The 45,465-nt window shown below is 64.3% G+C and carries 50 protein-coding genes (1 of these 50 running past the window's edge); 29 read left to right on the plus strand and 21 right to left on the minus strand.

Annotation, left to right across the window (positions count from 1 at the left end; genetic code table 11):
- The 3 genes from AB3X86_RS24295 to AB3X86_RS24305 form a co-directional block, all read left to right on the plus strand.
- Positions 1–763, plus strand: the 3' portion of a protein-coding gene (locus AB3X86_RS24295) for an alkaline phosphatase family protein (protein ID WP_368597982.1). The gene continues 725 nt to the left of window position 1, outside the view; the window shows 763 of its 1,488 coding nt (coding positions 726–1,488); its start codon lies beyond the left edge, outside the window; the stop codon is at positions 761–763.
- Between the two features lie 334 nt (positions 764–1,097).
- Positions 1,098–2,906: an alpha,alpha-trehalase TreA gene (treA, locus tag AB3X86_RS24300; protein WP_368597983.1), complete on the plus strand. Its 1,809-nt coding sequence runs from the start codon at positions 1,098–1,100 to the stop codon at positions 2,904–2,906.
- 115 nt (positions 2,907–3,021) lie between these two features.
- On the plus strand, positions 3,022–4,317 hold the full coding sequence (locus tag AB3X86_RS24305; protein ID WP_368597984.1) for an MFS transporter: 1,296 nt from the start codon (positions 3,022–3,024) through the stop codon (positions 4,315–4,317).
- Positions 4,318–4,493: 176 nt separating this feature from the next.
- Here the strand turns inward: AB3X86_RS24305 and AB3X86_RS24310 are convergent, their stop codons facing one another.
- A complete protein-coding gene (locus tag AB3X86_RS24310; protein WP_368597985.1) occupies positions 4,494–5,204 on the minus strand; it encodes a FadR/GntR family transcriptional regulator in 711 nt (236 codons plus the stop codon).
- A gap of 270 nt (positions 5,205–5,474) precedes the next feature.
- Between AB3X86_RS24310 and AB3X86_RS24315 the strand changes: the two genes are divergently transcribed.
- The 6 genes from AB3X86_RS24315 (at position 5,475) to AB3X86_RS24340 (ending at position 13,401) form a co-directional block, all read left to right on the plus strand.
- Complete coding sequence (locus tag AB3X86_RS24315) at positions 5,475–6,497, plus strand: zinc-binding alcohol dehydrogenase family protein (protein ID WP_368598026.1); 1,023 nt, start codon at positions 5,475–5,477, stop codon at positions 6,495–6,497.
- Between the two features lie 20 nt (positions 6,498–6,517).
- Entirely contained in the window at positions 6,518–7,651 is a 1,134-nt protein-coding gene (locus AB3X86_RS24320; RefSeq protein WP_368597986.1) for a mannitol dehydrogenase family protein, read from the plus strand.
- A gap of 119 nt (positions 7,652–7,770) precedes the next feature.
- Positions 7,771–9,051: an MFS transporter gene (locus AB3X86_RS24325; RefSeq protein WP_368597987.1), complete on the plus strand. Its 1,281-nt coding sequence runs from the start codon at positions 7,771–7,773 to the stop codon at positions 9,049–9,051.
- 48 nt (positions 9,052–9,099) lie between these two features.
- Positions 9,100–10,647 (plus strand): UxaA family hydrolase, encoded by a 1,548-nt coding sequence (locus AB3X86_RS24330; RefSeq protein ID WP_368597988.1) that lies wholly within the window; start codon positions 9,100–9,102, stop codon positions 10,645–10,647.
- 64 nt (positions 10,648–10,711) lie between these two features.
- Positions 10,712–11,965 (plus strand): alpha-hydroxy acid oxidase, encoded by a 1,254-nt coding sequence (locus AB3X86_RS24335; RefSeq protein ID WP_368597989.1) that lies wholly within the window; start codon positions 10,712–10,714, stop codon positions 11,963–11,965.
- 17 nt (positions 11,966–11,982) lie between these two features.
- Positions 11,983–13,401: an FAD-binding oxidoreductase gene (locus AB3X86_RS24340; protein WP_368597990.1), complete on the plus strand. Its 1,419-nt coding sequence runs from the start codon at positions 11,983–11,985 to the stop codon at positions 13,399–13,401.
- Between the two features lie 12 nt (positions 13,402–13,413).
- On the opposite strand, the gene AB3X86_RS24345 is transcribed toward AB3X86_RS24340, so the two are convergent.
- Positions 13,414–13,788 (minus strand): DUF3564 domain-containing protein, encoded by a 375-nt coding sequence (locus tag AB3X86_RS24345; protein ID WP_368597991.1) that lies wholly within the window; start codon positions 13,786–13,788, stop codon positions 13,414–13,416.
- A gap of 234 nt (positions 13,789–14,022) precedes the next feature.
- On the opposite strand from AB3X86_RS24345, the gene AB3X86_RS24350 reads away from it, so the two are divergent.
- The gene (locus AB3X86_RS24350) at positions 14,023–15,012 is read left to right on the plus strand and encodes a zinc-dependent alcohol dehydrogenase family protein (RefSeq protein ID WP_368597992.1); all 990 of its coding nucleotides are present in this window, start codon (positions 14,023–14,025) and stop codon (positions 15,010–15,012) included.
- Here AB3X86_RS24350 and AB3X86_RS24355 read toward each other — a convergent pair.
- Entirely contained in the window at positions 15,007–15,285 is a 279-nt protein-coding gene (locus AB3X86_RS24355) for a hypothetical protein (RefSeq protein ID WP_368597993.1), read from the minus strand. The two genes, AB3X86_RS24350 and AB3X86_RS24355, sit on opposite strands and share 6 nt — an antisense overlap.
- A gap of 119 nt (positions 15,286–15,404) precedes the next feature.
- Here AB3X86_RS24355 and AB3X86_RS24360 point away from each other — a divergent pair, with 119 nt between their 5' ends.
- Positions 15,405–15,875 (plus strand): universal stress protein, encoded by a 471-nt coding sequence (locus AB3X86_RS24360; RefSeq protein ID WP_176367990.1) that lies wholly within the window; start codon positions 15,405–15,407, stop codon positions 15,873–15,875.
- A gap of 33 nt (positions 15,876–15,908) precedes the next feature.
- Here AB3X86_RS24360 and AB3X86_RS24365 read toward each other — a convergent pair whose 3' ends face one another.
- The 3 genes from AB3X86_RS24365 to AB3X86_RS24375 all read right to left on the minus strand — a co-directional run bounded on the left by AB3X86_RS24365 (position 15,909) and on the right by AB3X86_RS24375 (position 18,339).
- A complete protein-coding gene (locus AB3X86_RS24365; protein WP_368597994.1) occupies positions 15,909–17,009 on the minus strand; it encodes a PAS domain S-box protein in 1,101 nt (366 codons plus the stop codon).
- 123 nt (positions 17,010–17,132) lie between these two features.
- On the minus strand, positions 17,133–17,915 hold the full coding sequence (gene fnr, locus AB3X86_RS24370) for a fumarate/nitrate reduction transcriptional regulator Fnr (RefSeq protein ID WP_368597995.1): 783 nt from the start codon (positions 17,913–17,915) through the stop codon (positions 17,133–17,135).
- Between the two features lie 16 nt (positions 17,916–17,931).
- Positions 17,932–18,339, minus strand: a complete 408-nt coding sequence (locus tag AB3X86_RS24375) for a response regulator (RefSeq protein ID WP_368597996.1) — start codon at positions 18,337–18,339, stop codon at positions 17,932–17,934.
- Positions 18,340–18,587: 248 nt separating this feature from the next.
- Here AB3X86_RS24375 and AB3X86_RS24380 point away from each other — a divergent pair, with 248 nt between their 5' ends.
- Positions 18,588–19,049, plus strand: coding sequence for a universal stress protein (locus tag AB3X86_RS24380; RefSeq protein ID WP_176121419.1), 462 nt, complete (start codon positions 18,588–18,590; stop codon positions 19,047–19,049).
- Positions 19,050–19,092: 43 nt separating this feature from the next.
- Here AB3X86_RS24380 and AB3X86_RS24385 read toward each other — a convergent pair whose 3' ends face one another.
- Together AB3X86_RS24385 and AB3X86_RS24390 are read right to left on the minus strand one after the other, a co-directional pair.
- Complete coding sequence (locus tag AB3X86_RS24385) at positions 19,093–19,596, minus strand: universal stress protein (RefSeq protein WP_368597997.1); 504 nt, start codon at positions 19,594–19,596, stop codon at positions 19,093–19,095.
- A 23-nt stretch (positions 19,597–19,619) separates the two neighbouring features.
- Positions 19,620–20,459, minus strand: coding sequence for a universal stress protein (locus AB3X86_RS24390; RefSeq protein ID WP_368597998.1), 840 nt, complete (start codon positions 20,457–20,459; stop codon positions 19,620–19,622).
- 199 nt (positions 20,460–20,658) lie between these two features.
- Between AB3X86_RS24390 and AB3X86_RS24395 the strand changes: the two genes are divergently transcribed.
- The gene (locus AB3X86_RS24395) at positions 20,659–21,009 is read left to right on the plus strand and encodes a polyketide synthase (RefSeq protein ID WP_368597999.1); all 351 of its coding nucleotides are present in this window, start codon (positions 20,659–20,661) and stop codon (positions 21,007–21,009) included.
- Positions 21,010–21,073: 64 nt separating this feature from the next.
- Positions 21,074–21,820 carry an acetoacetyl-CoA reductase gene (gene phbB, locus AB3X86_RS24400; protein WP_176111443.1) on the plus strand — a complete coding sequence of 249 codons (747 nt, stop codon included), beginning with the start codon at positions 21,074–21,076 and terminating at the stop codon, positions 21,818–21,820.
- 8 nt (positions 21,821–21,828) lie between these two features.
- Here phbB and AB3X86_RS24405 read toward each other — a convergent pair whose 3' ends face one another.
- Together AB3X86_RS24405 and AB3X86_RS24410 are read right to left on the minus strand one after the other, a co-directional pair.
- Positions 21,829–22,206 carry a type II toxin-antitoxin system VapC family toxin gene (locus AB3X86_RS24405; RefSeq protein ID WP_013093781.1) on the minus strand — a complete coding sequence of 126 codons (378 nt, stop codon included), beginning with the start codon at positions 22,204–22,206 and terminating at the stop codon, positions 21,829–21,831.
- Entirely contained in the window at positions 22,206–22,442 is a 237-nt protein-coding gene (locus tag AB3X86_RS24410; protein WP_368598000.1) for a type II toxin-antitoxin system Phd/YefM family antitoxin, read from the minus strand. The genes AB3X86_RS24405 and AB3X86_RS24410 overlap by 1 nt, the downstream gene beginning before the upstream one ends.
- Positions 22,443–22,650: 208 nt before the next feature.
- Here AB3X86_RS24410 and AB3X86_RS24415 point away from each other — a divergent pair, with 208 nt between their 5' ends.
- Positions 22,651–22,965, plus strand: a complete 315-nt coding sequence (locus tag AB3X86_RS24415) for a hypothetical protein (protein WP_368598001.1) — start codon at positions 22,651–22,653, stop codon at positions 22,963–22,965.
- Positions 22,966–23,018: 53 nt separating this feature from the next.
- Here the strand turns inward: AB3X86_RS24415 and phaZ are convergent, their stop codons facing one another.
- Positions 23,019–24,317 carry a polyhydroxyalkanoate depolymerase gene (gene phaZ, locus AB3X86_RS24420; protein ID WP_368598002.1) on the minus strand — a complete coding sequence of 433 codons (1,299 nt, stop codon included), beginning with the start codon at positions 24,315–24,317 and terminating at the stop codon, positions 23,019–23,021.
- A 361-nt stretch (positions 24,318–24,678) separates the two neighbouring features.
- On the opposite strand from phaZ, the gene AB3X86_RS24425 reads away from it, so the two are divergent.
- Complete coding sequence (locus AB3X86_RS24425) at positions 24,679–24,918, plus strand: hypothetical protein (RefSeq protein ID WP_176121643.1); 240 nt, start codon at positions 24,679–24,681, stop codon at positions 24,916–24,918.
- A gap of 40 nt (positions 24,919–24,958) precedes the next feature.
- Here the strand turns inward: AB3X86_RS24425 and AB3X86_RS24430 are convergent, their stop codons facing one another.
- The 5 genes from AB3X86_RS24430 to AB3X86_RS24450 all read right to left on the minus strand — a co-directional run bounded on the left by AB3X86_RS24430 (position 24,959) and on the right by AB3X86_RS24450 (position 30,075).
- Positions 24,959–25,957 (minus strand): transketolase family protein, encoded by a 999-nt coding sequence (locus AB3X86_RS24430; protein ID WP_368598003.1) that lies wholly within the window; start codon positions 25,955–25,957, stop codon positions 24,959–24,961.
- Positions 25,954–26,799 (minus strand): transketolase, encoded by an 846-nt coding sequence (locus AB3X86_RS24435; RefSeq protein WP_368598004.1) that lies wholly within the window; start codon positions 26,797–26,799, stop codon positions 25,954–25,956. The genes AB3X86_RS24430 and AB3X86_RS24435 overlap by 4 nt, the downstream gene beginning before the upstream one ends.
- 32 nt (positions 26,800–26,831) lie before the next feature.
- Positions 26,832–28,157, minus strand: a complete 1,326-nt coding sequence (locus AB3X86_RS24440) for an MFS transporter (RefSeq protein WP_368598005.1) — start codon at positions 28,155–28,157, stop codon at positions 26,832–26,834.
- Between the two features lie 110 nt (positions 28,158–28,267).
- Positions 28,268–29,017: an SDR family NAD(P)-dependent oxidoreductase gene (locus AB3X86_RS24445; RefSeq protein ID WP_176111435.1), complete on the minus strand. Its 750-nt coding sequence runs from the start codon at positions 29,015–29,017 to the stop codon at positions 28,268–28,270.
- Between the two features lie 164 nt (positions 29,018–29,181).
- A complete protein-coding gene (locus AB3X86_RS24450; RefSeq protein ID WP_176111434.1) occupies positions 29,182–30,075 on the minus strand; it encodes a LysR substrate-binding domain-containing protein in 894 nt (297 codons plus the stop codon).
- A gap of 51 nt (positions 30,076–30,126) precedes the next feature.
- Between AB3X86_RS24450 and AB3X86_RS24455 the strand changes: the two genes are divergently transcribed.
- Complete coding sequence (locus AB3X86_RS24455; RefSeq protein ID WP_368598006.1) at positions 30,127–30,375, plus strand: hypothetical protein; 249 nt, start codon at positions 30,127–30,129, stop codon at positions 30,373–30,375.
- 18 nt (positions 30,376–30,393) lie between these two features.
- On the opposite strand, the gene AB3X86_RS24460 is transcribed toward AB3X86_RS24455, so the two are convergent.
- Together AB3X86_RS24460 and AB3X86_RS24465 are read right to left on the minus strand one after the other, a co-directional pair.
- Entirely contained in the window at positions 30,394–30,690 is a 297-nt protein-coding gene (locus tag AB3X86_RS24460; protein WP_368598007.1) for a hypothetical protein, read from the minus strand.
- Positions 30,691–30,790: 100 nt separating this feature from the next.
- The gene (locus tag AB3X86_RS24465; protein WP_368598008.1) at positions 30,791–31,297 is read right to left on the minus strand and encodes a PRC-barrel domain-containing protein; all 507 of its coding nucleotides are present in this window, start codon (positions 31,295–31,297) and stop codon (positions 30,791–30,793) included.
- Between the two features lie 129 nt (positions 31,298–31,426).
- Between AB3X86_RS24465 and AB3X86_RS24470 the strand changes: the two genes are divergently transcribed.
- Positions 31,427–31,888, plus strand: coding sequence for a hypothetical protein (locus AB3X86_RS24470; protein WP_368598009.1), 462 nt, complete (start codon positions 31,427–31,429; stop codon positions 31,886–31,888).
- A 19-nt stretch (positions 31,889–31,907) separates the two neighbouring features.
- Here the strand turns inward: AB3X86_RS24470 and AB3X86_RS24475 are convergent, their stop codons facing one another.
- Positions 31,908–32,411: a flavin reductase family protein gene (locus AB3X86_RS24475; RefSeq protein ID WP_368598010.1), complete on the minus strand. Its 504-nt coding sequence runs from the start codon at positions 32,409–32,411 to the stop codon at positions 31,908–31,910.
- Between the two features lie 451 nt (positions 32,412–32,862).
- Between AB3X86_RS24475 and AB3X86_RS24480 the strand changes: the two genes are divergently transcribed.
- Positions 32,863–33,282, plus strand: a complete 420-nt coding sequence (locus AB3X86_RS24480) for a TadE/TadG family type IV pilus assembly protein (protein ID WP_368598011.1) — start codon at positions 32,863–32,865, stop codon at positions 33,280–33,282.
- A 10-nt stretch (positions 33,283–33,292) separates the two neighbouring features.
- Positions 33,293–34,483 carry a pilus assembly protein TadG-related protein gene (locus AB3X86_RS24485; RefSeq protein WP_368598012.1) on the plus strand — a complete coding sequence of 397 codons (1,191 nt, stop codon included), beginning with the start codon at positions 33,293–33,295 and terminating at the stop codon, positions 34,481–34,483.
- Between the two features lie 157 nt (positions 34,484–34,640).
- Here AB3X86_RS24485 and AB3X86_RS24490 read toward each other — a convergent pair whose 3' ends face one another.
- Entirely contained in the window at positions 34,641–35,531 is an 891-nt protein-coding gene (locus AB3X86_RS24490; protein ID WP_368598013.1) for a LysR substrate-binding domain-containing protein, read from the minus strand.
- Positions 35,532–35,643: 112 nt separating this feature from the next.
- Between AB3X86_RS24490 and AB3X86_RS24495 the strand changes: the two genes are divergently transcribed.
- The 9 genes from AB3X86_RS24495 (at position 35,644) to AB3X86_RS24535 (ending at position 44,720) form a co-directional block, all read left to right on the plus strand.
- Entirely contained in the window at positions 35,644–36,891 is a 1,248-nt protein-coding gene (locus AB3X86_RS24495; RefSeq protein WP_368598014.1) for an acyl-CoA dehydrogenase, read from the plus strand.
- A gap of 29 nt (positions 36,892–36,920) precedes the next feature.
- Positions 36,921–37,487, plus strand: coding sequence for a flavin reductase family protein (locus AB3X86_RS24500; protein WP_368598015.1), 567 nt, complete (start codon positions 36,921–36,923; stop codon positions 37,485–37,487).
- Between the two features lie 13 nt (positions 37,488–37,500).
- The gene (locus AB3X86_RS24505; protein WP_368598016.1) at positions 37,501–38,472 is read left to right on the plus strand and encodes a VOC family protein; all 972 of its coding nucleotides are present in this window, start codon (positions 37,501–37,503) and stop codon (positions 38,470–38,472) included.
- Positions 38,473–38,547: 75 nt separating this feature from the next.
- Positions 38,548–39,768: a Bcr/CflA family multidrug efflux MFS transporter gene (locus AB3X86_RS24510; RefSeq protein ID WP_368598017.1), complete on the plus strand. Its 1,221-nt coding sequence runs from the start codon at positions 38,548–38,550 to the stop codon at positions 39,766–39,768.
- Positions 39,769–39,924: 156 nt separating this feature from the next.
- Complete coding sequence (locus AB3X86_RS24515) at positions 39,925–40,461, plus strand: VOC family protein (RefSeq protein ID WP_368598018.1); 537 nt, start codon at positions 39,925–39,927, stop codon at positions 40,459–40,461.
- A 95-nt stretch (positions 40,462–40,556) separates the two neighbouring features.
- Positions 40,557–41,687 carry a porin gene (locus AB3X86_RS24520; protein WP_368598019.1) on the plus strand — a complete coding sequence of 377 codons (1,131 nt, stop codon included), beginning with the start codon at positions 40,557–40,559 and terminating at the stop codon, positions 41,685–41,687.
- Positions 41,688–41,702: 15 nt separating this feature from the next.
- Positions 41,703–42,983: an MFS transporter gene (locus tag AB3X86_RS24525; protein WP_368598020.1), complete on the plus strand. Its 1,281-nt coding sequence runs from the start codon at positions 41,703–41,705 to the stop codon at positions 42,981–42,983.
- A gap of 19 nt (positions 42,984–43,002) precedes the next feature.
- Positions 43,003–43,860, plus strand: a complete 858-nt coding sequence (locus AB3X86_RS24530; RefSeq protein WP_184227092.1) for an alpha/beta fold hydrolase — start codon at positions 43,003–43,005, stop codon at positions 43,858–43,860.
- A complete protein-coding gene (locus AB3X86_RS24535) occupies positions 43,857–44,720 on the plus strand; it encodes an alpha/beta fold hydrolase (protein ID WP_368598021.1) in 864 nt (287 codons plus the stop codon). The genes AB3X86_RS24530 and AB3X86_RS24535 overlap by 4 nt, the downstream gene beginning before the upstream one ends.
- A 100-nt stretch (positions 44,721–44,820) precedes the next feature.
- Here the strand turns inward: AB3X86_RS24535 and AB3X86_RS24540 are convergent.
- Positions 44,821–45,465 (minus strand): cytochrome P450 (locus AB3X86_RS24540; RefSeq protein WP_368598022.1); only part of this gene is annotated, 645 nt, incomplete at its 5' end.

Consider the following 45,465-nt stretch of genomic DNA (forward strand, 5'->3'; position numbering starts at 1 on the left):
CGATGTCGACGCTCGCTACTACTACCACGATGTGCCGATCACGGCGCTTTATGGCACGCGGTATGTCGGCATTTCGCGCCCGTTTGCGGATTTCCTCGTGAATGCCGCGGCGGGGACGCTGCCGCCATTCTGCATGATCGATCCGTCATTTACCGGCGAGCCGGAAGGCGTTTCCTCCGACGATCATCCACATGCCGACATCCGCGACGGCGAGGCGTTTCTCGCGCAGGTCTACGAGGCGCTGCGCACGAGCCCGACGTGGAGCCGCACGCTGATGATCGTCGTCTACGACGAATGGGGCGGCTTTCTCGAGCACGTGGTGCCGCCCACCAGGCCGATCAGCAACAACGAGCTCACGCTCGGCAACGACGGCAAGCTCGGCTTTCGCGTGCCGCTCGCGCTGCTGGGCCCGCGCGTGCGCGCGGGTTCGATCACGCGCTATCCGTTCGACCCCAGCTCGATTCACGCGCTGCTGCAATGGCGCTTCGGCTTGCAGCCGCTCGGCGTGCGCGGCGGCGATCGGGCGACCTTCAATCTCGCTTACGCGCTCGATTTCAACGACGCGCCGCGCACCGACGCTCCCGCGTTCACTGTCGCCCAAGGGCCGTTCGGCGGAGCCTGCCTGGGGGCGGTCGTGCCTTCGCCGTCGAACTCGCTATCGGCGGTCGATCAGTCGCAAAAGCGGGCGATCAACCCGACGGCGGACCGCTTCGCGGATCTGCGCGCGAAGGCGGCGTCATTAGGATTCGCGACCGGAGGCTAACGCTGGTTTCCGCCTAGAATGAGCGGGCCGCAAGCCGGCGCCGGACCGCGCGGCCCGATGAAGGCTCATGCTTCGAGCGCAGTTCGGTAAGAACCTGGTCAGCACCCGGTAAAGAGCGCTTGCGCGCGACATCGTTTTGCGAAGCGGGCCCCGCATTTGCTGGCGAGACCCTCTCGAAGCCCCGCGGTAGCGTGCAGCATAGGATCGGCACGCGCGGCGGGCCGCCTACGTCGACGTCACCGCGTCGTCCTCAACGGGTCCGCCGATGCCATTTCGTTCCGATCTTCCCGTTTGGTCTTCCCGCGAGCGGCCGTACCGCTGCGTTCTAGCCTCCGTGGCCACCGCGCTTGCGCTCGCCGCAAGCAGCAGCGTCACCGCGCAATCCGCGCCGACGGTCGCGCCCACCCAGCCGGCCGTGCCGGCCCTTACGCTGCCCGCATCGGCTGCCGCTGCGAATGCCGGGAGCAGCGCCGCGGCCGGGCGCGTCGGCAACACGGATCACGCGCAGCCGTCGCCGGTCGTGCCGACGCCGCCATCCGAGCTGTATGGCGACCTGTATCGCGACGTCGAACTCGCGCATCTGTACCCGGACAGCAAGACGTTCGCCGACATGTCGCCAAACGAGCCGCCGCCGCAAGTCATCGCCGACTACGAAAGCCAGCGCGCTCAGCCGCGCTTCGACCTGAAGCAATTCGTCGAACAGCGCTTCACGCTGCCCCCGCGCGAGCCGAAGCGCTATGTGTCCGATCCGAACGAAAGCGTCACCGCGCACATCGATACGCTGTGGAGCGTGCTGCGCCGCGAACCGGATGCGAGCGCCAGCCCGTACGCTTCGCTGTTGCCGCTGCCGTCGTCCTACATCGTGCCGGGCGACCGCTTCGACGAGATCTACTACTGGGACTCGTACTTCATTCTGCTGGGGCTCGACGCGAGCGGCCAGCGCGCGCTCGTCGACGACGAGCTGAACAATTTCTCGACGTTGATCGACCGCTATGGCCATATCCCCAACGGCAATCGCACGTATTACCTGAGCCGTTCGCAGCCGCCGTTCTTCGCGCAGATGGTGCAGCTCGTCGCGCGCAAAGAGGGCGATCAGGTCTACGCACGCTATCTGCCCGAGCTGCGCCGTGAATACGCGTACTGGATGGCGGGCAGCGATCATCTGTCGCCCGGCAACGCGGCGCGCCATCTGGTGCGCCTCGCCGACGGCACGCTGCTCAATCGCTACTGGGACGAGCGCGCGGCGCCGCGCGACGAGTCGTACCGCGAGGATGTGATGACGGCGCAGCAGATACCGCAACGCAACGCGCAGGATTTGTGGCGCAACCTGCGCGCGGGCGGCGAAACCGGCTGGGATTTCAGTTCGCGCTGGTTCGCCGACGGCAGGACGCTCGCGACCATCGACGTGATCTCGCTCGTGCCAGTGGACCTGAACTGCCTGATGGTGGAGCTCGAACGCGCGCTCGCGAAAGCCTACCGGGTGACCGGCGACGCAGGCCACGCGGAGAATCTCGAACTACGCGCCCGCGTGCGAGCCGATGCGATCCGCCGGATGCTGTGGGATCCGCAACTGCACGCTTTCGCCGACTACGACTTCGTGCACCGCACGCTCACGCACCGGCTGACTGCCGCGACCGTGTACCCGCTTTACACGGGCGTTGCGACACGCAACGACGCGCGCGAATTGGCGCAGACGATCCGGCGCGATCTGCTGCGCCCCGGCGGTCTCGCGACGACGAGGACCGATACCGGACAGCAGTGGGACGAACCGAACGGCTGGGCGCCGCTGCAGTACCTCGCGGTGATCGGGCTGCGCCGCTACAGCGAGCCGGAGCTCGCGCGTGATATCGCGACCCGCTGGATTCGCACCAACGTCGTGTACTACCAGCGCACCGGCAAGCTGGTCGAGAAGTACGACGTCGACGCGAGCGACAAGTCGGCGGGCGGCGGCGAGTATCCGCTACAGGACGGCTTTGGCTGGACCAATGGTGTGCTGCGCGTGCTGATGCAGCTCTATCCGGATGCGGTGAGTTCGACGAAGCCGGCCGATCTGCCGGGCGGCGCGGCGGGGGTGTCGGATGCGGCGGCATCGGCGGCGGCCGCGCCGCAGACGTCGCACAGCGCGACGCCCGCGGGCCGCTAGTCGGAAGAGGTAGTGGCGATACCAGGATGATGGGTTGACTGCCTGACGGCGACGCAGCCCGTTAGCATGCTTGGGATAGCTCGAACGGCCCCTGGTCACCTGGAAAGTCTCGAAGATGAATCGCAAGCTCGACGTACCAACGGCCGAACCGGTGCCGCCGCAGGCGCAGGCGACGGCGGCGGCCGAGGCCGCCCCGGCGGCCGGCGATGAAGCCGCCGCGCATTGGCAGCGCAACCTGGGCGTGTGCGTGTTCGGCTCTTTCACGACCATCGTCGCGATGACGCTGCTGCTGCCGTTCCTGCCGCTTTACGTCGAGCAACTCGGCGTGAAGGATCATGCGGCGATCGTGCAGTGGTCCGGCGCCGCGTTTGGCGCGACGTTTTTCAGCGCCGCGCTCGTCGCGCCGTTATGGGGCAAGCTCGCGGACCTTTACGGCCGCAAGCTGATGCTGATCCGCTCGAGCCTCGGCATGGCAGTCGCGATGTCGCTGATCGGCATGGCGCACTCGGCCTGGCAACTGGTCGCGTTGCGGCTGCTCGCCGGGCTGCTCGGCGGCTATGCGTCGGGCTCGATGATCCTCGTCGCGACACAGACGCCGAAGGCGCGTTCGGGCTGGGCGCTCGGCGTGCTGTCGTCGGGGATCATGGCGGGCAATCTGGTCGGCCCGCTGCTCGGCGGCTTCCTGCCGCCGCAGATCGGCATCCGCGCGACCTTCTGGGCCTCGGGCGCGGCGATCTTCGTCGCCTTTCTCGCGACCGCGTTTCTGATTCGCGAGCAGCCGGTCCGCAAGCGCGCGGACAACGCGTCGAAGAAGGGCGCGTGGGCCTCGGTCGACGACAAGCGGCCGGCCATCGCGATGCTTGCCACCGGCCTGCTGCTGATGGTCGCGAACATGTCGATCGAACCGATCATCACCGTCTACGTCGCCCATCTCACGAAGCCTCAAAGCGTGACGATGGTCGCGGGCTTCGTCATGTCGGGCGCGGCGCTCGGCAGCGTGATCTCGTCGTCGCGTCTCGGCAGGTTCGCGGATCGCGTCGGGCATTGGAACGTGATCGTCGGCTGCCTTGCGGTCTCGGCAGTGTTGCTCGTGCCGCAGGCGTTCGTCACCGCGAGCTGGCAGCTGATCGTGCTGCGTTTCCTGATGGGCATCGCACTCGGCGGCCTGTTGCCGTGCATCGCGAGCGTGATCCGCCACAACGTGCCGGCGAGCGTGACGGGCGCGATTCTCGGCTACTCGGTGTCGTCGCAGTACGCGGGGCAGGTGGCCGGTCCGCTGCTGGGCGGTTTCGTCGGCGGCCACGTCGGCATGCGCGCGGTGTTTCTCGGCACCAGCGTGCTGATGGCGCTCGGCGCGCTCGCGAACTGGCGCGTGAAATCGCGCAGCACACGGGCGGAGGCGGCGCGCTGATACGAGCCGCGTCGACGCTCGACACGTTTGCCGTTGCGGCGCAAACAAGCGGATCGAGGAGATGGGAAAACCAATCGTTGACGACGAACCGTTGATGAGGCGTTTCTCAGACTCGGTTGTTCCTTGATCTGCTGGAACACGCTCAAGCGTGCCCAGAAGTCTTTATGAAACCGTTTCTAAGTCGTCCGCTGTCCCCCCGTAATCACCCGCTCCAACGACAGCTTCAAGTGGCGCTGCATCGCCGCCTGCGCCTGCAGCGGATCGTGCGCTTCCAGCGCTTCCAGAATCACCAGATGTTCTTCGGGCACGGCGCGCCACGTCGTTTCGTTTTCGAAGTGGCCACGCAGCTTTTCCGACAGCGGACTATGTCGCGCATCGAATAGCGAGCTGACGGTGCGCACCAGCACTTCGTTGCCGGACATCTGCGCGATCGCCAGATGGAACGCGCGATCGGCGGCGACCGGAATTCTGCCCGCCTTCACTTCGCGCTCCATCTCGTTGTAGATCGCGCGCAGCATTTTCAGGTCTTTCGGTTTGCAGAACGGTGCGACGCTCGCAATGATCGAGCCTTCGATCAGGCAGCGCGCGCCGAGAATGTCGAGCAGGCTATCGCCGAGTTCGGCCTGCGACAGCGACGCATCACTTTGCGCGGACGGCGTGGCGCACAGATAGACGCCCGAGCCCATGCGAATCTCGACGAGGCCTTCCAGCTCCAGCGCGACCAGCGCCTCGCGCACCGACGGCCGCGATACGCCGAGCGTTTCCGCCAGCGCGCGCTCGGGCGGCAGGCGGCCGTTCGGCGCGAACTCCGGCTGAGCGATCAGATCGCGCAATTTTTCCGCGATCTGAAGATACAGACGGCGAGTGTCGGCAGGTTTGCTGTTCACGAAACGTTTCCCGGCAATGGAGCTTGTGCAATCCCGATAAGGCGAGCGCCGATTGTAGATCGAAGCGCCCGGCGCGCAAATCGCGCGCGCCCGGCGGCGCGCTGACAGGGTTCGGGGTTTCCCCCAACTTCGTGCAAATTGGCTTGACCAGTATCGCATGTGCGGTTAGTTTTGCAAATTGGTAAGGCCAGATCGACGCCAGGCAGGCGTCAGAAGAGTGGACCCGCGGGTCGCTCCATCCCCCGATACCCGATCAATTCCTCCATGACGATGAAGACAGTCATTTGCGAACAACCCGGCCAGCTCGCGCTCGCCGAACGCGCGATGCCGAACGCCGGCCCTGACGATGTGCTGATCCGCATCCGCCGAGTCGGGATCTGCGGCACCGACTTCCATATCTTCACCGGCAATCAGCCGTATCTGTCGTATCCGCGCGTGATGGGGCACGAGCTTGCCGGCATTGTCGAAGCGGCGCCGGCCGGCGCGCGCGTCGCGGCCGGCGACCAGGTGTACGTGATGCCGTATCTGTCGTGCGGGCGCTGCGTGGCCTGCCGCGCGGGCAAGGGCAACTGCTGCGTGAACATCCGCGTGCTCGGCGTCCATACCGACGGCGGCATGACCGAGTACCTCGCGGTGCCGCAGGCGTTCGTCTTCAAGGCCGACGGCGTGACGCTCGACCAAGCCGCGATGCTCGAGTTCCTGGCTATCGGCGCACACGCCGTCGCGCGCGCCGACGTGCAAGCCGGGCAGCGTGCGCTGGTAGTCGGGGCTGGGCCGATCGGCATGGCCGTGACGATCTTCGCGAAACTGCGCGGCGCCGAGGTCAGCGTGCTCGACGGCCGCGCGGACCGCCTGTCCGTCTGTGCCGGCGCGTTGCAGGCCGATCACACGGTGCTGCTCGACACCACCGACGCCGCGACCGATGCCGCCCAACTCGCCGCGCTGACCGACAACGAGTTCTTCGACGTGGTGTTTGACGCAACCGGCAACATCAAGGCGATGGAGCGCGGGCTGCAGTTCGTCGCGCACGGCGGCAAGTACGTGCTGGTGTCGATCGTCAGCGAGCGCATTTCGTTTGCCGATCCCGAGTTCCACAAGCGCGAGACGACCTTGCTCGCGAGCCGCAACGCGACCGTCGCCGACTTCGAAACGGTGCTCGAAGCGATGCGCGCCGGCAAGATTCCGACGGCCGCGCTCAATACGCACGTGGTCGAACTCGCCAATCTGCCGGGCGAATTCCCCAAGCTGCTGAAACCGGATGCCGGCGTCATCAAGGCGCTGGTGGCCTGTTGAGCGAGCGGGGAAAACGGACGATGGGCAACCCGATTCTTCAATTCGGCACGAGTCGCTTTCTGCAGGCGCACGCGGATCTGTTCGTATCGGCGGCGCTCGACTCGGGCCGCGCGCTGGGGCACGTGAGCGTCGTGCAGACGACGGCCAACCCGGAGAGCCTCGCGCGCATCGACGCGTTGCGCGCGCACAGGCAGTACGAGGTGCGCATTCGCGGTCTGCGCCGCGAAGCGGTGATCGATACGACCACGCAATGTCATGCGATCAGCGAGGCATTGAACGCGAATACCGATTGGCCAACAGTGGTGGAGCGCTTCGCGCGCGACGCGCGCGTGGTGATCTCGAACACCGGCGACCGAGGCTACGAATGTTTCGCCGACGACACCGCCGAGCTATTGCGCAACGACAAGAGCGTGCCGCGCGGATTCGCGGCGAAGCTCGTAGTGCTGCTGCACGCGCGCTTCAAAGCCGGCGCCGCGCCGCTGACGCTGCTGCCATGCGAACTCGTATCGGGCAACGGCGACACGCTGCGTGGCCTCGTCGCCGATATCGCGCGCGGCTGGGGCGGCGGGACCGAGTTCCTGCGCTACATCGAGCACACCTGCATCTGGGTCAATTCGCTGGTGGACCGCATCGTGTCAGAGCCGATCCGGCCGGTCGGCGCGGTTGCCGAACCCTACGCGTTGTGGGCGATCGAGCGGCGTGCCGGCATGGTGCTGCCGTGCGAGCACGAAGCGATGATCGTCACCGACGATCTGTTGCACTACGAACGCCTGAAGCTGCTGCTGCTGAATCTCGGGCATACGTGGCTCGCCGAGCGCTGGCAGGCCGACGCGCGCGATCCCGACGAGAACGTGCTGCACGCGATGCGCGATCCGCTGTTGCGCGCCGATCTCGAATCGCTGTGGCGCGACGAGGTACTGCCGGTCTTCGATGCGCTCGGTCAGGGCAGCGACGCGCGCGCCTATCTCGACGACGTGCGCGAGCGGTTCGAAAATCCGTTCCTCGATCATCGCCTCGCCGACATCGCGCGCAATCACGAGCAGAAGAAACAGCGGCGCTTCAAGCCGGTGATCGAACTCGCTCGCGAGCTCGGCGTGCGTGTCGAGCAACCGCGTCTGAACGCGGCGCTTGCCGCGTGCGTGCAACGCGGCTAAAAGCGCGGGCCGCAAATCCGCAGTAAATCGGGTCGTCGACCCCGCAGTACACCAGCGGCTCACGAGGTCGCAAGGTTCATCTAAACATAGGCTTAGCCTGGCCAGGAGGAGACGGTTTCATGAAGAAGATGCGTTGGGTAGTGATTTTTCTGTGCTTTCTCGCGATCGCGGTGAACTACATCGATCGTGCGAATCTCGCGGTCGCCGCGCCGCAAATCGAAAAGGCGCTCGGCATCGGCCCCGCCGAGATGGGCTTCATCCTGAGCGGATTCTTCTGGACCTACGCGTTCATGCAGATGCCGTTCGGCTGGTTCGTCGATCGCGTCGGCGCGCGCATCGCGCTGCCGCTCGCGGTCGGCTGGTGGTCGGTGTTTACCGCGGCCACCGCGGTCACGACCAGCGTCGCGGGCATGTTCGGCTGCCGCCTGTTGCTCGGCGTCGGCGAGGCGGGCGCTTATCCGTCCTGCACGAAGCTCGTGAGCCAATGGTTCCAGCCCAAGGAACGTGCGCTCGCGACGAGCATCTTCGATAGCGGCTCGCGGGTCGGCTCCGCGCTGTCGATTCCCGTCGTTGCGCTGATCATCAGCACGCTCGGCTGGAAGGCGGCCTTTGTCCTCACCGGCTTGCTCGGCGCGGTCTGGATCGTCGGCTGGTTCGTGATCTATCGCAATCCTGTGCAAGACGAGATGGCCGTCGCACTCGAGGCGACTCCCGCGGCTCAGGTAAGCGCGGAGAAGGTGACATGGGCGTCGCTGTTTCGCCACCGCACGCTGTGGGGCATGATGCTCGGCTTCTTCTGCCTGAACTTCGTGATCTATTTCTTCATTACGTGGTTTCCGAGCTACCTCGTGGAGACCCGTGGCTTCTCGCTGAAATCGCTCGGCACGCTCGGCATGATTCCGGCGTTGATCGCGATTCCGGGCGGCTGGTTCGGCGGCTTCGTGTCCGACGCGCTGTTCCGGCGCGGTTGGAGCCTGACGGCTGCGCGCAAGACCTGCATGGTCGGCGGCATGCTGTTGTCGTCGGTGATCACGCTGTCGGCGTTCACGGAGAACACGTATCTGATGCTCGCGTTCTTCGGCATCGCCTATGGCAGCCTCGCGTTCGCCGCGGCGAGCATCTGGTCGCTGCCAGGCGACGTCGCGCCGACGCCGGGTCATGTCGCGTCGATCGGCGGCATTCAGAACTTCGCATCGAATCTGGCGGGGATCGTGATCACGACGTTCACCGGCGTGATGGTGGCGATGTCGAAAGGCTCGTTCACGATTCCGCTCGTCGTCGCGGGCGGCTTCTGCTTTCTTGGCGCGTTCAGCTATCTTTTCATCGTGGGACGCATCGAGCCGCTGTCGCTGGAATCGGACGGCCGCGATCTGCCCAAGGGCGTGGGCTCCACGATCTGACGTATTCTGTTTGAACGCTTACGGATAACTCTGTCTTCGAGGCTTTTCATGTCGACTCAAGCTAGCGGCGCGTGCCCGATCATTCGCCTGCATCCCGCCGACGACGTCATCATCGCGACCCGGCAGTTGTTGCCGGGCACGCGCATCGACGCGGAACAACTGGTCGTCGCCGGGCTGATTCCGCCGGGACACAAGATCGCGACGCGCGACATCGCGCAGGGCGAGCCGGTCAAGCGCTACAACCAGATCATCGGCGTAGCGCGTGAAGCGATCGCGCGCGGCCAGCATGTTCATACGCACAATCTCGGCATGTCCGAGTTCGCGCGCGAGCACGCGTTCGGCGCCGATGCGCAGCCGACCGTCTACGTCGATGAACCGGCGCATTTCATGGGGATTCGTCGCGACGACGGCCGCATCGCGACGCGCAATTACATCGGCATTCTGACCAGTGTGAACTGCTCGGCGACGGTTGCGCGCGCGATTGCCGATCATTTCCGGCGCGACGTGCGTCCCGACGCGCTCGCCGACTATCCGAACGTCGACGGTGTAATCGCCTTGACGCACGGGCTCGGCTGCGGCATCGACATGCAAGGCGAGGGCATTGCGATCCTGCGTCGTACGCTCGCCGGTTATGCGGTGCATCCGAACTTCGCGTCGGTGCTGTTCGTCGGGCTGGGCTGCGAGACGAATCAGATCGACGGTGTGCTCGCGGCGGGCGGCCTCGACGCCAGTTCGACGAAGCTGCGCAGCTTCACGATCCAGGACAGCGGTGGCACGCGCAAGACGATCGAACGCGGTATCGCGATGGTGCGCGAGATGCTCGCCGACGCGAACCGCGTGCAGCGCGTGCCGGTACAGGCTGCGCATCTATGCGTCGGTCTGCAATGCGGCGGCTCGGACGGCTACTCGGGCATCTCCGCGAATCCGGCGCTCGGCGCCGCGGTCGATCGGCTCGTGCGGCATGGCGGCACCGCGATTCTGTCGGAAACGCCGGAAATCTACGGCGCCGAGCATCTGCTGACGCGCCGCGCGGTGAGCGCCGCGGTCGGCGACAAACTGCTCGCGCGCATCGCATGGTGGCAGGACTATTGCGCGCGCAATGGCGGCGCGATGGACAACAATCCCTCGGCGGGCAACAAGGTGGGCGGTCTGACCACGATCCTCGAAAAATCGCTCGGCGCGGTCGCGAAGGGCGGCACGACGAATCTGGTCGACGTCTACGAATACGCGCAGCCGATCACCGCGAAGGGCTTCGTGTTCATGGATTCGCCCGGCTACGACCCGGTGTCCGCGACGGGACAGGTCGCCTCGGGCGCGAACCTGATCTGCTTCACGACCGGGCGCGGCTCCGCTTACGGCTGTGCGCCGTCGCCGTCGTTGAAGCTGGCGACCAACACCGCGTTGTGGGAGCGCCAGCAGGACGACATCGATATCAATTGCGGCGGAGTGATCGACGGCAGCGCGAGCATCGACGAACTCGGCGAAGCGATCTTCCGCATGATGCTCGACTGCGCGTCAGGTACGCGCACCAAGAGCGAACTGCATGGCTATGGGCAGAGCGAGTTCGTTCCCTGGCAGGTCGGCGTGGTGACCTGAACGGCTGCGCAGCGACGCAACCAACAATCAAATACACGAGTCAATCACGCACTGGAGGATGTAATTGGAACGCCGCCTTTATTCAGGCCGCGACGTGAAGCGCGCGCACAGCATCGATGATCTGCGCGCGATGGCTCGCAAGCGTCTGCCGAATTTCTGTTTCGAGTATGTGGAGGGCGGCGCCGAAGACGAAGCGACACTGCGGCGCAACCGCGACGTGTTCCGCGAAATCGCTTTTCTGCCGCGCACGCTGGTGAACGTCGAAAAGCGCAATCAGAGCGTGACGCTGTTCGGCGAGCGCAGCGCGTCGCCGTTCATGATCGGCCCGACCGGCTATAGCGGCCTGATGTTTCGCGAAGGCGACGTCAAGCTGGCCAGCGCGGCGGCAGCGGCCGGCATTCCGTTCGTGCTGAGCAACGTGTCGACGGTCTCGTTGGAGGACGTCGTGCGGCGCGCCGGCGGTCGCGTGTGGATGCAGGTCTACATGTACCGCACGCGTGAATCTCTCGCGAAACTGGCGCAGCGCGCGAAGGCCGCGGGCATCGAGGCGCTGGTCGTCACGACCGACAGCGCGGTGTTCGGCAAACGCGAATGGGACCTGCGCAACTACATCGAGCCGCTGAAACTCGACTGGCGCAACAAGTTCGACGTGCTGCGTCATCCGGGCTGGATGGCCAACGTGCTGTGGCCGAACGGCATGCCGCGCTTCGCCAATCTCGGCGACCTGCTGCCGCCGGGGCAGGACAGCGTGAAGGGTGCGACGATCACACTGGGCCGGGAACTCGACCCGTCGTTGTCGTGGGACGATATCCGCTGGCTGCGCGATCTGTGGCCGCGTCGGCTGATCGTCAAAGGCGTGCTGGGTGCTCCGGATGCGCTGAAGGCGCTGGAGGCCGGCGTCGACGGCATCGTGCTGTCGAACCACGGCGGGCGGCAGCTCGACAGCGCGGTATCGGCGATGGACGTGCTGCCCGAAGTCGTCGAGCAGGTTGGGGGTAAGCTGTGCGTGATGCTCGACGGCGGATTTCGCCGCGGCTCCGAGATCCTGAAGGCGGTCGCGCTGGGCGCCGATGCGGTATTGCTCGGACGCGCGACCACCTATGGTCTGAGCGCGGGCGGTCAGCCGGGCGCCGAGCAGGCTATCGAGATTCTGCAGACCGAGATCGACCGGGCGCTCGGCTTGCTCGGTTGCTGCGATATCGCCGGGCTCGACCGTAGTTATCTGCGTTGGCCAGGGCAGCAGGCGCCGCTGTCGCGCGTGCAATCGCAAACGCAGACCCAAACGGTGCAGGCGCGCGCAGCGGCTCTGTCCGCCTGACGAACTGGAGATATCTGATGCAGCAAGAACCGAACGCCGCGACCCGCGGTAACGAAGCCGTCGCCGCGCTGCGCGAAACGCTCGGCGCGGACATCGTGAGTCTGCCGGCCGAATTTGGCGGGCGGCAGTTCGCCGACTGGAGCGGCACGCGATCGACCGATCCGATCGCGCTGATCCGGCCGCGCACGACCGAAGAGGTCGCCACCGCGCTCAGAATCTGTCATCAATTCCGCCAGCCGGTCGTCACGCAAGGCGGCATGACCGGGCACGCGGGCGGCGCCTGCGTGCTCGGCGGCGAGGTGGCGCTGAGCGTCGAGCGGATGAACGGGGTCATCGACATCGATCCGGTCAGCGCGACCATCACCGTGTTCGCGGGCACGCCGCTGCAGGCGGTGCAGGAAGCGGCCGATCACGCCGGCTTCATGTTCGCGCTCGACCTCGGCGCGCGCGGCAGTTGCACGATTGGCGGCAACATCGCAACCAATGCGGGCGGCAACCGCGTGATCCGCTACGGGATGATGCGCGACCAGGTGCTCGACGTCGAAGCGGTGCTCGCCGACGGCAGCGTGATCGGCGGCGAGCGCAAGATGATCAAGAACAATACCGGCTACGACCTGCGCAACCTGCTGACCGGCAGCGAAGGCACGCTCGGGGTCATCACGCGCGCGGTGCTGCGCCTGCGTGCCAAACCGCGCGCAATCTCGACCGCATGGTGCGGCATGCCGGATTACGAGGCGGTGACCACGCTGCTCGGCCGCGCGCAGGAACGGCTGCCGGCCGGCGTGTCCGCGTTCGAGGTCATGTGGCCCAGCTATTGCGACTTCGTGCGGGAACGCCTGCCCGAACTGCGCGTGCCGCTCGGCAGCGATCACGCTTACTACGTATTGCTCGAGACTTGCGGCGCGGACCCGGAGCGGCAGGCGGCGGCGTTCGAGGACTTTCTCGCCGACATGCTCGACGCCGGCGTGATCTCCGACGCCGCGATCGCGCAATCGGACGCCGACGCTGCGGCGTTCTGGGCGATTCGCGACGCGCCGGCCGAATATCCGCGCCTGATCCCCGGACGCATCTCGTTCGACATCAGCTTCGCGGTCGCGCAGGCGGGCGATGCGGCGCAGCGTTGCGACGAGCGGCTGCGCGCGCGCTGGCCGCAAGCGACGATCCTCGTCTACGGGCATCTCGGCGACGGCAATCTGCACGTGGTGGCGCAGGAACCGGGCTGGACCGACGAGGACATCGACGAGGTCAAGCGCGTCGTCTATGAACTCACGGGGGAAATGGGCGGCTCGGTATCGGCCGAGCATGGGATCGGCGAGGAAAAGCTGAGCGTGCTCGGCATGTCGCGCTCGCCGGCCGAACTCGCCGCGATGAAGGCGATCAAGCTTGCGCTCGATCCGCACAATATCCTGAACCCCGGCAAGGTGATCGCGATGTAGTGCGGCTCCGAGTCACGCGTTTTCGCCGGTTGCGAATATGCTGTTTTCCGGTTCCGTCTGTTCGACGTCGATGCATTGCACGCGCCAGTGGCCGCTGATCAGGCTGCGGCTGCCCTCCGTGCACCACTGCACACGGCCAATCTCGCCTTCGAACGGTGCGTCGAGCTGGTTCAGGTCGAGCCCCTCGAGCACGCACACCGGCACTGTGCCATGCGACGCGCACACGAGCGTATTGCCGCAATCCACATGCAACGCGCCGCAATCGGGCAAGTCGAGCCCGAAATGACCTTCGCGCGACCATTGCCGCGTGTCCTTGTCGAGCCAGAGAATGGCGAAGGCCATCGGGGTGACACGATCGAACGTGTCGAGATGAACGGTCAAACGCATGACAAGTCTCCGCAATATAAATGACTGGTTCGTATTGGCCAGGTACCCGTTGCCCGAGCGTATGCGCGTCCGGCGCCTATCAGGAATAAGATCAGTGTACGGACGGCGAAACGGCCCTTGTTGACGATCGCGCGACACAATGGCGCGCCTATGCTGATCTGATGAAAGCGGCGCGTAGCCCGCGGTCAGCATGACCTCAGCGTGCCGCCGCCAAAGCGTCTGAAGGAGAAACCGATGCGCGCGATGGTGTTCGACGGCAGCTCAGCGACGCTGACCGAGCGGGCAGTGCCCGATCCGCGGCCCGGCGCCGGCGAGATCCTGATCGACGTTCATGCCTGCGGCGTATGCCGCACGGACCTGCATGTGGTCGATCGCGAGCTCGAACATCCGAAGCGGCCGGTGATTCCAGGCCACGAAATCGTCGGCGTGGTGGCCGAGTTGGGCGCGGGCGTCAGCGGGTTCAGGGTGGGCGAGCGGGTCGGCGTGCCGTGGGTCGGCCACACCTGCGGCCACTGCCGCTACTGTCTGTCCGCCCGCGAAAATCTCTGCGAAGACGCCGGCTTCACCGGCTACACGATCGACGGCGGCTATGCCGAGCGCACGGTCGCCGATAGCCGCTACTGCTTCCATCTGCCGCCGCACTACAGCGATATCGAGGCCGCGCCGCTGCTATGCGCGGGTCTGATCGGCTATCGCACGTTGAGCATGGCGGGCGACGCCGAACGGATCGGCATCTACGGTTTCGGCGCGGCCGCGCATCTCGTCGCGCAGGTCGCGCGTCACCAGCAGCGCACCGTCTATGCGTTCACGCGTCCCGGCGATCACGCGGCCCAGCAACTCGCGCTGCGCCTCGGCGCGACATGGGCGGGCGGCAGCGACGAGGCGCCGCCCAGCGAACTCGACGCCGCGCTGCTGTTCGCGCCGGTCGGCGCACTGGTGCCGCTGGCGCTGCAGGCGGTCGCGAAGGGCGGCGTGGTGGTGTGCGGCGGGATTCATATGAGCGACATTCCGTCGTTCCCGTACGCGTTTCTGTGGGGCGAGCGGCGCGTCGTATCGGTCGCCAATCTGACCCGCGACGATGGGCTTGCGTTCATGCGCAGCGCCGCGGAGACCCGGCTCGCGATCGAGACGACCACCTACCCGTTGCGCGACGCGAACCGCGCGCTCGACGATCTGCGCCACGGCAAGCTGACCGGCGCGGCCGTGCTCGCGGTCCGCTCATGATTTGTTCGCAAGCCATGGTCGCTTGATGCAGATCAAGCCGCCCGCCGCGCCGGCGTTCATTATGTAAGCGCGCACCGTTGGGCGCCCCGTCACGGGCCGAGGCGCGGCGCGACGATCCGAGGAAAGCCGATGAACACTGCTGCCGAGCGCAACACCTTCCACCGCGTGATGATCGCGTCCGCGGGCGGCACAGGACTGGAGCTCGCCACGCATGTCGCCCGGCAGTTCGTCGCCGCGGATGCGCGCTTTCGTCTCGTCGACCGCGACCAGCACGCGGCTCACCGTCGCGGCATACGCGCGGCACGCCGCATCCGGCCAGTGCGGGCGGGCCCTTTTATCTGTAGCAGGGGCGCGCCACGCGTTGACAAATCCAACCTCAGTGGAGAATCGGCATGTACCAACATATCCTCGTCGCGCTGGACGGCAGTAGCTTTTCGAAACGCGCGCTGAAAGAAGCGGTGAATCTCGCCGCGTTGACGAAGGCCGTCGTGCATCCGGTTTATGTAGTCGACAAGACGCCGATCTTTTCCTATGCCGGCTATTACGACCCGCTCGCGCTAGTCGAAGCATTGCGCCAGGACGGCCACTCGGTGCTCGAGGAGGCCGAGCAGGCCTGCGCCGCCGCCGATGTGCGCTGCCGGCCCGCGATGATCGAGTCGGAGAGCCTGTCCGACGACGTCGCCACGATCGTGCTGCGCCACGGCGAGGACGTCCACGCCGATCTGCTCGTGCTGGGCACGCATGGGCGACGCGGCGTGCGGCGCCTCGTGATCGGCAGCGTGGCGGAGCGGGTGCTGCGTTTCTCGACCTGTCCGGTGTTGCTGATGCGCGAGCAGATCAGCGAGGAAGCGCCCGAGGAGTAATCCGCGGTAGCGGGGCGCGGCGGCGTGGGAGCACTACACGAGCGCGTCGGCTGGTATCTGGATCGAGATCCTGAAACCATGGCCCGGCGAGCTGGTGAACGACACGTTGCCGCGCAACTGCCGCACACGTTCGCGAATGCCAAGCAGCCCGAATGAATGTGTTCCCTGCGCATGATCCAGCGCGACACCCACGCCGTCATCGTCGATATCGAGCGATACGATCGGGCCCGCGCAGATCATGTCGATGCGTACGCGCCTCGCCTTGGCGTGCCGCGCGACGTTCGTCAACGCCTCCTGAACGATGCGAAACAGCGCCGTCGCCGCGAATTCGCCGCATACCGGCTCGGCCGGTTCGAGATGCACGCTTGAGCGCACGTTGTAGCGTTTCGTAAAGTCTTCGGCCAGCCAATCGAGCGCGGCGGCGAGTCCGAGGTCGTCGAGCAGCGGGGGGCGCAGATCGGCGGCGATGCGCCGCAGCGAAGCGGCCATCCAGTCGATCTGCTGTTGCAGCTCGCGCGTTTGCGCCGCAAGCGGCTCGGTGTCGGCTTGCTTGTTCAGCTTCGCTTCGAGCAGCGCGACGCTCATTTTCAGCGCCGTCAGCCGTTGGCCGAGATCGTCGTGCAGTTCGCGCGCAATCCGTTTCTGCTCGTTTTCACGGGCGATGTGCGTGTGCGTGGATACCTGACTCGCGCGTTCGAGTTCCGCAAGACGCATGCGCTCGGTCAGATCGCGCGTGACCTTGGCGAAGCCGAGCAGCGCGCCCGACGCATCGTGCACGGCGGAAACGACCGCATTAGCCCAGAAACGCGAGCCGTCGCGACGCACACGCCACCCTTCGTCCTCGGCGCGGCCCACGGCTGCGGCGGTTTCCAGTTCGCGCGCGGGCTTGCCGGCCGCGATGTCTTCCGGGGTATAGAACTTCGAGAAATGCTGGCCGATGATTTCTTCGGGCGTGTAGCCCTTGATGCGCTGTGCGCCGGGATTCCAGCTGGTGATGCGGCCGGCGGGGTCTAGCATGAAGATCGCGTAGTCCTGCACCGCCTCGACCAACATGAAATAGCGATCCTCGACGGACACCTCCGACCCGGACGCAGCACTGGTGAAGCAGGAAGACTCGCCGCTCGATAGACCCATCGCTCCTCCGGGGCGGCCACGCAAGGTCGCGTACCGCAACGCACTGAGTTATATCAGTTCAGGAGCGCCTGTTCCACCCGGCATGTCCCGCGAACGAACGTGGGGCGAGCGTCGCGCCGGCGCTCAGACCCGAGCCAGTCGTTCTGGGTCTTCGATGCGGATCGTTTTGCCGTTCGCCTTGACGAGGTGCTCGCGTTGGAACTTCGAGAACATCCGGCTCACCGTTTCGAGCTTCATGCCCAGAAAGCAGCCGATTTCCTCGCGCGTCATGCGCAGATGAAACTCCGCCGCGGAAAAGCCGCGCGCCTTGAAGCGTTTCGACAGATTCAGCAAAAAAGTCGCGACGCGCTGCTCGGCGGTCATCGTGCCGAGCAGCATCATCTGGCTCGATTCGCGCACGATCTCGCCGCTCATCATCTGATAGATGTGATGCTGCATCGGTTTGATCTCGCGACAGATCGCCTCGAGCTGCGCGAACGGAATGATGCACACGACGCTATCTTCGAGCGCAATCGCATCGCAATTCTGCTTGCCCTCGCCGATGCCGTCGAGGCCAAGCGAGTCGCCGGCAATCTGGAAGCCCGTCACGTGCTCGCGACCGTCGCGATGCATGACCACGGTTTTGAATGAGCCGGCGCGTATCGCGTAGATGCTTTGAAACTCGTCGCCCGCGCGATACAGCGCGTCGCCGCGTTTGATCGAGCGCGTCGAGCAGATCAACGCATCGAGCCGGCTCAGTTCGTCCGGTGTCAGCTCGGGCGGCATGCACATCGCGCGCATCGCGCAGGTGGAGCAGCGCGTGACGGCGTGGCGTGCCGCCGCGGTGCTGGGCGCGACGTGGCTCGGTACGGCGTGCGAGGTGCGAGGCGCGTCGTGGCGGGGTTCACGGACTGCGGCAACTTGCATGATCGGCTCCTGGCGGTCAGACCCGATGCGCACGACGCGCATAGGCAATCGCTTCGATGGCGCGGCAGGCGAGCTCGAACTCCGAGGTCTTGTCGAAGAAGAAGTCGGCGCCCGCCGCTTCGCACGCGCGGCGAAACGCCGTCGCGTCATGATTGGTCAGCACGATGCTGACGATGGACGGCCGCACCCGCGCTAGCGCAGCGAGCAGCAGGAGGTCGGTCTTGCCCGAGAAGCACGGGTCCAGCACCGCGACATCGGCGCGACTCGCGACGATGTCGTCGAACGCGTGCTCGACGCCCGCCGACTCGCCGGCGATTTCGATGCCGGGAATCAGCGCGATCAGGCAAGCAAGCCGGCGCCGGACCTCGACCGCATCGTCGACGAGGAAGATTCTCGATAAGGTGGTTGACGGGGCGGTGTCCATACCGACCAGTATTGGCGACCTAATCTTGGAAATATATCGGCAGCGCTTTAAGCGGTGCTAGGAGTTCAGGTGTTGGTTGTAGGAATATTCCTAGTGGGTTGCTGGCGATGCCGCCCAGCAGCGGCCGCACCGAGCGGCGGCCCGTTGACCTGCGTCAAGCCGCGTGGCGGGGCGCGCTTCACACTGTCGGTGCAAACGCGCGAGGGCACCACTTCGGGTCATGCCAGCGCTTTCAGAGGGAGTCCGACATGTATGCACGAATTCTGGTTGCACTCGACGACAGTCCCAGCGCGCAGCGCGCCTTCGCCGAGGCGCTGAAGCTCGCGAAGCTGACGGGCGCCACGCTCGAAGCCTGCTGCGTGGTGGGGCACGGCAAGTGGTCGGACAATGCCGACGTGGCTTTCGAGCCGGAACCGGCGGGCGCGGCGCAAGATTTCGCCAGCCGCGCGCTCGATGGCCCGCGCGAGCTGTTGCGCGAGGCGCAGGTGCCGGGCGGCGTGCGGGTGATCGACGCTTACGCCGAAAACGTGTCGGCGGTGCTCGCGCGCGTCGCCGACGAAATCCAGGCCGATCTGATCGTGATGGGCACGCATGGCCGCCGTGGCGTGCAGCGCTTTCTGCTCGGCAGCGTCGCGGAGTCGCTGGTGCGGTCGACCGACATACCGGTGCTGATCGTGCGGCATGACGAACAAGCCCACCCTCGGCCCTGAAGCGCCGCGCAGAGCCAGTTTCTAGCGGCTCAGGTGAGTTTGCTCAGGCGGGTCCGCTGGCGGCGCTGTTCGGGGCAGGCTGGACGCGCGTCGCGCCGCTCGCCTGCGCGGGAATCATCAGCACCGGGCAACAGGCGCAGCGCAACACGCGCTCGGCGACGCTGCCGAGCAACAGCCGTTGAAACCCGCGGCGGCCGTGCGTGCCCATCACGATCGCATCGGCGTGCCATTCGCGCGCCGTCTCGACGATGCGATGCGCGATGTCTTCGCCGGTGGTCGCGGCTTCGACGGTGCGGGCCGTGCCCTTGACCCCGCGTGCGCTCATCCGGCTCTGCGCGTCGGCCGCGATCCGCTTGCCTTCCTCGATGAACGCGTCCTCGATCGTGGAAGGGTCGAAGCCGGGCGCGTCGTAAGCGATGATGGGTACGTCGATCACGTACAGCGGCATCAGCTCGGCGCCCGATCCGGCGGCGAGGGTCAGCGCGGCGTCGAACGCGCGCGAGGCCGTGGCGCTGCCGTCGAGCGCGACGAGTAGGCGGTGAAACATGGCGGGCTCCTTAAGCGCGCACTTCAGTGCGACAACAGCACCGGCACGGTCATCGATTCGAGCATCGTGCGCGTCGCGCCGCCCAGCACGACTTCGTGCAGACGCGAATGCGCGTAGGCGCCCATCACGATCAGGTCGCAGCCGAGCTCGGCCGCCTGCGACAGCAGCGCGTCGCCGACCGGCGCGCGGTCCGCGACGCTCAGCTCGCGCACGTCGATCTTGACGCCGTGACGCGCGACGGTGAGTGCGATGTCGTCGCCGGCAGCCGTGCCCTGCGGCGGACGATCGGCCGACGAATGAACCGTCAGCAGCGTCACTTTGGCTGCGTGCGCGAGGAACGGCAGCGCGTCGTGGATCGCGCGGGTCGCTTCGCGGCTGCCGTCCCACGCGATCAGCGCGTGGCGGCCCGGCGCCGCGAAGGTGCCGCTCGACGGCACCAGCAACACCGGCCGCCCGGCCGACAGCACGATGTGCTCGACGAACTGTTCGGCGACGAACGCGTCCGGGTCGGTCGGGTCGGTCTGACCGAGCACGATCAGATCGGCGACCCGCGCATAGGGCGGCACGACGTCGTTCGCGTAGCCGTTCGCGGCGATCCAATGGCCATCGACGTTCGCGCGCGCGAGTTCCGCGCGAAACAGCCGCTCCAGCGCGCTGGCACGCTCGTGGCGCCGGCGCTCGTGCTCCGCATAGTAGTCGGCGGTGCCGGCCATCACGAAGAACGCGTGCTGCGGCGGCACGTACGTCGAAAACAGGCCGGTCAGCGTCGCATGAAAGCGGTGTGCGAGCTGCAATGCGATCTCGAGGCGCGGATGTGCACGAACGCTCGTATCGAGGTGAACGAGAATGCTTTTGTAGCTCATCGCCAAAGCTCCGTGACAGAACGCGGGAAACGGGCGCAAGCGGGCTCGCGCCCGTCGTCAAATGGAGTCTATGGGCCCTGCGGGCGAGGCTGTTGATGCAGATCAAGCGCGGCCCGTCGCGAGCTCGATACGGTGGCAGACGCGCTCGACGGTTTGCAACCGCGCCTGGCAATCCTATGCTGTGCTCTGGAGGGCAGCGATGATGGCTTCCGAATTCGATGCGCCGCTCGGGCGCTTCGCTTCACCATGGACCTCGACGGCATCCGGACAGCCCGAAGGCTGGTTCGATTACGCGTCGGCGTATCAGACCGCGCAGCGCGCGGCGCGCGAGTACGCGGCGCGGAGCTTCGCCGACTGGAGCAAGCCGATCGCCTTTGCGGTACAGCGCGAGGCGGAGTGGTTCGACGAGGCGAACCGCGCTTGCGCCGCGTGGTATGCGTGGTGGCAGGCGGCGTACGGCATCGCGCCGGGCGTCGCGCCGCTCGCGGGCGGCCTGAGCGCGTGGTGGTGGAGCTCGCAGAACGCGCTGCCGTTCGCGGGCGTCGTTTAGCCGCGCGGGCCGGCACAGCCGGCGCGCGCACCGTCAATGGCAGACACGGCAAGGAGGAGTTCAGATGGGAACGGATCGCGTGGCATTGGTCACAGGCGGGATGGGCGGTTTGGGCGCGGCGGTCAGCCGGGCGCTTCATGACGCGGGTATGACGGTCGCGGTGACGCACTCGACGCACAACGATCACGTGCCCACCTGGCTGCAGCACGAGCGCGACACGGGGCGCGACTTTCACGCATATGAAGCCGACATCGCCGACTTCGATTCCTGCGCGCGCTGCGCGCAACGCGTGCTGACCGAACTAGGCGCGGTCGACGTGCTGATCAACAACGCCGGCATCACGCAAGACACGAGCTTCGCGAAGATGAGCAAGGAGCACTGGGACGCCGTGCTGCGCACCGATCTCGATGGCCTGTTCAACATGACCAAGCCGCTGTTGCCCGGCATGCTCGAGCGGCGCCACGGCCGTATTGTCAACGTGGGGTCGGTCAACGGCTCGCGCGGCGCCTACGGGCAAACCAACTATTCATCGGCCAAAGCGGGCGTGCACGGCTTTACCAAGGCGCTTGCGCTCGAAACCGCGAAGCACGGCGTTACGGTGAACACCGTGTCGCCCGGTTACCTCGCGACCGCGATGGTCGAAGCGGTGCCGCGCGAGATTCTCGACACGAAGATCCTGCCGCAGATTCCGGTCGGCCGGCTCGGACGTCCGGACGAGGTGGCGGCGTTGATCGCGTTTCTATGCTCCGACGAAGCGGCTTTTATCACTGGTGCCGATATTGCGATCAATGGTGGGATGCATATGCATTGAGGAGTGTCCTAGACGGCGATAACCAAGTCTGTGTATTTCGACAGATGGCCGTCTGAACTCAGCAAGCGCAACGGCTCCGAAAGAGCTTGTGCGACCAGAAGCCGATCGAATGGGTCCTTGTGAATATCGGGCAAATCTCGAACCAGAGCGGCATGCACTGCCCGCACCGGCAATTCCAGAAAGCCGCTCGCTTCGATCTCGGAAACGAGGAGATTGACGTCCACCTCGAGCTTTCCAAGACCGGCTTTAATCGAGGCCTCCCAAATACTCGCGCTGCTGACGAAAACCTCGCTTGCATCGAGTATCAGCTTACGGGCAGCTTTGGTTAGCTTGCGATCGTCCGTGACTGCCCAGAGGAAAACGTGCGTATCGAGAAGGAGTCGCATCAACGGCCTTCGAATGCCGCGATAACGTCATCGGGCAAGGGTGCGTCAAAGTCGTCCGCAATGCGAACTTTCCCCTTCAGTCCACCAAACCGCCGAACGGCCCTGGCATGTTGCATCGGTACGAGCCGCGCTGCCGGCTTGCCGGCCTTTGCGATCACGATCTCCTCGCCGCTGGCCGCAGCATCGACGAGACGCGAAAACTGGGTCTTTGCTTCATGTATATTGACTGTCTGCATAACTGCTCCTACTGGACTAAGTCCATATTAGTCCGCTCCGGTATGGCGGTCAAGCGACTATCACCAGTTGATTGCCACACTGCCTTCACCGCGCTTGACCCACGTCAATGACCGCCACTCCGACAGGAACAAGATAAGCCCATAGCGAGCGCCTGGACTTGCATCTGCGTGGAACAGGTCCGTTCGACACTGGCAACGGGAGGCGAAGATGGGCATTGACATGCAGATCGTCTACCTTGGCTTCGCGGGTGCCGCACCGCTCGAAGCGGAAGCAGGTGCGCAGCTGGTGCGTCTCGCACGGTTTGGCGCGCTCGTGTCGCACTGCCATCTCGCCATCGAGGCATTGCGTCCCGGATCGGCGCGTCCGCTGTATGACGTGCGGCTCGATCTCGTCACGCCCGCGCGCGAACTCAAGCCCATCGCGCACTGCGCTGACGACGACGCCAAAGCGGCGATCCGCCGCGCGTTCGATGTGGCGGAACTGGCCCTCGAAGCTGCGATCGGCACGGAGCGCGGGAACTGAGCAAACTGGCGTCGCGACGTGACGCGCGGACTGCCGGCGTTGTCGCGGCCACCTCACGCCGAACTGCGGTCTGCCGAACCCCTGGCCGCGCGGCGCGGCTGGCAAACCTCCGACGCGGCGTGTTCGACATCGCGCCAGAATTCGCAGAGGCCCGGATAAACCGCATCGCGCCAACGCGGGCCGATGAACAGATCGTAGTGATTGCACTGCTCGATGGTGAGCTGCCGCGCGGGCCGCATCGGCGATGTATTGCACAGTGCATGCGCGCAATGCGTTTGCGCCGTGCCGGTGATCTCGTCGCTGTCGCCCTCGATCGTGCACAGCGGGGTATCGCGCAGCGCGGCGATCCGCACCCGGCGCCCGGCGACCGACCATAAATCACGCGGCAAAAGATGTTCGTGAAACACCACGCGAAGCATGTCGAAAAAGTAGCACTCCGTCATATCGAGGACCGCCGCATACTCGTTGGCCGAGCGCAGTGCCTGCTGCGCACCGGGCATGTCGCCGGCGAGCCAGCGGGACCAGTAGTCCGCTTCGAGCCGCAACTGACGCTCCGGATGCGCGGCAAAAATCGCGGCCTGCTGGATGAATCCCGGATACACGAGACGTCCCGCGCCGCGATAGGGCGGTGGAACGATATCGATCGCATGATCGTGGAACCACTCGAGCGTATGCGAACTCGCGAAGCGGTCCGTGACGGTCGGATTCAAACGGGTATCGATCGGGCCGCCCAGCAGCGAGATGCTCGCGAGCGGGGCGGCCTCGTCCACGGCGAGCAGCGCCGCGGCGCCGAGCGCGGGCACGCTCGCCTGACAGATTGCGACCACATGAACCGGCGAGCCGAACGTGCGGGCGGTGCCGATGAAGCTGTCGAGCGCCTGCACGTAGTCGTCGAGCGATAGCGGGCCCGCTTCGAGCGAAACGTCGCGCGCATCGGTCCAATCGGTCACGAATACGTCACGTTCTTCGAGCAGCGTCTCGACGGTCTCGCGCAGCATCACCGAGTGATGTCCGGCAAGTGGCGCGCACAACAGCACTGGCGGTTTGGTGTCGGTAGGTGGTGCAGGCAGATTGCGCTTGAACCTGAGCAGCGCGCCGAGCGGCAACGAGGCGACGACGCTTTCGTCGACGCTCACGCGGCGACCGTCGACGCCAACCGAGTGGATCGCGAATGGCGGCGTTCGCTCGATAGCGCAGGTCGACCGGAGCAGCCAGCGGCTGAATGCGTCGGTCGCATGATTCGGGCTGAGCCAGCCCGTTTGCGCGCTCGGCATCGACCCAGATTCGGTTAGAACTCCCCCGACCATCGCGCGAGCGAGGCGTTGTTGTGCGTCGATAAAGGCGTACCACATGATGAAACCCGGCGTTCGTCGATCATGAGGGCAGCGTTGCCGCACCGGCACCACCTCGTGACGCGGGTACGTCGCAAAAGCTTACCGCGAAACCTCGGGACGGGGGCATCGAAATCGATGCGCGTGCGGTGCATGGCGGCCTCTTTAGCATGTCGCATGCACGGGTCGTTGCGCGTTTTCCCGGCAGGATTTTCGCGCGATTTCGCGTGAGTCTGAAGCGAAGCTGAAGGCGTCGGGCGAGCGATCGGCGTCGAGCGTGACGCACGGTTCACGTCGACGCTTGACCTGGATCAACGAGACAGGCGTTGCACGGACCTACGCTGACGGTGGTAGCCGCTCGCAACAACCCGAGGAGCATTCGATGGCTATATCAGCAAACGCACAGCAAGGAACCTGGTCCGTGAGTGTCCATACGGAGGAGGCGGCAGAAGGCGGATTTCAGGCGACGATCCATGTCAAACATGTGTCGCCCGAAGGTGACTTCGAACGCACCTTTCAGCAATCGCAGGTGTTCGCCGTGGAAAGAGAAGCGGTACTCGAAGGACTGCGCGAAGGCATGACATGGATCGCGCTGAAGACGACGCGGACCATCGGGGTGTAAAGCCGATGAGGCCCGCGCGGTGTCATGACAACGTGCGACGTCAATCGAGCCACGTTTTGATCGTCGTAGTCATCGCGCTAGTGGAGATGCCATACAGATCGTGCAGCGTCGGCAGCGCACCAGCGGCGAGGAACGCGTCGGGCAGCGCGATTTGCCGGAACGGCGGCGCAACTCCAGCGCTGAGCAGCGTGCGCGCCACGGCTTCGCCGAGTCCGCCGATCACCGTATGGTTCTCCGCGACGATCACCATGCGGCCCGTGCGCTTCGCTTCGCGCAGGATCGTCGCGGTGTCGAGCGGCTTGATGGTCGGCACGTGCAGCACCGCCACGCCGATGTTATCGGCTTCCAGTGCCTTCGCGGCTTCGAGCGAGCGCATCGTCATGATCCCCGACGAGATCAGCAGCACGTCGTTGCCGTCGCGCAGCAGCTTCGCCTTGCCCAATTCGAAGCGATAGTCGTATTCGTCGAGCACGGCGGGCACGTTGCCGCGCAACAGGCGTGCATAGACCGGCCCTTCGTGTGCGGCAATGGCCGGCACCATCTGCTCGATATCGAGCGCGTCGCACGGATCGATCACCGTCATGTTCGGCATCGCGCGCATCAGCGCGAGATCTTCGGCCGCCTGGTGACTCGGGCCGTAGCCGGTCGTCAGGCCCGGCAACGCACAGACGATCTTCACGTCGAGATTGTCTTCGGCGATCGTTTGATGAATGAAGTCGTACGCGCGGCGCGTTCCGAACACCGCGTAGGTCGTGACGAACGGCTGCGCGCCTTCGTGCGCGAAGCCGGCGGCCGCGCCCATCAGCAGTTGCTCGGCCATGCCCATCTGGTAGTAGCGGTCCGGAAATTCCTTCGCGAAGATATGCAGGTCGGTGTACTTGCCGAGATCGGCTGTCATGCCGATCACGCTCGCCTTCGTGCGCGCCAGTTCGACCAGTGCGTGACCGAACGGCGCCGAACGCGTGACCTGTCCTTCGGCGGCAATCGACGCGATCATTGCCGAGGTTTTAAGGCGCGGCTTATTTGCAACGGTAATCATGCTTGTCTCCCGGCTTCGAGCGCTTCGAGCGCGAGTTGCCATTCGTGTGCATCGACGCGGATGAAGTGATTCTTCTCGCGAGCTTCGAGGAACGGCACGCCGCAGCCCATCTTCGTATCGCAGACGATGATGCGCGGTTGCGGCTTGTCGTGATGCCGCGCGTTATCGAAGGCGCGCTTCACCGCGTCGATGTCGTTGCCGTCCACGCGCTGCGTGTACCAGCCGAACGCTTCGAGCTTGTCGACGAGCGGCTCGAACGCCATGATCTGCGTTGATGGACCATCGGCCTGCTGGTTGTTTACGTCGACGATCGCGATCAGGTTGTCGAGCTTCCAGTGCGCGGCCGACATCAGGCCTTCCCAGACCGCGCCTTCGTCGAGTTCGCCGTCGGAGAACAGCGTGTAGACGAAGGAGTCCGACGCTTTGCGCTTCAATCCGAGGCAGCGGCCGACGGCGATCGTCAGCCCTTGGCCGAGCGATCCGCCCGACATCTCCATGCCGGGCGTGTAGCTCGCCATGCCGGACATCGGCAGACGGCTGTCGTCGCTGCCGTAGGTTTCGAGTTCATCGGCGGGCAGGATGCCTGCTTCGAACAGCGCCGCGTATAAAGCAATCGCGTAGTGGCCATTCGACAGCAGGAAGCGGTCGCGGCCTTCCCATTCGGGGTCTTCGGCGCGGTAATGCATGGCGCCGAAGTAGGCGACGGCCAGCACGTCGGCGATGTCGAGCGCCTGGCCGACATAGCCCTGGCCCTGTACTTCGCCCATCAGCAACGCGTTGCGGCGGATGCGGTACGCACGCTCGGCGAGCGTGACCGACTCGGTGATGGTCTCAGTGTCCATCGGTAACTCCTGTAGCAGGTCGAGAGAGAGGTTCATCGGTTCACGGATCGCGCGGGCACCAGAAAGACCAGCAAGGCACCCAGCGTCACCGCGGCGGAAATGAAGATCAGCCCGGCGGTGGACTTGCCGGTCAGATCGTTGAGCCAGCCGACGATCGCCGGAGAGAAGAAGCCCGCCAGATTCGCGAAGCAGTTCACCGCGGCGATACCGGCCGCCGCGGACATGCCGCCGAGCAGCGCGGTCGGCAGCGACCAGAACTGCGACGACGAAGCCAGAATGCCTGCCGACGCGACGCTCAGGCACACGATCGACGCGCCGACGCTGCCAAGCAGCGGCAAGGTCGCGAAGCCGGCGGCGGCGACCAGCATCGGAATCGCCAGGTGAAAGCGGCGCTCGCGGCGACGGTCCGCGCTCATGCCGATCAGCGGCAACGCGACGATCGCGCACAGATACGGAATCGCGGTGAACAGGCCAACCCACAACGGATCGGCGACGCCGGCCTTGCGGATGATCGTGGGCAGCCAGAAGGTCAGGCCGTACTGGCCCAGCACCACGCAGAAGTAGATCGCGGCCATCAGCCACAGGCGCCGGTCGCCGATGAAGTCGCGAATCGACACGTGCGTGACCGTCTGTTGCGCATCGTTCGCGACGTTGCGTGCGAGCAGCGTTTTCTCCGCATCGTTCAACCACTTCGCTTTGGCGATGCCGTCGTCGAGATACAGCAGAATCGCGATGCCGAGCACGAGCGACGGCAGCGCTTCGAGCAGGAACAGCCATTTCCAGCCCGACATCGACAGCGCGCCGTGCAGCGAATGCATGATCGCGCCGGACAGCGGTCCACCGATGATGCCCGCGAGCGGAATCGCCATGAAGAACAGCGACAACGCTTTGGCGCGGCGCTGCGCCGGGAACCAGTAGGTCAGGTAAAGGATCACGCCGGGCGCAAAGCCGGCCTCGGCTACGCCGAGCAGAAACCGCAGCACATAGAACGCGGTAGGCGTTCTGACCAACACGAAGCTCGCAGAGATGACGGCCCACGTCAGCATGATTCGCGCAAGCCAGCGGCGCGCGCCGACGCGATGAAGAATGACGTTGCTCGGCACCTCGAACAGGAAGTAGCCGAGAAAGAAGATGCCGGCGCCCATCCCATACACCGTTTCGCTGAATTGCAGATCGTTGAGCATCTGCAGCTTCGCAAAGCCGACGTTCACGCGATCCAGATACGCGCCGAGATAGCACAGCATCAGGAATGGAATCAGCCGCCGGGCGACTTTCGCATAGGTCCGCGCTTCGAACGTGAGTTCGTCGTTTCGCGGTATCACGTCGCCGGCAACGGTCGCGGTGTATTTCGCTTTCATCGATGTCTCCTATGTGCGCCACGGCAGGCGCTGCTGCGCGTGCCCGCGGCCACGTGCCCCGGATAGTGTCCCGGGTGCGTTGCTTGCGCCGTCTGGCGGCGCGCGGTGTTTCAGTGAATCAGCATGCCGCCGTTGACGTCGAGCGTGATCCCCGTCAGGTAGCTCGACAGGTCGCTCAGCAGAAACAGGCACGCGTTCGCGACGTCCGCGGCGTCACCGAGCCGGCCGAGCGGAATGCCTTTGATGATGTCCTCGCGCATCGCGGGCGTCAGTTTGTCGCCCGTGATATCCGTATGGATGAGGCCCGGCGTGATCGAGTTCACGCGGATATGGTTCGCGCCGAATTCACGCGCCATCGCCTTGGCGAGACCGAGCACGCCCGCTTTCGCGGCGCTGTAGTGCGGGCCGCCGAAGATGCCGCCGCCGCGCTGCGCCGAGACCGACGACATGCAGACGATGCTGCCGCCGTTCTGCTCCTTCATCGCCGGAAGTACCGCTTGCGACATGTACAGCGTGCCGCGCAGATTGACGTCGACGATCGCGTCGAAGTCCTTGCCGCCGATCTCGAGCGTGCGCACCGGCTGCGTGATGCCCGCGTTGTTGACGAGACCGTCGATGCGTCCAAAGCGCTGCAGCGTCTCGCGCGCGGCCGCGATGCAGGCGTCCTTGTCGGTCACGTCGCAAGCCAGACCGAGATGCTTCGCGCCGAGCTCGGCGGCCGCGCTTTGCGCATCTTCGCGGCGCAGATCGAGGATCACGACGGATGCGCCTTGCGCGGCCAGCGCGCGGGCCGTGGCCTTGCCGATGCCTCGCGGCGACGCCGCACCCGTCACGATGATGGTCCGGTTCTCGAGCAACATGGTTTGTCTCCTGTATGTTGACTGGTGCCCAGAGTGTCGGCTCGCGAGGCGCCCGCATCAACGCGGAAACGTTCAGCAATAGCTGAGAAAAATTCAGATGACGGATGGAGCGCACGCGCGGCCCTGTGCCACGCGTGCAGCCGGACGCGAACGAAAACGCGGATTCAGCCCCGCAAGTCGGCGGCCGCTTCGCGCTCGATCCACGCAAGGAAGCGCTCGACGCGCGGCAGGTCCGCGTTCTGCGCCGGATAGACGAGATGATGGGCACCGACTTCGACCGCGAAGCTGGCGTCGAACACGGGCGCGAGCAGGCCTTCGCGTATCTTCACCGATGCGAGCATCAGGCTTTCGAGCGCGATGCCGAGCCCGAGTGCCGCGGTTTCGAGCGACATGTACGAGCGGTCGAACGAGAAGTCGAAGGTCTTGTGCGCGGCGGAGACACCGGTCCTGCCGAACCACTGTTTCCACTGCACGAGCGGCGACTCCGAATAAATCAGCCGATGCGACAGCAGGTCTTCCGGCGTCTTCACCGGATGTTGCGCGAGGTACTTCGGCGACGCGAGCGGCGCGATGAACTCGCCGCGCACCGTTTTGACTTCGACGTTGGTCCAGTTGCCGTAGCCGTGGCGCACGTCGATGTCGTAGAAGCCGTTCGAGAACGACACGTTTTCGTATGAGCAGGCGACGTTCAGCTGGATGTCGTCGTTCGCTTCCTGGAACGACGACAGTCGCGGCAGCAGCCACATCAGGCCGAAGCTCGGGCTCGAATGCACGCGCAGGATCTCGACGTCGGTACGGCTCGACGCGCGTTCGGTCGCGCGGCTCAGGTCCGCGAGCGAGCCCGTCACGTCGGCCAGATAACGCTCGCCGGTCGGCGTCAGCACGAGTCCGCGGCCGGAGCGCTGGAACAGCGCCTGCCCGATGATCGATTCGAGGTTGCTCAGCTGATGACTCACCGCCGACGCGGTCAGGCCAAGTTCGTCGGCCGCGCGATTTACGCTTTTCGTGCGGGCAACGCTTTCGAACGCGATGATCGCCTTCAGCGGTGGGATGCGCATAGTGAAATTTTTTTCAGTTGCAGTGGAAGGAGACCGCCTTGTTCGCGAGTGATGCGCACTGCCATTCTGCCCGTAAGCCGCACCGATACCGATATGGCGCAGTGCACCACTGCGCAGGAGACAGACTGCCGCGCATTATCCGTTTTTCCTTCGCCGCACGCGGTCTGCGCGGCGTTCGCGCTAGTCAAGCGAGCTTCGCTCGACATCCGTCATACGCCTATTGTGCCGCCTGACGGCATGCGCAAGCTTCGCGGTTATGCGCTGCTCAAACGCTACGACTTGATCGCCGCCCGGCGATGAGCGTGCGAATGCGGTGCTTCAACGCGTCGCCGCTTCGTCTTCCGTCTCGCTCGCCTCGCGCGTCGAATTCGTCGCCGGTGCTTGCTGATTCACGTCGTCGACGACCTCTGGTTGCTTGCGCTCCAGCAAGCCGGCGACCGGATGCCCGCTCTGCCACCGGCCGGAACGCCCGGCATACGCGCAACAAGCGCCGACTACGAATGCGCCCAGCGCGGGCAGCGGAAGCGCAAGGCTGAGAAACACCGAACCCGTGCCGATTGCCACCCACGCGACGAAGGATATGTTCTTTCGATTGATTAGTGCGCGTCGGCTCATCGTCGTTTCTCCTTTGCCGCGCGCCGCGCCTCGTGTGCTCGTCGCAAGACGGTGGCGTGCGTGAGATAGCGGTGCTGGAGCGCCGGGACGAGGGCCTTCTTCAGATCCCGGTGGTCGGATCGATACGTACGGCGGGATCGCTTTCGACGACACCGCGTGTGGCTTCCCAGTACGGTTCGCGATGATAGAACTGGTGCACTGACGCGCCCCACGCGCGATCGGCCATCGCCGGCCAATGGTCCTTGTCGAAGCCCGGCGAGCTTTTCACCTGCTCGGCCGTGGCGTCCAGGCGGAAGCACTTGCGGTCCGTGTCGAGCGTCAGCGCGCGCCACGGAATTGCGTGCAAGGTGCCGCCGATGCCGAGAATCGCGCCCTCCGTCAGCACCGCATACGCGATGCGGCCGCTGCGCACGTCGAGCATGATGTCGGAAATCTTGCCGAGGTCCTGGCCATCGGAAGACATTACCTTGTTGCCGTCGAGCGTGGCGGCGGCCATAACCTCGGGTCCGGGACCATCGCCAACGCCACCGCCGGCGATACGTGCGCCGGCGGCCGGCTGTGCGGGAGTCGAGGGGGCGTTCGGGTCGAGAGGATCGGGCAGGTCCATGTCGAAACTCCTGATTTCCACGGAATATCTGCATTCCGCAAGGCGCGTACCTGATGCAAGATTCGACGGCTAGAATAAAACCATGCCGTGTCGAGACGGCTGCGCTGCGCCCGCAGAGGGGGAGCGATCATGCGTTGTGGAATCGTTGGTCTATGCACTGGCGTGGCGGGCGTATTTGCGCTGTGTGGCTGCGTCTATTACGGTCCGTATTCGTACTATCCGGGAGCGGGTGGTTACTACGCCTGCACCAGCGGGGCGGCCACCGCCACCGCGGAATCAGCGACCGGCAACGCGCCTACGCCGGCAAGCGGAACGGCCGGCGCGAATCCGGCGCCAAACGATTTGCCGTTGTCGGGACAGGATTGCACCTATGTCGCGGTTTCTGCGCCTGCTTATTACGGCTATCCCGGGTATTACGGTTATCCGGGCTATTACGGGTATCCCTACGGCTACCCATACGGTTATCCATGGGCTGGCTACTACGGATGGTGGGGACCGTCAGTGGTGATCGGAGGCTACTGGGGCGGTGGCTATCATCATGGCGGCTACTACGGCCACTGGCACGGAGGACATGGCGGGCACTGGCATTGAGCAGCCGGCACACCACCCACTACGAAAACGCCCCGGGATAAAGGTCCTCGCTCATATCGAGATTGCCGGTCTGCGCATAGATCAGCGGCTTTCCGCCCGCGCCGGCTAGCGCGCCATCGACGACACGCCCGATCACCACCCGATGATCTCCCGCCGCGATGTCATCGACCACCCGGCACTCAAAATGCGCGAGCGCATCGACCAATAGCGGCGCGCCGGTCACGCCGGTACGCCAGCGAGTCGTCGCGAGCTTGTCGACGGCGCGGCCCGACTGCGTGCCGAAGTGCTCGGCGAGCTTCTGTTGATCCGCGCGCAGCACGCTGATCGCAAACACCGCGCCGCTGCGCAGCAGTTCGTACGACTGATGCTCGGGACTGATGCCGAGCGCGACGAGCAATGGTGCAAACGAAACCTGCATCACCGCGCTTGCGGTGAACGCATTGCGGCGCTCGCCGTCCGCTACGCCGATCACATATACGCCTGAGGTCAGATGCCGGAAAAGCTGCGCGATCCTGTTGCTCATAGGGGATGAACCATTCCAATGTGTTGTCGTCGATCGCCGCTTTGCCGCTATTGCAGCAGAATTGTGCGGCAGCGCGCAGAATTTCCCGCTTTGGCTCGTATGCTTTGAAGCTATAAACGGAAGCCAAAATGACAACCAGATGGCTTCCCGAGGCCCTTCGCATTCAGCAGTCACATGCGGAGTGTGGCACTCATCGTCGGGGGACATCATGAGAAATCAAGCGAAGAGCAGCGTCGCGATTCCATCATATTTCAAACGTACCACGTCATCGATGTTACCTCGATGTGTGCTGGCTCGTTGCCGTTCAGTCACCGTAACTTCGATTTCCTGGCGCTAGCCGCGCCGTTGCGAAATACAATATCGCGTCCACCGAATCAGCGTCCGGAGCAGAGCGCAAGCTTTAGCGAACAGGATGCGGTCGGCGAATGTGCGTGACCGCCTACGGAGTCAAATGATGAACCTGAAAAAAAAGCAAAAGGGTGCGGTGGCCGTCGAAACCGCGCTCGTACTTCCGCTTCTGTTGCTGATTGTGTTCGGAATCGTCGAGTTCGGCCTGGCTCTGTACGACCAAGCTGTCATCACCAACGCCGCCAGGGAGGGCGCGCGGGCGGGCATCGTGCTAACGAGTCCCAGACCCACGACCACGGACATTACGAGCGTCGTGACCGGCTATACGTCCTCGTACCTGATTTCGTTTGCGGCGAAAAACCCCGCGCCATCGGTCTCGGTGACCAACGCAGGCGGGTCGTTCGGCACCGCGTTGGCGGTCAAGGTCTCGTACACGTTCACGGGGTTGTTGCTCGGCCCCCTGATGAACCCGTTGACTGGGCCGATCACGTTGAGCTCCACGGCCACGATGAATAACGAATAAGAAGAACATCATGCGTAACGTCCATACCCTGCGTACTCAGCGCCGCGTCAAATCGATGAAGGAGCAGAAGGGCGCGGTGGCCATCATGGTCGCCTTGCTGCTGCTTTTGCTCCTCAGCTTCGCGGCGCTCGCGATCGACATTGGCAACCTGATGGTGGCCCGCACGCAGGCACAGACTGCCGCCGACGCCGCGGCGCTTGCAGGGGCACAGTGCCTCTATACCCAAGCCAGCAACGCTAGCTGCAACAACGCGAGCGCCGCCAATCCGGATTGGAACGACTCGCAGACCGTGGCTGTTTCGTTCGGGCCGAAGAACAACGTGCAGGGGGCGGCCGTGCAGTTGCATACGTCGGATGTCACCACGGGCTATGTGAATGTGACCAATGTTGCGGCTGGTGTCTCCCAGGCCACCGTGCCGGTAGCAAGTGGAAAGATCGTGCCTGCGGTCCAGGTGACGGTGCACAAGGATGGGACCGACTCCAACGGGAGCGTCCCGATGTATCTGGCGCAAGTGCTGAACATCGCGTCGCTGAAGACGAGTGCGACGGCGACTGCGGTCGTGGCTAGTCCGGGAACCGCTGAAGTTGGGGCACTGTTCCCGGTCGTGATGTCGCAATGCCTGTACAACTCCTACTGGAATTCGGCGACCAACTCCCCCAAGCTTGCTACCAGTACAACCGACCCCCAAGCAGCTCCGAGCACCACCTCGCCTATTGCGCAGACGATCGGCCAACCGTACATCTTCGGGATCAGAGCGTCGTACCAGGCCGCCAATTGCAACGCAGGACAATGGACGTCCCTCTCTTCTGCTAACAGCCAGCTTGGTTCCGACGCCATAGTCGGGTTGATGACGAGCGGAAACGCGAGTCCGATGTCTATCGGCCAACCGATCTATCTCGAAACGGGCCTGAATAGCCATGCGTTCCACAATGTTGCTGCGTGTAGTCAGATCCCGGCGGGTTCGGCGGGTAGTTGTGCCTGGGTGACGGTAGCCGTGGTCAGTGACGTCACGGGGGGACAAGGGACTACCCCGCCGATCGTCGCATTCGGGTGCCTGCACATCCTGAACGAGACAGGCAGCGGCACCAACGCACTGATCACCGTCCAGATGGGCAACGATCCGAACTACTGCAAAAACAGCCAGATGGACGGCATCGGCCCCAACTATGGGACGATCATGATGCCCCGGTTGGTTCAGTAACCTTGCCATCGAGGCGCGCTTCACGGCATGGCAATTCTGCGGCGTAGCAGAAGCCCGCCTCAACGCTATTTGATCAGGATGCCAACACTCAGTCAGCGCGACTCAACCTATAGTCGCTGACTCGACAATGCCGTGCGCAGTGTCCCTGGCCACGCACTCATATCGACGCTCGAAGCCGCGCCAACAGCCACTTCTTGAAAATCTTGAGTTTCGGGTTGAGGTCCTCCCCCTTACGGTAAAGGAGGTGGTACCCGTGGTGGATGGTGCATGTGTGCGGGATGGCCTGCACCAACCGGCCGTCCCGGAAGTCCTGCCGAAACAGGAACAAGGGCACCAAGCCGAAGCCGAGGCCTGACATGGCGGCTTCGCGCATCATCAGCATCTGCAGAAAGCGCGGGGATTTGCCGAGGCTGGGCATCTGAAGCCCGTGCTGTTCGAAAAACTTCTGCCAAGGTTCTTCGCGCGTGCCGGCAATACTCAGCAACGGGGCCGAGAGCAAGTCAGCGGGTTCATGCACATCGACCTGCTGCTTCATGCGCGGCGAGCAAACCACACCCGCCTCGGTCGTGTCGAGCAGGCAGATCGAATCGTAACCGGGCCACGGGGGTGAGCCATAACGGATGCGGGCATGGACGGGCGCGTCGTAATCAAGTTCCTTGAGTTCCTCGGCCAGCACGTCCACCTGGATATCGGGGAATTTGGCGCGGAACTCGCTGATGTTTTGGACCAGCCAGAGGGTGAAGCCAACGTTGACGGAAAGGATCAGCGTCGACTGGTCTGCGCTTTCCTTCAGCCGGCTGCCCGCCTCGGCGATCTGGTTCAGGCCCACCGTAATCTGTTCGTGATAGGCCCTGCCGACGGGTGTCAGTGAAATCCAGCGGCCATTGCGTTCGAACAGGCGAACCTCGAGTTGTTCCTCGAGCGTCTGGATCATGCGGCTGATCGCGCCCTGGGTCACGTGGAGTTCGGCGGCCGCCGCGGTAAAGCTTTGCAGGCGGGCAGCGACCTCGAAATATCTGACGGCTGTCAGAGAGGGAAGGCGCTTCATTTCATACGTTCTTGCATGAGTTGAACTCATTCTAACGTACAAGGAATCGTTTTAGATCGGGTACTTACCCCACCTACACTGTGCTCACTCGAACTACATCGATAGAGACGACATGAACGCAGTGATTGAAACCCAACCCTTCACGGCCACCGGGGGCGAAGCGTACCGCCAGCGCGCGCTGAAAGCGGGCGAGGCATTCCTGAAGGCTGTCGACGCGATCCTGCCGGTGCTGCGCGCAGGCCGCGAGCAGTCCGAGCGCGAGTGTCGCGTTCCCGATGCCAGCGTCGAGGCCATGCTCGATGCCGGCGTGTTCCGCAGCCTCACGCCGCTGCAATACGGCGGCCTGGAACTCTCTCCGGCGGACTTCTACGACGGCCTGATGCGCATTGCCCAATGCGACAGTTCCGCGGCGTGGATCGCCGGCCAGATCGTCTGCCACAACCTGGAAATCGCGGCGATGGACCCGCAGATGCACGAGGATTTCTGGGGCGTCTACGGTCCGGACGCCCGTGCCTCGAGCTCTTACGCGCCGCTCGGCAAGACCGAACCGACCGAGGGCGGCTATATCCTCGATGGCAGATGGACCTTCTCCAGTGGCGTCGATTTTGCGCACTATGTCGTGCTCGGCGGTGGTGAGCGCAATTTCCTGGTGCCGATCAAGGACCTGGTCATCGACCACGACAGCTGGGACGTGCAGGGCCTGCGCGGCACTGGCAGCAAGGCGGTCACGGCGAACAAGGTGTTCGTGCCGAATCACCGCATCCACGTGATGGTCGATGTCGTCAACGACATCAACCCTGGCTACGAGGCGATCCAGACACCGCTGTATCGCGGCGTGTCGTGGATGACGGTGTTCTACGCGACGGCTGCCAATACCGTGATCGGCACGGCGCTGGAAGGCGTGAACCTGTTTCTTGAACAGTCCCGCAATCGTTATACGAAGATGGGCACCGGGGCACGCCTGGCCGAAAACCCCATCCTCCATCTGAAGCTCGCGGACGCGTTGACCCGCCTCAACGACATTCGCACGCGGACCCTGAACAACTGGCGGCATATTTTCGATCAAGCCTGCAAGGGCGAACCGATTTCGCATCTGGAGCGTCTGCGCGTGCGCTTCGAATCGGCCGATTCGTTCGCCGCCTGCTTCGATGTCCTGCATGACATCTGGCCGATGGTCGGCGCAGTGGCTTCGCAGAGCTCCAATCCGATGCAGCTGATCTTCCGCAACCTGATGGCGGCGCGCACGCACGGCACCGGCGGCAAGGAGCTCGCGGCGAGCGCTTATTCGCGGGCGCTTCTGGGTCTGCCGGCGCCCGAATTCAAGGTCAACGACTTCGCCGCTGCCGCCTATTGGCGCTAATCCCGCAGACATCACGGAGCGAAAACGCAATGATGATTCAACAGCAATTCGTCGCGGACAAGCGGCGGTGGGCCCTGCTCGAGCGTGGCCGCCCGCTCGATGACAGCCGCTCATTCCGACGCTGCCTTGGTCAGTATCCGACTGGGGTGACGGTGATCACGGCCAGTCATGACGGCGGTCCGGTCGGCATGACGGTGAATTCCTTCGCCTCTGTCTCGCTGGACCCGCCATTGATCCTGTGGTCGATCCGGCGCGAGTCGAGAAATGTCGAGGCTTTCAGGAGCGCAGAGCATTTCGTGGTGAACATGCTCGCGCATGACCAGGTCCAGGTGTCGCAGTGGTTCTGCACGAGTCATCCGGAGAAGTTCGAGCTGGTGTCGTGGGTGGCGGGGCTCGGCGGTGCGCCGTTGATCTACGGTGCGGTTGCGCAGCTGGAATGCCAGCGCGTTTCCGTTCAGGAAGCCGGCGATCACCTGATCCTGATCGGCGAGGTCAAGCAATACGCGCATTTCGACGGCAAGCCCCTGACGTTCAGCAATGGCGAATACGCGATGACGCAAGGACTGCCGCGCGAGCATCACGGCGCACCCAATTGACAGGGGATTCAAATTGCAAATCCAGGAAATCGGCTATCTGGGCATCGACGCCACCAACATGGACGAGTGGCGTGCGTTCGCAACGGACTACATCGGATTCGAAGTCCGTTCGCTGGCTCAGGAGTGTCTCGGCCTGCGCATGGATGACTATGCCTGGCGTCTGTTCGTGCGTCCGGCGCAGCGCAATGGCGTCGGGTTTATCGGCATGAAGGTCGACAGCCTGGAAGCCTTGGAGGCGGTGCATGAGGAAATGACCGCGGCGGGTATTCCAGTGCACGAAAGCAACGCTGCAGAGCGGTGCGAACGCAGCGTGCAGCGCATGTTGTGGGCATCAGACCCAGACGGCAATCGTGTCGAATTTTTCGTTGGACGTAGTACCGACGCGAACCCCTTCAAGCCGGGCCGCCCGATCGGAGGCTTCCGTACCGGTTCGCTGGGGTTCGGCCACGTTGTCATCGGCACTCCGCTTCTGGAGGAGATGGAATATTTCTACATGAAGGTGCTCGGCTTCGGCCTGACCGACTATATGGAAGGGGACATCAAGGTGCGCTTTATCCATGCCAATGAGCGGCATCACTCGCTGGCGCTGGTCAAAACCCCTGCCAGATTCCTGCATCACGTGATGGTCGAATACAAGTTCATGGACGATGTCGGCCGCCTATACGACAAGGCGTTGACCATACCGGGCATGATCCAGACGAGTCTCGGCCGACACGGGAATGACCACATGCTGTCTTTCTATTCGAAGACGCCCGGTGGATTTCTCATCGAAACGGGGTGGGGTGGCCGGCTGATCGATCGTGAAAGCTGGAAGCCAGAGGAGCTCTGGTGCATGAGCCTGTGGGGGCACGAGCGTAGCTGGGAGACGCCTGAAAACCGGCTCAAGCAGCGCGAGCAAAACGCGCTGGCCGCCAGCAGGGGAGCGCTGGCACCGGTTGAAATCAACGGCGAAGGCGGATTCGTGAGTCGCGATGCCGCGATCTGATGGCGTGCAGTGAGTGTGCCCGCCGGCCGGTTTTTTCTGGCGAATACGAACCGAACCGCTTCCAACGGAATTGCGATGCCCCACCTGACTCGACGCCGGCCGGATCGGCGGCTGATCCTGTTGCTTGGCGCGCTTGCCGCCTGCGGTCCGCTCGGGACCGATATCTATCTGCCGAGCCTGCCGGCGATTGCCGCATCGTTCGGCGTCCCGGCCGCCGCTGCGGCGGCAACGCTGACGGCTTTTATCGCCGGGTTCTCGATCGGCATGGTGCTGTACGGTCCGATCTCCGACGCGTACGGGCGGCGTCCGGTGCTGCTCGCCGGTCTCGGCCTGTTCGTTGTCGCCAGCGTTGCATGCTGGCTCTCGGCCTCCATTAACCAGCTCATAGTGATGCGCTTTTTGCAAGCGCTCGGGGCAGGCGCTGCCTCGGTGCTTGCGCGGACCATCGCGCGTGATGCGCACGAGACCGACGAAGCGTCGAAAGTGCTGTCGATGGTCGCGCTGGTCACCTCGGTCGGACCGCTGCTCGCGCCGTTGATCGGGGGGCAACTGTTGCTGCTCGGCGACTGGCGCACGGTATTCGTCGCACTGACGCTGTTCGGCGCGTTCTGTTCAGTGGCCGCGTGGCTGCGTGTGCCGGAAACGTGGCCGCGGGAGAAGCGCGCTAACCACGCCGTGTTGCAGTCGTTCGCCGCATACGGGCGGCTGCTGCGCGATCCGGCCGTCTGGGGGCATCTGCTGTGCGGCGGGATGGTGTTTGCCGCGATGTTCACCTACATCACGGAGACGCCGTTCGTCTATATCCAGTATTTCCATATCTCGCCGCAGCACTATGGCCTGTTCTTCGCACTGAATGTGCTCGGCATCATGGCCGGCAACTTTCTGAACACGCGCTATGTCGGCCGGTTCGGCGTGTTGCGGATGATTTCCGCCGCATCGACGCTCTCGTCTGGCGCAGCACTGTTCGTCGCGTTTGCATGCTTGACCGGGTGGGGCGGGCTGTGGTCGATGGTGGCCGGACTGTGCTGTGTCATCGGCGTGGTGGGACTGCTTTCCGCCAATTGCGCGACCGATCTGATGTCGCGCTATCCAGACAATGCCGGCGCGGCAGCGGCGCTGTTCGGTGCGACCCAGCTCGCCTTCGGCGCGCTGGCGAGCTTCGTCGTCGGACTGTTTCCGGGGACCTCGCCGGCCGGCATGGGCTGGACCATCGGCGTGTGCGGCGTGCTCGGCTACGTCGGCAGGGTTTTGGTCGTGCGGGGACATGGACGAGAGGCCCTGGCGCTGTCGACGTGAATGTAATGAAGGCGCCTGGATGATCTGAAGTCATTCAAGCCGCGAAAATGTTGCTTTGTCGTAGAGTTTCGGGCCCGTAACCTTGGCTCATGGAGTGCCACGGACGACGGCCCGTCAATCAAATACTAGAACGACCCATCTAACAGGAGACTCAGCATGTCACAGGCACTCAAGGCCAGATTCAAACACGTCGGCATCCATGTCATCGATGTCGACAGGATGGTGGAGTTTTACCAGCGATGGTTTGGCCTGCTGAAGACGGACGAGGGTAGCGGGCCTGTCGGCAAGGGCGTATTCCTGAGCTCGGACCCCACCGAGCATCATCAGATCGTGTTCGTGGCCGGGCGTGAACCCGGCAGCAAATCCATCATTAATCAGCTGTCGTTCATGGTCGATGGGCTGCCCGAGCTGAAAGCTTATTACAAGCGGGCGCAGGACGAAGATCGCAAGGTTACCCAGGTCAAGAGTCACGGCAACTCGCTGAGCATCTACGTGCTCGATCCAGAAGGCAATCAGATGGAAATCTATTGCGACACGCCCTGGTATGTCAGCCAGCCGGTCAGCCTGCCGCTGGACCTGACCCAGTCCGATGAGGAAATCCTGGCCGGGGTGGAGCGCGCGGTGCGCGCCAATCCGACCTTTATGATGCAGGACCAGTGGGTGAAGCAGGCGAGGCAGCTGATGGCCGGCTGATACAAGGCCGGCCTGATGGAGCAGGTCGGCATCCCCATAACTAGTTCTGCAAATTAAAAAATGGCGGCACGACCGCCAATCAGGAGACAGCAGCAATGAAGTATCGAATATTGGCGGCGACTTTTGCTGCGATGTTCGCAGGGGCCGCGCATGCGCAAAGCAGTGTCACGCTTTACGGCATCATCGACGACGGCCTCAGCTACATCAGCAACCAGGGCGGCCACAGCACCTTCAAGATGGACAGCGGCGTGGTCGCGTCGGACCGCTGGGGCTTGACGGGCAAGGAGGACCTGGGGGGCGGCCTGCGAGCCGTCTTCACGCTGGAAAACGGCTTCGACGTCAATTCGGGTGCTGCCGGGCAGGGTGGCGCGCTGTTCGGGCGGCGCGCATTCGTCGGCCTGTCGAGCGACCGGTTCGGTACGCTGGTCGCCGGTAACGACTACGACTTCATCTACGACTACGTGACGTTCTACACGAACACGGCACAGTTCGGCGGCGTGTACTCGTTCCATCTCGGCTACGACATCGACCGGCTGGCGGGCGAGCAGGTGCACAACATGGTGCGCTACGAGACCCCGAACATCGCCGGTTTCGGCGCCGGCGCAATGTATGGTTTCAGCAATACGGCAGGCGCGTTCGGCGGTTCCCCAACGGCGCCCCGGACGATCAGCGTGGGCCTCAAGTACAGCCCGACCGGCAGCTTCAATGCGCCCTATTCGTTCGGCGCGGCATTCACGAAAGTCGACGGCGGCTATAGCGTGCCGGGAGCGGGCACGATCGCCCAATATGCGCTGGGTGCGAAATCGATCTACACCGCGGCACTCGGCGGACTCGTGAAACTCGGCAATTTCGCCATCAACGGCGTGTACACCTATACCAACGCGTCTGACACTCCGCTCGGCACGGTGACCGTGAACGCCTATGAAGGCGGACTGAGCTGGCATCCGGCGCCGGATTTCCTGGTAGGCGCGGGCCTCGCCTATGTCGATCAGCGCAAGCTCGGCAAGTACAACATCGGGACTCTCGGTGTCGACTATCGGCTGTCGAAACGCACCGACCTGTTCACGGTCGGCACCTGGCAGCACGCGTTTGCGGGCGCGAAAGTGGCAGGAAATTTCTACGCGGTGACGCCGTATTCGCAGTCACCGACGATGCCCAACGGGGTGGGTGCATCGTCGACGCGGACGCAAACGATCGTGCAACTCGGCATTCGCCACGTGTTTTAAGAAGGAGAGAAGATTATGAGCAGCAGTTCTCTTGGCACGAAGATGATGCCCTCGCTCGAAGCAACGTCGAAGATGACCCGATCCGCGGGCCTGTGGATCGTTTGTGGTGCCGCCATCGGCCTGATGTTCGGCTTCGGGCCTCTGTTTTTCAGCGTCGCGGGCGTGTTCCTGAAGCCCATGGCGGCGACCTTTGGCTGGGGCCGCTCCGACGTGGCGGTGCTGCCGATGTTCTCGCTGATCGGGACGACGCTAGGAGCGCCGGCAGTCGGCTTTCTTGCCGATCGGCTGGGCTGGAGCAAGGTCGTCGCGGGTTCGATCGCGCTTCTCGCGGTTTCGCTGGTTGCGCTTGCAGTTGCGCCGGCTAATCACGCCTATTTCGCCGCGGTCGGTTTCCTGATCGGCTTTCTCGGCTCGGGGACCACGCCCGCAGGCTACCTGGGCGTACTGCCGCGCGTCTTCGACAAGCGCCTCGGCATGGCGCTCGGGTTCGCGATGATCGGTACCGGTGTGGGTGGCTTCTTCGCACCCATCGCCGCCAACCGGCTGGGCGCGATGATGGACTGGCGCCATTGGTTTGGCGCGAGCGCGCTGGTCGTGCTGCTGCTCGGCTTCGTGGCGCATCGGCTGATGTTCCGCAATCTGCCGGAACAGAAGTACTTTGCCGCGGATGCAAGGGCGGCGGCATCGGTCGACCCGGGGCTTACGCTCGGCGAAGCGGTGCGCGGCTATCGCTTCTGGCTGCTCGCGATCGTCATGTTCCTGATTTCGAGCGCGATTCTTGGTGGCTTCGTGCATCTTGCTCCGTTCGTTAGCGACCGGGGGCTTGGACACGATGTCGGTGTACAGGCGGCGGGCTTCGTCGGTGCGGGTCTCGCGATTGCGCGGGTAGGGCTTGGCGCAGTGCTCGACCGCGTGTTTGCTCCATTCGTGGCCTGTGCCGCCTTCTTTGTCGGCGCGGTGGGTTTTGCGATCTTTCTCACTGGCGCCGCGCACGTGCCGGCGCTGATCATTCTGGCGGCGTTGCTGCTCGGCATTTCGACGGGCTCGGAAGGGGATCTGATTCCGTTCCTCGCGCGCAAGTATTTCGGCAATCGCTCGTTCGGCTCGATTTACGGCTGCCTGTTCGGCGCGGCGACGCTGGGCGGCGCGGCCGGCCCGTTCCTGTACGGCCTTGCATTCGACCGCCTGGGCTCATATGCGCTGGTGCACGAAGTCTCGCTGGTTGCGTGCGTCGTCGGCGCTGCCGCGATTCTGCTGCTTGGGCGCTACCCGGCAATGAAGGCCGCCGGCGAATAACGATTGGGATCACACTTCAATGATGCTGACCAGAGACAACACTTCGAAATTCGTGCAGGCGGGCGCCGTCAAGGTGCACTATCACGAGGCCGGTACAGGGCCCGTCCTGCTGTGCATTCATGGCGGTGCGCCAGGTGCTTTCGGCTGGGGGAACTTCGGCCGCAACCTGGAGGCGCTGTCGCGCCATTTCCGCACGCTCATCGTCGACCTGCCGGGCTACGGCAAATCCGACAAGCCGCGGATCGAGGGGCCGCGCACCAGTTTCTATGCGCGCACCTTCCGCGACATGCTCGAGGCGCTGGGCATCGCCAACGCGCATGTAATGGGTCTCGCGACCGGCGGTTCGGTAGCCTTGAAAATGGCGATCGACTATCCGGAGCTGATCGATCGCCTGGTGGTGATCAGTGCGCCCGGCGGGCTATCGCTTTTCCAGCCCATGCCGCCCAGGCCGGATACGCACAATTACTACGCCGGCGAAGGTCCGAGCATGGAGCGCATGCGTGCCAATCTCGAGCGGCTCGTCTACGACCCGACGATCCTCACCGACGAGGTGATCCGCGAACGCTACGAGGCGAGTATCGAGCCCGAGTTCATGAATCAGGCGCCGGAAGGTCACGGCGGCAAGCCGGGGCAGACACTGGAGCCGTTGTGGCAGGACCTGCACAAGATTCAGGCCGAGACGCTCGTCATCTGGGGACGTAATAACCAGACGATCAACTACGACAATGCCCTGTTCATGTTGACCCGCATTCCCCGGGCGCGCGTCCATATCCATGGCAACTGTGGACTGTGGGTACCCTACGAGAAGATGGAAGAGTTCAACAGCAATGTCACCGGCTTCCTGTCGGTGGACCTGACGGCGAGGCCTGCACAATGAAGAAGCACACCAGCATCTGGCAACACCTGTTCAAGACGCCCCACCAACTGGCGTGGGTCGATGTCGCGGGTGTCGATACGCGCTATCTGGAAGCCGGTCCGGCCGATGCGCCGGTGGTGATTCTGCTGCATGGCACGGCGGGCAGTCTGGAGAATTTCGGCGCGAACTATGCGGCGTATGCCGGCCATTTCCGGGTCATCGGTCTGGACATGCTGGGCTGCGGCTGGACCGACAAGCCCGATTACGACTACCTGATCGAGGACTACGTCGAGCACGTGCGCGGCTTCATGGACGCCATGGGTATCGCGAGAGCCGCGGTTGTCGGCGTGTCTCTGGGCGCCTGGGTGGGCGCGGCACTGGCATTGGCCCATCCGGCTCGTGTCGACAAGCTGGTGCTGGTGGCCCCCGCGGGCATCATCGTCGATCCGGAAGAGGAGCGACGCTTTGCCGAAGGTGTGCGCAAGAGCCGGTCTTCCGCCGCGGCCGAACCTGGCTGGGAAACTGTTTCCGCTGCCTTGAAAGCGCTGCTTCTGGACCCCGAGGCACTGTCCGACGAACTGGTTGGCGTGCGCCTCGAGATTTACCGCGACCCGCGCATGAAGGCAGCCATGCCCCGTCTTCTGGCGTTCTCACTGGGCGGCCAGGCCCTCAGCGAGGAAGAGTGGCGCAGCCTGACCCTGCCTGTGCAGGTGATCGCTGCCGTTGATGCGCCCAATATGTTTCTCAGCAACGCCCATGCGATCGCCAGGACCGTACCGAACGCGCAGCTCGTGGAAATCAAGGGCTGTGACCACTGGGCACAGTATGAACAGCCCGAGAGATTCAATCAGGAGAGCATTGCATTTCTGCAAGAAGCCTGATCATGCAGACGCCGAGGGCTAACCCGGCGTCATGGAGCAGGCCTGGCGCTGATGGTGTTCAACACCGGCGCCAGTGTCACTCACGCTCTTTGATCTTGCATCAGTTGACTGCGCGCTTAGCGTCGGAATCCCACAAAAGCGATACACGCGTCACGCAGTTCACCATCCCCCCTTCGAAGCTGATTTCGCCATCCGGGTCCAGCGAGAAGTCGGGAATGCGCTTAAACCACTCCTCGAGGAACACGCGAATCTCGCTGCGCGCAAGGAGCGCACCGGCGCAGCGATGAGGACCGTTGCCGAAGGCCGCATGTTGCGAAGCATTGGCACGTGCGAAGTCTGCATGCATCGGGCACTTGAACTTGCGCTCATCCATGCCGTGCAGCAGCGGACGGACGTACACCCGATCGCCCGCTTTGAAACGCAGGCCCTTGTATTCGAAGTCGCGCGTCATCACCCGGCCTGTGCTCGAAGGCGCGAACATGCGCAGCAATTCCTCCACCGCGTTGCCCGCCAGCTCCGGGTGCTCCGCCAGCTGACGACGATGCGCGGGATTACGAGCGAGATAGAGCACCGCAAAGCCCATGGTGGACGCGACAGTGTCGAGCCCGCCAAAGATGACGTTGACCATCATGCCGCGGATCTCTTGCTCCGTGAGGGGCCGGTCGAACACGGTTCCATTCACTATTGCGCTGATCAGGTCCGTACCCGGCTCTTTCTGGCGCTCACGAATGATGCTCTCCAGGTA

This window comes from Paraburkholderia sp. BR14374, from assembly GCF_040948685.1.
GTDB lineage: Bacteria > Pseudomonadota > Gammaproteobacteria > Burkholderiales > Burkholderiaceae > Paraburkholderia > Paraburkholderia youngii.

What these genes read in the sequence shown, in the direction of transcription:
- AB3X86_RS24375 (WP_368597996.1), bottom strand. Translation starts at nt 18,339, where the DNA reads ATGGACACCGCCCCGTCAACCACCTTATCGAGAATCTTCCTCGTCGAC.
- AB3X86_RS24475 (WP_368598010.1), bottom strand. Translation starts at nt 32,411, where the DNA reads ATGAGCAACAGGATCGCGCAGCTTTTCCGGCATCTGACCTCAGGCGTA.
- AB3X86_RS24440 (WP_368598005.1), bottom strand. Translation starts at nt 28,157, where the DNA reads ATGAAAGCGAAATACACCGCGACCGTTGCCGGCGACGTGATACCGCGA.
- AB3X86_RS24490 (WP_368598013.1), bottom strand. Translation starts at nt 35,531, where the DNA reads ATGAAGCGCCTTCCCTCTCTGACAGCCGTCAGATATTTCGAGGTCGCT.
- AB3X86_RS24380 (WP_176121419.1), top strand. Translation starts at nt 18,588, where the DNA reads ATGTATGCACGAATTCTGGTTGCACTCGACGACAGTCCCAGCGCGCAG.
- fnr (WP_368597995.1), bottom strand. Translation starts at nt 17,915, where the DNA reads ATGCAAGTTGCCGCAGTCCGTGAACCCCGCCACGACGCGCCTCGCACC.
- AB3X86_RS24430 (WP_368598003.1), bottom strand. Translation starts at nt 25,957, where the DNA reads ATGATTACCGTTGCAAATAAGCCGCGCCTTAAAACCTCGGCAATGATC.
- AB3X86_RS24325 (WP_368597987.1), top strand. Translation starts at nt 7,771, where the DNA reads ATGAAGAAGATGCGTTGGGTAGTGATTTTTCTGTGCTTTCTCGCGATC.
- AB3X86_RS24305 (WP_368597984.1), top strand. Translation starts at nt 3,022, where the DNA reads ATGAATCGCAAGCTCGACGTACCAACGGCCGAACCGGTGCCGCCGCAG.
- AB3X86_RS24365 (WP_368597994.1), bottom strand. Translation starts at nt 17,009, where the DNA reads ATGGGTCTATCGAGCGGCGAGTCTTCCTGCTTCACCAGTGCTGCGTCC.
- AB3X86_RS24330 (WP_368597988.1), top strand. Translation starts at nt 9,100, where the DNA reads ATGTCGACTCAAGCTAGCGGCGCGTGCCCGATCATTCGCCTGCATCCC.
- AB3X86_RS24450 (WP_176111434.1), bottom strand. Translation starts at nt 30,075, where the DNA reads ATGCGCATCCCACCGCTGAAGGCGATCATCGCGTTCGAAAGCGTTGCC.
- AB3X86_RS24530 (WP_184227092.1), top strand. Translation starts at nt 43,003, where the DNA reads ATGATGCTGACCAGAGACAACACTTCGAAATTCGTGCAGGCGGGCGCC.
- AB3X86_RS24455 (WP_368598006.1), top strand. Translation starts at nt 30,127, where the DNA reads ATGCGCACTGCCATTCTGCCCGTAAGCCGCACCGATACCGATATGGCG.
- AB3X86_RS24525 (WP_368598020.1), top strand. Translation starts at nt 41,703, where the DNA reads ATGAGCAGCAGTTCTCTTGGCACGAAGATGATGCCCTCGCTCGAAGCA.
- AB3X86_RS24340 (WP_368597990.1), top strand. Translation starts at nt 11,983, where the DNA reads ATGCAGCAAGAACCGAACGCCGCGACCCGCGGTAACGAAGCCGTCGCC.
- AB3X86_RS24465 (WP_368598008.1), bottom strand. Translation starts at nt 31,297, where the DNA reads ATGGACCTGCCCGATCCTCTCGACCCGAACGCCCCCTCGACTCCCGCA.
- AB3X86_RS24425 (WP_176121643.1), top strand. Translation starts at nt 24,679, where the DNA reads ATGGCTATATCAGCAAACGCACAGCAAGGAACCTGGTCCGTGAGTGTC.
- AB3X86_RS24395 (WP_368597999.1), top strand. Translation starts at nt 20,659, where the DNA reads ATGATGGCTTCCGAATTCGATGCGCCGCTCGGGCGCTTCGCTTCACCA.
- AB3X86_RS24390 (WP_368597998.1), bottom strand. Translation starts at nt 20,459, where the DNA reads ATGAGCTACAAAAGCATTCTCGTTCACCTCGATACGAGCGTTCGTGCA.
- AB3X86_RS24410 (WP_368598000.1), bottom strand. Translation starts at nt 22,442, where the DNA reads ATGCAGACAGTCAATATACATGAAGCAAAGACCCAGTTTTCGCGTCTC.
- AB3X86_RS24435 (WP_368598004.1), bottom strand. Translation starts at nt 26,799, where the DNA reads ATGGACACTGAGACCATCACCGAGTCGGTCACGCTCGCCGAGCGTGCG.
- AB3X86_RS24470 (WP_368598009.1), top strand. Translation starts at nt 31,427, where the DNA reads ATGCGTTGTGGAATCGTTGGTCTATGCACTGGCGTGGCGGGCGTATTT.
- phaZ (WP_368598002.1), bottom strand. Translation starts at nt 24,317, where the DNA reads ATGTGGTACGCCTTTATCGACGCACAACAACGCCTCGCTCGCGCGATG.
- AB3X86_RS24360 (WP_176367990.1), top strand. Translation starts at nt 15,405, where the DNA reads ATGTACCAACATATCCTCGTCGCGCTGGACGGCAGTAGCTTTTCGAAA.
- AB3X86_RS24415 (WP_368598001.1), top strand. Translation starts at nt 22,651, where the DNA reads ATGGGCATTGACATGCAGATCGTCTACCTTGGCTTCGCGGGTGCCGCA.
- AB3X86_RS24510 (WP_368598017.1), top strand. Translation starts at nt 38,548, where the DNA reads ATGCCCCACCTGACTCGACGCCGGCCGGATCGGCGGCTGATCCTGTTG.
- phbB (WP_176111443.1), top strand. Translation starts at nt 21,074, where the DNA reads ATGGGAACGGATCGCGTGGCATTGGTCACAGGCGGGATGGGCGGTTTG.
- AB3X86_RS24495 (WP_368598014.1), top strand. Translation starts at nt 35,644, where the DNA reads ATGAACGCAGTGATTGAAACCCAACCCTTCACGGCCACCGGGGGCGAA.
- AB3X86_RS24480 (WP_368598011.1), top strand. Translation starts at nt 32,863, where the DNA reads ATGATGAACCTGAAAAAAAAGCAAAAGGGTGCGGTGGCCGTCGAAACC.
- AB3X86_RS24520 (WP_368598019.1), top strand. Translation starts at nt 40,557, where the DNA reads ATGAAGTATCGAATATTGGCGGCGACTTTTGCTGCGATGTTCGCAGGG.
- AB3X86_RS24405 (WP_013093781.1), bottom strand. Translation starts at nt 22,206, where the DNA reads ATGCGACTCCTTCTCGATACGCACGTTTTCCTCTGGGCAGTCACGGAC.
- AB3X86_RS24535 (WP_368598021.1), top strand. Translation starts at nt 43,857, where the DNA reads ATGAAGAAGCACACCAGCATCTGGCAACACCTGTTCAAGACGCCCCAC.
- AB3X86_RS24500 (WP_368598015.1), top strand. Translation starts at nt 36,921, where the DNA reads ATGATGATTCAACAGCAATTCGTCGCGGACAAGCGGCGGTGGGCCCTG.
- AB3X86_RS24485 (WP_368598012.1), top strand. Translation starts at nt 33,293, where the DNA reads ATGCGTAACGTCCATACCCTGCGTACTCAGCGCCGCGTCAAATCGATG.
- AB3X86_RS24315 (WP_368598026.1), top strand. Translation starts at nt 5,475, where the DNA reads ATGAAGACAGTCATTTGCGAACAACCCGGCCAGCTCGCGCTCGCCGAA.
- AB3X86_RS24320 (WP_368597986.1), top strand. Translation starts at nt 6,518, where the DNA reads ATGGGCAACCCGATTCTTCAATTCGGCACGAGTCGCTTTCTGCAGGCG.
- AB3X86_RS24385 (WP_368597997.1), bottom strand. Translation starts at nt 19,596, where the DNA reads ATGTTTCACCGCCTACTCGTCGCGCTCGACGGCAGCGCCACGGCCTCG.
- AB3X86_RS24345 (WP_368597991.1), bottom strand. Translation starts at nt 13,788, where the DNA reads ATGCGTTTGACCGTTCATCTCGACACGTTCGATCGTGTCACCCCGATG.
- AB3X86_RS24350 (WP_368597992.1), top strand. Translation starts at nt 14,023, where the DNA reads ATGCGCGCGATGGTGTTCGACGGCAGCTCAGCGACGCTGACCGAGCGG.
- AB3X86_RS24515 (WP_368598018.1), top strand. Translation starts at nt 39,925, where the DNA reads ATGTCACAGGCACTCAAGGCCAGATTCAAACACGTCGGCATCCATGTC.
- AB3X86_RS24460 (WP_368598007.1), bottom strand. Translation starts at nt 30,690, where the DNA reads ATGAGCCGACGCGCACTAATCAATCGAAAGAACATATCCTTCGTCGCG.
- AB3X86_RS24445 (WP_176111435.1), bottom strand. Translation starts at nt 29,017, where the DNA reads ATGTTGCTCGAGAACCGGACCATCATCGTGACGGGTGCGGCGTCGCCG.